Source organism: Pseudomonas sp. AK106, from assembly GCF_053903055.1.
Genome location: NZ_CP096426.1, coordinates 680,727 through 738,397, shown reverse-complemented (window position 1 = coordinate 738,397; position 57,671 = coordinate 680,727). Strand labels below are relative to the sequence as shown.

The following is a 57,671-nucleotide window of genomic DNA, read 5'->3' as shown; positions in this document are numbered from 1 at the left end:
CCGGTCGCCAGCACCCACAATGTTGCGGTGGCCTGGTTGGGCACGACACGGTCGTAGACATTCATGACAAAAAGAGGGGTAGCCAGCGCGATCAGGTTGATCACGAAGCTGGCAGCGATCGCGTCGACGTAAAGCCAGCGAGACAGCTTGAGGGTGTCCTTGAACCAGGAACGAGCGCGCGGGATGAGCGAGCCCTGGGTGACGTCAAATTTATGTTGCGGCTGTGCGAAAAACACCCGACCGCTGTAATCCTGAGCCAGCGCTTCGGTTTCGATCAGCACTTCGCCGCCGTTGCTTTCGCTGATCAGCAGGCGGGCAGACTCGCCCTCCCAACCGAGCAGAACGGCAGAGCGCCCTTCCTTCAGCAGCAGCAAGGCGGGCAATGCGATCTCGGGAATCTGGGTGAGTTTGCGTTGCAGCAAACGCCCCTGCAAACCTGCCCGGGCTGCGGCGCGAGGCAGCAAATCCGGGCTCAAGCGTTGGTCGGGCAATGGCAGACCGGTGGTCAGCATGGCCCGGCTCGCCGGTTTGTGATGCAGGGCACAGAGTGTCAGCAGCCCGTCGAGTAACGGATCGTCGTGCTGGCTGCGTGGATCATGACCTAATTGAGCCGAAGGTAATTCCAAGTCCACGCTGACACTCTCTTTCTTAACAGTTAAAAGAAGCTGACCCCGTCAAGAATCAGTTCATGCCCGGCAGCTGAACGGTCGGTTTCACATCGTTCTGCACAACCGATGCCATCGGCGCGACGACGCCCTGGCTTTTCAGCAGCGTGCCCATGTCCGCCTTGATGCGGTATTGGGTGTACATCTGCAGGTTTTTCAGCTGCATCAGACGCTGTTGCGCGGTGAACAACTCGTTCTCGCTGTCGAGAAGGTCGAGCAGGGTACGCTCTCCCAGACTGAATTGCTGCTGGTACGAGGTACGCACGCTGTTGGCACGCTCGACGTACTGCTGAGCGATCGGCAGCTGGGCGTTGGCGTTGTTGTAGGCGTTCCAGGCCAGGCCCAGTTCTTCGTTCAACTGACGCAGCGCGTTGTTGCGGATATCCAGGGCCTGGCTCGACAGGTACGACTTCGACTGCAGGTCAGCCTTGTTGCTGCCACCGGCGTACAGGTTGAAGCGCATGCGCACCATGGCTTCCCAGCCATTGTTGTGGCCTTCGTCGCCGCCAATGTTGTTATCGGCATTGCGGCCCAGTTCCGCATCGAAACGCGGGTAGTAATTGGACTGCGCCGAGGTGTACTGCTTTTCAGCGGCCACGATGTCGGATTCGGCCGAGCGCAGCACCGGGCTGTTCTCCAGCATCTGGCGACGGGCTTCGTTCAGATCGGCAGGCATCATCGCGAACGGCGACGGCGCTTCAAGTTGGTCAGCTTCCAGACCAACGGCACTCAAGTAATTGGTTTGGGCGTCGGCCAGATTGGTTTGTTCGGTGATCAGGTTGTTGCGGGCTTGTGCCAGACGGGCATCGGCCTGGTCCATATCGGCCATACGCCCCACGCCGCGGGAAGTGCGCAGTTTGATTTGGTCGTAAATACGTTCGTGACTCTTCAGGTTCTCTTCGGCCAGCCGAACCATTTCACGTTGAGTCAAAACATCCAGATAGACCTGCGCAACTGTCAACGCCGTACGTTCGGTTGTATTTAGCAGCGAGTATGCCCGGGAATTGGCGGTGGCTTGTTGACGCGCAACTTCGTTACTTGTTGCGTAGCCGTCAAACAGCATTTGCTGAAGACGGATTTGCGCTTCGCCGCGGTCCAGCGTCTGGTAGTCGTGACGACCGGTCGAGGCACGGGTGCTTGGCGTATCGGAACCGGCCCGGCCGTAGCCCGCCGTGACATCGACACGCGGCAGGTAGCCGCCTCGTGCAGCGCGCAGCGCATAGTCCTGGGCGATACGGGCATTAATGCCGGCCTGCACCTCGGGATGCTCGTCCATGGCTTTCTGCATGGCGGACTGTAGCGTCTGGGCCTGAACGAAACCGGCACAAAGGATAAGGGGTACAGCAGTGAAGAGGTGCTTACGCATTTTGGTGGTTTCCCGAGAACGTACTTGTTCAAAATGCAGCAATACACACTGCCGCATCGTAAAAATGGCCATTGAAGTGATCGTTTCGAGAGTGTTCTGAAGGGCGCTTGCGATCACACTGCAGAAATACGCGATCTCATCAAATATCAATGTGACATTACGGAAGCGATTGTTTAGGATGTCGCCGAATAGGTCAATACTTTGGCAGAAAGTTAATTCCTGTGCCGACCTGCTGTTAATAAATTGGCGCCAGATTACGTGCAACTTAATTAGTTCCCTAAGTTGTTATCTGGCGCCGGAACAAATGCGAATCTTTACGTATTCCAGTAATGAAGCGGCGTTAGTTAAGGCCGGTCGGCATGATGGATACCAACTGAACGGTAATTTCGGAGAGTCACCCCCATGAGCAGTGTTGTTGCCATCGTCAAAAGCATTGTTGGCCAGGTCGTCGCAGTTTCCCCGGAAGGGATTCGTCGTGTGCTCATTGAGGGTGACCGGTTGTTCACCGGCGAGCAGGTTCTGACAGGCCCGGGAGGCGCAGTCACGCTGCAGCTTGCCGATGGCCGTCAGCTGGACATCGGCCGTGACAGCCAGTGGAGCGCAGACGCACCGGCTTCTACGACCAACCTTGCCGAAGCCACCGCGCAAGCCGCACCGTCCGTTGCGGAATTGCAGCAGGCGATCGCGGCCGGCGCGGACCCGACCAAAGACCTCGAAGCCACTGCGGCAGGTCCGCAAGCGGCGCCAGGTGATGGCGGCAACGCAGGCGGCGGCCACAGCGTGGTGATGCTCACCGAGACCGCGGGCGAAGTGAATCCGACCATCGGCTTCCCGACCAACGGCCTGGCGGCAACCGCTGTGCCCCCTCCTACCCTGAGTAACGGTCTGGCGATCGACAACGGCAATGGCAACGGCACCCCCGCCGCGCCGCAGCCTGCCGGCACCCTGACACTGACCGCTACTCAGACGCTGACCGAAGCCGGCGGCGCGCTGGTGTACACAGCAAACGTCACTCAGGCGCCGACTTCGGACCTGACAGTCACCCTGTCCAATGGGGCGACCATTGTGATTCGTGGCGGCGACACGTCGGGCTCGACCACTGTTCAAGTGGCTGACACCAATACGCCGTACATCGACCCTTCAGTTATCAGCACGACCATCACTGGCACAACGGGCGGTGGCGGCCTGATCGTGACGACCGATCCGACGCCGGCGGTGACCACCATCACCGACACCATCGACACCACTTTTGCCAGCATCACCGGCACTCAGTCGGTGATTGAAGGCCAGGCCGCCACGTACACCATTACGCTGAGCAACCCGGCGCAGACCGAAGTCACGATCAACCTGACCTACAGCGGCACCGCTACCGACGGCAGCGACTACACGCAAGTGGTCAGCGTGAAGATCCCTGCCAACAGCAGCAGCGTCACCTTCGACCTGAACACCCTGAATGACACGATCCCGGAAGGCGTTGAAAACGTCACCGTGGCGATCGGCGCCATCAGCGGCGGCAACTTCGAGAACGTCGCTGTCAGCCCGACCAATGGCAGCGTCACCACCACCATCATCGACAACGACGCTCTGCCGGTTGTCGATCCCAATGGCGGCGCCAACGGCACCAACAGCGAAACCACCTTCACCGAAGGCCAGGCTGGCGTTTCGATCGCCGACCAGTTGACCGTCACCGACGCCGACAGCCCGACGCTGCAAGGCGCGAAAGTCACCCTGACCAACCCTCAGGACGCCGACACTCTAGTAGTCGGCAGCCCGAACGCGAACATCGCGGTCAGCACCGCCACCGTCAACGGCCAGATCGTATTGACCCTGACCGGCGCCGCCACCGCAGCCGAATACGAAGCCGTGATCAAGTCGATCACCTTCCAGAACAGCAGCGAAGACCCGAGCGTTGCCGATCGCACCATCACTGTGACCGTCAATGACGGCCAGAACGACTCCGCACCGGCCACCAGCATCGTGCACGTCGTCGCCGTCAACGACGCCCCGACCGTGTCCTTCACCAGCACCGATTACGTCGAAAACGGCGCGCCTCAGGCACTGGTCAACAACCTGCAGATCGGCGACGTCGACGGCGGTCAGTTGAGCGGCGCGAAGATCACCGTGACCGGCGTTCAGGCCGAAGACCTGATCGCATCGCCGTCCTTCCAGGGTGGCAACAGTGGCACGACGGCTTCGGGCATCAGCTACACGCTGGGCAACGACGCCAACGGTAACGTCGTCATTCAGTTGAACGGCAACGCCTCGATCGCTGACTACACCACGCTGATCAACTCGATCACCTACGCCAACAGCAGTGACGCGCCGATCACCACCCCACGGGGCGTGACCATCGAAGTGACTGACGTGGACACCCACGGCACCAACAACCTGACGGGCAGCGCCACCGGCGAAGTCGCCGTCACGCCGGTCAACGACGCACCGACCGTCATCGACGCATCGGGCCAAGGCGACGAAGACACCGCCATTGCCGTCAGGCTGACCGGCACTGACGTCGACGGCACCATCGACCACTTCAACCTGGTCAGCCTGGCGGCCAACGGCACGTTCTACGCCGATGCTGCCGGTACCCAGGCGCTGACCAGCCTCAGCAACATCGCCGCCACCGCCAACGGCGCAACGATCTACTTCAAGCCGAACGCCAACTGGGCGGGCGACACCAGCTTCACCTACACCGCAGTCGACAACCAGGGCCTGCAAACTGGCGCGCCAGCCAACGGCATCATCAACGTCACGCCAGTGGCCGATGCGCCGATCGTCACCGTTGCCAACGCACAAGGTAATGAAGATTCGGCGATCAAGCTGACCCTGAGCACCGCGCTGGTCGACACCGACGGCTCCGAATCCCTGGGCCCGCTGGTTGTGTCCGGCATTCCCGTCGGCGCCGTGCTGACGGATGGCACCCACAGCTACACCTCGATTCCGACAGGCGACGGTGCTGTTTATATCGACGGTTGGGACCTGAACAACCTGACGATCACCCCGCCGAAAGACTTCAACGGCCCGATCACCCTGCAAGTGAGCTCGACGTCGACCGAAGGCGCCAACCAGGATTCGGCCACCACGACACAGGCGCTGATCGTCAATGTGACGCCTGTGAACGACGGCCCGGCGGTCAACTTCGACAGCGTGACCTACACCGAAAACGGTGCGCCGATCGCGCTGGTGAACAATTTCAGCATCACCGACATCGACAGCACGCAACTGAGCAGCGCGAAAATCACGCTGACCGGTGTTCAGGCTGAAGACCTGGTGGTGTCTCAGTACTACAAAGGCGGCACCACCGGCCTTACCGACCTGGGCATCACCTACACCCTGAGCAACGACGCCAGCGGCAACATCGTGATCGACCTGACGGGCAACGCCTCGGTCGCCAACTATGAAACCCTGATCAAGTCGCTCACGTACGCTGACAACAGCGAAAACCCGAGCACCGTACCGCGTGGCGTGAGCATCTCGGTTACCGACCTCGACGCCAACGGCACCACTGACCTGACCGCCGTGCACGACGGCCAGATCAACGTGATTGCCGTCAACGACGCTCCGACCGTGAACGCGGCTCTGGGCCAAGGCGACGAAGACACTGCGATCGCGGTCAACCTGACCGGCGCTGATGTCGACGGCACCATCGACCACTTCAATCTGGTCACCATGGCCGAGCACGGCACGTTCTACGCCGACGCCGCCGGTACGCAGGCGCTGACCAACCTCAGCAATATCGCCGCCAGCAACAACAGCGCGACAATCTACTTCAAGCCGGATGCCAACTGGGCCGGTGACACCAGCTTCACCTACACCGCGGTCGACAATCAGGGCCTGCAAACTGGCGCGCCAGCCAACGGCGTCATCAACGTCACGCCGGTGGCAGACGCCCCGATCGTCACTGTTGCCGACGCCCAAGGTAATGAAGACTCCGCGATCAAGCTGAACGTCAGCACCGCGCTGGTCGACACTGACGGCTCGGAATCTCTCGGCCCGTTCGTGGTGTCCGGTATTCCAGTCGGCGCCGTGCTGACGGATGGCACCCACAGCTACACCTCGATTCCGACCGGCGACGGCGCTGTCTACATTAATGGCTGGGACCTGACCAACCTGACGATCACGCCGCCGAAAGATTTCAACGGCTCGATCAACCTGCAGGTGAGTTCGACGTCGACCGAAAGCGCCAACAAGGACTCGGCCACCACGGTTCAGTCGCTGACCGTGAACGTCGGGCCGATCAACGACGCGCCAACTGTCACCTTCACCAATCCTGACTACGTCGAAAACGGCGCGCCTCAGGCATTGGTCAGCAACCTGCAGATCGGCGACGTCGACAGCAGCCAGTTGAGCAGCGCGAAAATCACGCTGACCGGCATTCAGGCCGAAGACCTGATCGTTTCCCAGTACTACACCGGTGCAAACAGTGGCACCACCACTCTGGGCATCAGCTACAACCTCAGCAACGATGCCGATGGCAACATCATCATCGACCTGACCGGCAAGGCGTCGATCGCTGACTACACCACGCTGATCAACTCGATCACCTACGCCAACAGCAGTGACGCCCCGATCACCACCCCACGCGGCGTGACCATCGAAGTGACCGACGCTGATGCCAATGGCACCAACAACCTGTCGGGCAGCGCCACCGGCCAGATCGGCATCACGCCGGTCAACGACGCGCCGGTCGTGAACAACACCGCAGGCAAGGGCGACGAAGACACGCCGATTGCCGTCAAGCTGTCGGGCGCTGACGTCGATGGCACCATCGACCACTTCAACCTGGTGTCGATGGCCAGCAACGGCAAGTTCTATGCTGACGCTGCAGGGACTCAGGAGCTGACCAACCTCAGCAACATCGCCGCCACCAACAACAGCGCGACGATTTACTTCAAGCCAACCGAAAACTGGGCGGGCGTCACCAGCGATTTCACCTACACCGCTGTCGACAATCAGGGCCTGGCCAGCACACCGGCAACCGGAAACATCAGCGTCACACCGGTGGCCGATGCTCCAATCGTCACCGTTGCCAACGCACAAGGTAATGAAGATTCAGCGATCAAGCTGAACGTCAGCACCGCGCTGGTCGACACAGACGGCTCGGAATCCCTGGGCCCGTTCGTGGTGTCCGGCATTCCAGTAGGCGCCGTGCTGACTGACGGCACCCATAGCTACACCTCGATTCCGACCGGCGACGGCGCTGTCTATATCAATGGCTGGGACCTGACCAACCTGACGATCACGCCGCCGAAAGACTTTAACGGCTCGATCAACTTGCAAGTGAGCTCGACCTCCACCGAGCTGACCGGCCAATCGGCAACCACGACTCAGTCCCTGACCGTGAACGTCGCGTCGGTGAACGATGCGCCAGTGGTCAACTTCGACAGCACCACTTACACCGAAAACGGTGCGCCGATCGCGATCGTCAACAACTTCAGCATCACCGACGTCGACAGCACTGAGCTGACCAGCGCGAAGATCACGCTGACCGGTATTCAGGCTGAAGACCTGATCGTTTCCCAGTACTACAAAGGCGGCAGCGACGGCACCACCGGCACCACCGATCTGGGTATCAGCTACAAGCTGAGCAACGACGCCGACGGCAACATCGTTATCGATCTGACTGGCAAGGCTTCGGTGGCCAATTACGAAACCCTGATCAAGTCGATCACCTACGCCGACAACAGCGAAAACCCAAGCACTGCACCACGCGGCGTGACCATCGCTGTGACCGACGCAGATGCCAACGGCACCAACAACCTGACCGTCGTTCACGACAGCCAGATCAACGTGATTGCCGTCAACGACGCCCCGACCGTCAACGCGGCACTGGGCCAAGGCGACGAAGACACTGCCATCGCGGTCAACCTGACGGGCGCTGACGTTGACGGCACCATCGACCACTTCAACCTGGTGTCGATGGCCAGCAACGGCAAGTTCTACGCTGACGCTGCAGGGACTCAAGAGCTGACCAACCTCAGCAACATCGCCGCCACCAACAACAGCGCGACGATTTACTTCAAGCCAACCGAAAACTGGGCGGGCGTCACCAGCGACTTCACCTACACCGCTGTCGACAATCAGGGCCTGGCCAGCACCCCGGCAACCGGAAACATCAGCGTCACACCGGTAGCCGATGCCCCAATCGTCACCGTTGCCAACGCACAAGGTAATGAAGACTCGGCGATCAAGCTGGACGTGAGCACCGCGCTGGTCGACACCGACGGCTCGGAATCCCTGGGCCCGTTCGTAGTGTCCGGTATTCCAGTGGGCGCCGTGCTGACTGACGGCACCCACAGCTACACCTCGATTCCGACAGGCGACGGCGCTGTCTATATCAATGGCTGGGACCTGACCAACCTGACGATCACGCCGCCGAAAGACTTCAACGGCTCGATCAACCTGCAAGTGAGCTCGACCTCCACCGAGCTGACCGGCCAATCGGCAACCACGACTCAGTCCCTGACCGTGAACGTCGCGTCGGTGAACGATGCGCCAGTGGTCAACTTCGACAGCACCACTTACACCGAAAACGGTGCGCCGATCGCGATCGTCAACAACTTCAGCATCACCGACGTCGACAGCACTGAGCTGACCAGCGCGAAGATCACGCTGACCGGCATCCAGGCCGAAGACCTGATCGTTTCCCAGTACTACAAAGGCGGCAGCGACGGCACCGCGGGTACCACCGATCTGGGTATCAGCTACAAGCTGAGCAACGACGCCGACGGCAACATCGTTATCGATCTGACTGGCAAGGCTTCGGTTGCTGACTACGAAACCTTGATCAAGTCGATCACTTACGCCGACAACAGCGAGAACCCGAGCACTGCACCACGCGGCGTGACCATCGCTGTGACCGACGCAGATGCCAGTGGCAGCAACAACCTGACCGTCGTTCACGACAGCCAGATGAACATGATCGCCGTCAACGACGCTCCAGTGGTCAACGCTGCATCGGGCCAGGGCAACGAAGACACCACCATCGCGGTCAAGCTGTCTGGCTCGGACGTCGACGGCACCATTGACCACTTCAACCTGGTCAACACGCCAGCCAACGGCACCTTCTACTCCGATGCCGCCGGCACTCAGCCGCTGACCAACTTGAACAACATCGCTGCGACCAACAATGGCGCGACGATCTACTTCAAGCCGGACGCGAACTGGGCGGGCGATACCACCTTCACCTACACCGCTGTTGATAACGAGAACCTGCCAGCCGGCACCACCGCAACTGGCACCATCAACGTCACGCCGGTGGCTGATGCCCCGACCGTCACCGTCAGCAACGCCCAGGGCGATGAAGACACCGCGATCCAGATCAATGTCAGCACTGCACTGGTCGACACCGACGGTTCGGAAAGCCTGAGCGGCCTGACCGTGGGCGGCATTCCGGTTGGCGCTGTGCTGACCGATGGCAAAAACAGCTACACCTCGATCCCGACCGGCGACGGCAAAGTCGTCATCGATGGCTGGGACCTGACCACGCTGACCCTGACGCCACCGGCTGACTTCAACGGTTCGATCACCTTGCAGGTGAGCTCGACGTCGACTGAACTCACCGGGCAGAAAGCAACCGCCACCGGCTCGCTGACCGTCAACGTTGCCGCAGTGAACGACGCGCCAGTGGTCAACACCGCCACAGGCACTGGCAACGAAGACACCCTCGTTGCCGTGAAGCTGACCGGCTCTGACGTCGACGGAACCATTGACCACTTCACCCTGGTCAACACGCCTGCCAACGGCACGTTCTACTCCGACGCGGCCGGTACTCAGCCGCTGATCGGGACCACCAACATCCCCGCCACCGACAACGGCGCGACGGTCTACTTCAAGCCGGACGCGAACTGGAATGGAAGCACGCCATTCACCTACACCGCCGTCGATGACCAGGGCCTGGCGTCCACGACTCCGGCAACCGGCACCATCACAGTCACGGCCGTCAACGACGCGCCTGTGGTCAACTTCGGCAGCATCACTTACACCGAAAACGGTGCGCCGATTGCGATCGTCAACAACTTCAGCATCACCGACGTCGACAGCACTGAATTGACCAGCGCGAAGATCACGCTGACCGGTATTCAGGCTGAAGACCTGATCGTTTCCCAGTACTACAAAGGCGGCAGCGACGGCACCACCGGTACCACCGATTTGGGTATCAGCTACAAGCTGAGCAACGACGCCAACGGCAATATCGTTATCGATTTGACCGGCAAGGCTTCGGTAGCCAATTACGAAACCCTGATCAAGTCGATCACCTACGCCGACAACAGCGACAATCCGAGCACCGCGCCACGGGGCGTGACCATCGCTGTGACCGACGCAGATGCCAATGGCACCAACAACCTGACCGTCGTTCACGACAGCCAGATCAACGTGATTGCCGTCAACGATGCCCCAGTCATCGGCCACACCGGCAGCGGCAAACAGTTCGGCAACACCTGGAACGAAACCGCCGTGGGTGGCGATGTCACCGCGCCGGGCAAAGGCCCGGGTCAAATCGCTCGCGATTTCACCCTGAACGACGCTGACAGCACCTCGCTGAAAAGCGCGACCGTCACGCTGACCAACTTCAAGGACGGCGACGTCCTGAATGTCGGCAAACCGGGCGCCCTGACCTACACCGTCAGTGATGTAAAAGACGCTTCCGGCGCGGTGACCGGCAAGACCATCACCTTTGGTGCAGGCACTGCGGCCCAGTACCAGACGGCGATTCAGTCGATCACTTTCGACAGCACGTCCCATGATCCGTCGAAAGAAAACCGCCTCATCAACATCACTGTTGATGACGGCAGCGCGGTCAACAACATCGCGTCCACGACCTCGACGATCCACATCACTACGGTCAACGATGTACCGACCGTGAGCACTGCGTCGGTTGCCTTCACCGAAAACGACGCAGCGGTCTCGATCGTCAAGAACCTGAACCTGGCCGACGTCGACAACACCACCCTGAGCAAGGCAGTGGTTTCGGTCGATGTGAAGGCAGGCGACGTGCTGACGTTCACCGGCACTGCGCCGAAAGGCGTCAGCGTGGTAGAAACTCACAACGCCGACGGTCTGGTGAACGGCTTCCAGATCAAGGGCATCGCGTCCATTGACCAGTACAAGGCGCTGATCCAGTCGATCACCTTCAACAGCCCGGGCGACAACCCTCAGGCGGGTGACCGTGCCGTAACCGTCCAAGTGACCGACTCCGGCGCGAAAGGCGACGGTACGGGCACGCAGGATTCGCTGGTTGCCGGCAGCACAATCACCGTCACCGCGGTGAACGACGCTCCGGTCATCGGCCACACTGGCGATGGCAAGGAATTCGGCAACACCTGGAACGAAACCCTGGTCGGCGGCGATGTCACTGCGCCGGGCAAAGGCCCAGGCTTGATCGCTCGCGACTTCACCGTCAGCGATGCCGACAGCCCGACGCTGCAAAGCGCTACGGTCACACTGACCAACTACAAGGCGGGTGATCTGCTGGCGATCGGCAACACCGCTGGCCTGAGCGTCACCACCACCGATATCGTCACCAACAACGTTGTGACCGGCAAGGTCATCACGTTCGGTGCGGGCACGGCGGCTCAGTACCAGACGGCGATCTCGTCGATCACCTTCGACAGCACGTCCCACGACCCTGTCAAAGACGACCGCATCATCAACATCAGCGTCAACGACGGCAGCGCCACCAACAATATCGTCAACACCACGTCGACGATTCACATCACGACGGTCAACGATGTGCCAGTGGCCGACGCCACAACCGGCAGTGGTAACGAAGACAGCCCGGCCATCGCCGTGACGCTGAGCGCGACCGACGTGGACAGCACAATCGACCACTTCAACCTGGTCGACATGGCGGCACACGGCACCTTCTACGCCGATGCAGCCGGCAAGGTCGCGCTGAGCAGCCTGAGCAACATCGTCGCAGTCGGCAACGCTGCAACGGTGTACTTCAAGCCAGCCGCCGATTGGGCGGGCAGCACCTCGTTCACCTACAAGGCCGTGGACGATCAGGGTCTGGCGAGTTCGGTCAACGCCACCGGCACCATCAGCGTGGCACCTGTTGCCGACCAACCGCTGGTGACGCTGGGTTCCGGCGTGGTTCAGTCGACCGGTCTGGTGAAAGACGTTTATGTCGGCACGCTGAAGAACATGGGCACCGACGGCAACGGCGCCAATGAAGCGACCATCAAGGCCGGCTTCAACACCACCGTGGATCCGACCACGCATAGCGTCGCAAGCGGTGCACAGGACTCGTCCGTCGCGGTCGGCACCGGCACCAAGCTGTCCGGCCTGATTTACATGGAAGCCGGCCACACTTACACCTTCTCCGGCACCGCGGACGACAGTCTGCTGATCACCGTAGGCGGTCAGACCGCAGCCAACGCCACATGGGGCGCGGGCGGCAAGATTCAGAGTGCGGGCTTCACGCCGACGGAGTCCGGCTACTACACCCTGGACGTCTACCACTACAACCAGGCAGGTCCGGGCAGCTACAACATCAGCCTGACCGACAAGAACATCAGCACCGGCGCCTCCCAGACCGTGGCCCTGAACGGCAGCAACGTGCTGCTGTTCGCAACGGTCGATGACCTCAAGGCTTCCGGCCTGAACGTCTCGCCGTTGCACGAAGGCACGGTTGGCAGCGGTGAGGGTTATTACACCGGTTACGAGCTGAACCACGGCACCGAAGGTACCGCGATCAAGCTGAGCCCGGTCAAAGCGGTGTTCGGTGACAGCCTCGACGGTTCGGAGACTCACGTCACCACCCTGAGCGGCGGCGCACCGGCCGGCTCGATCCTGACCGACGCAGCGGGCCACACGGCCACCGTGACGACTCACGTCGAAGACGGCAAAACCGTGATGGACACGATCGACGTCAGCAACTTCGACCTGTCGACGCTGAGCATCACCACGCCTGACTACTTCAGCGGCAAGTTCACGCTCAACGTCACGGCGACGGCGACCGAAGCGACGGTTCCAGGCGTCCCAAGCGCGGTGGCCAGCGCCAGCGACAGCAAGGCGATCACCGTCACCGTCGAGTCTCAGACCTACAACTCGAGTGAAGGCCTGGCCGGCACCGACCCGACGCCGATCACTGGCACCACCGGTGGCGACATCATCGTTGGCGACGTCAGCGGCACGACCATCGTGCAGGGCAAGAGCTACAACATCGCCTTCATCGTCGACAGCTCGGGCAGCATGGGCAAATCCCTCGACACGGCGAAAACCCAGCTGCAGTCGGTCTTCGAGAAACTGGCGAACGGTGCTCAGACGGCCAATGCAGGCAAGATCAACGTGCTGCTGGTGGATTTCGATACCAACGTGCGCTCGACCGTTTCTGTGGACATGTCTGACAAGGCTGCCGCCCTGAAAACCCTGGCCGCTGCTCTGGCGACCATGACATCGGGCGGTACCACCAACTACGAAGATGCCTTCAAGACCACGGCGAACTGGTTCGCCGGTTTGAACAGCACCAACCCGACGGGCGAGAACCGCACCTACTTCATTACCGACGGCGAGCCTAACGTTTACCAGAACACCAGCACGGTGCTCGGTACGGTGAACGGCACGGCCATCACATTGGCGACGGGCCTGGAAAGCTGGCATCTGGGCAGCACGTATTCGGTGAACGGCAAAGTCGCCATCGACACCGTGGGCCACGTTTACAGCTACGCCAGCAGCACGACCGGCAAGCTGATGGGCACCCTCGCCAGTCATGCCGACGGCAAGGGCGGTACGGAATACAGCCTGAATTCGCCTGAAACCAACGGCAGCAGCGTCGTGCTGGCTGAAGCGGACACCGGTTACGCACTGTTGCTGAAGCAGTCGCCGACCATCGAAGCGATCGGCCTGAACTCGGCGGTCAAGACGAGCACGCTCAATCACTACGACAGCGACGGTCACGCGCAGACCAACGTCAACGCTGACGATCTGGCCAAAGCGGTACTGGGCGACCAGAAAGATATCGCGCCGGGCAGTGACACCCTCAACGGTGGCGACGGCAATGACATCCTGTTCGGTGACCTGATCACCTTCAACACCCAGGGCGGCATTACGGCGCTGAAGGCGTTTGCGGCGGACACGCTGCACGTCAACGTGTCGACCATCGATGACAAGACGCTGCATTCGTTCGTGACCAACAACCTTGACGCAGTGGCTCACCTGGCCAATTCGTCGTCGACGTCGCAGGACGGCAACGACACCCTGCTGGGCGGCAATGGCAATGACATTCTGTTCGGCCAGGGTGGCAACGACATCCTCAATGGTGGCAACGGCAACGACATCCTGATGGGTGGTAAAGGCAACGACATCCTCACCGGTGGAGCAGGTGCCGATACGTTCGCCTGGAAAGCAGGCGACACCAACAGCGGTGGCTTTGACGTGATCAAGGACTTCAACAAGGGCGAAGGCGACCGCATTGACCTGCGTGACCTGCTGCAGGGTGAAGACACCGACACCCTCAGCAAGTACCTGCAAGTCACCAACGATGGCCGTGACACCATTCTGCAAGTCAGCACCACCGGACAGTTCGCGTCGAACGTGACCGCAGCCGCCGCTGCCAACACGGCCGACGTGCACATCAAGGTGGAGGGCGTGACCTGGAGCAATGCCATGGTCAACTCGCTGGTGAGCGGTGCGGATCCGACCATCAAAGTCGATCACCACTGATAGCTGAGTCGCGAGAGCTGTTGTACTGTGCTGGCAGCCGTCCCTGACGGTTGCCAGCCCGGTCAGTCCCTGAGGAATGAGCCATGTTTTACGTTCAGCGCGATGCCGATGGCACGCTAATTCGCGTGGAAGCGACGGCCTTTGCCGAAGCGAGCGAGCAACTGCCCCCCGATGACCATCAGGTGCAAGCCTGGTTTGCCAACGAAGTGGTCGAGAAGAGCCTGATCCAGCTCAAGTCCAGCGACATGGACATGATCCGGGTGCTGGACGACCTGATTCAGGTCCTGACCAGCAAAGGCATCCTCAACATCACCGACCTCCCCGCCGCCGCACAGGCGAAATTGATGGATCGAACCCAGGCCCGGGAAACACTGGGCGGCCTGAGCGACTTGATCAATGATGATGAACAACGGCTGATCTGAAGTCGTTTATTCGGCAATCCCCTTACTGCAAACGACGTGCATACCCGATCTCGGGTACGCCCGTGTTCGCGTGCGTGATGCAGACGTTAAGGCAGACCGATCAGTACTGCTTGCGCCGGACCTTGATGTCGCCCTGCTGGTATTGCTGATACCCGGTGTAGGGCAGCAGCACGGTATCGGCGACCGCAGAAAGGGCCATGTCCAGTGCAATAGTGGGCGCAGACCAGTGTGGGCCGGAAACTGGCGGGGCGTTCAAGGTGCAGAACTGGTAAACCGCACCGCTGTAGGCACGGGGTATGGATTGGCAATTGGAGCTGTGGCGCGCCAGTGTATCCGCAGCGCCTTTTTCGTCATTGAGGGTCTTGATGGTGCCGCAACCTGAAAGGGTTGCCACGATTAATGCTGCAGTCCATAGCTTCATACGAGCGCTTCCATTGATTGATTGATTGATTCGAAAAGATCAGGCGTGCGTCGGCCAGCTTTATTGCGTCTCACCGGCAGACACAGTCTTCAGCCCATCACTTCCATGGCGCAGGATCCCCAAACAGCCGGCCCTGCACCCCTTCGATGCCCATTTCCAGAATCACCCGGTGTTCGCCTTCGGTCTCAACCCGCTCGGCAATCAGCGGCAGATCGATGCTGTGGGCCGCGCGCTGGACCGCTTCGATGAACAACCGTTTGTGGCTTTCCTGGTCGATGGTGCGGATGTAGCTGCCGTCGATCTTCAGATACGCCAGCCCCAGATGCGCCAGGTTGCCGATCATGCTGAAACGTCCACCGAACCTCTGCAGCGCCAGGGAATAACCGGCTTCTTGCAGGCGTCGGGTCAGCTTCTCCAGCACCGCTTGCTCCGGCACTTGTTCCTCGCCGATCTCGAAGGTCAGGCGCGCGCCGAGTTTGGGGTGATGGCGCAGGGCGTTGAACACTTCATTCAGCGCCGCAGCGTCGTTGAGCGTGGCCGCCGACAGGTTCAGCGCCAAGCGCTCAGTGTGTGTGCCCAGATGCGCCAGCACCTGCTGCAACATCAGCAAATCCAGTCGGCTCGACCAGCCAAAGCGCTCCAGCCACGGCAGAAAGCGCCCCGCCGGAATCGTCTCGCCGTCGGCATCAACCAAGCGCGACAGCACCTTGTAATGCATCACGGTCGAGCCATCGCCCGACGCCACCACCGGCTGAAAGAACAGCTGAAAACGCCCGTGCTCCAGCGCATGATCCAGGGTCCTGTGCCACGCGTGCTGATCTTCACCCAGATCGCCAATCGCGCCACGCTCGATGCAATACCACGATTGCTCGCCGCCGCTTTCAGCCTGAGACAACGCCTGATCGGCCAGCGCCAGCAAGGTCAACGAGGCATCGCCCGGGCTGTACGGCGCCAGCCCCATGTGCGCGACGGGCGAGACATCGGAGGCGCCCGTCGCTTCAAGGCTCTGCAGCGCCGCGTCGAGATTCTGCACCAGCTGCACGGCTTCATCGTGAACCATGCCCGGCGCCAGCACGGCGAACTCGCCGCCACGGCTGCGACTGATGAGGTTGCGGGTTTCCGGGTACTTCTCGCAGTGACGCACCAACTGCTCAGCCACCGCCACCAGCAAGGCATCGGTGCGCTTGCCACCCAGACGCTGGTTCAAGCCAGCCAGGTCGTTGACGCGCAACATCATCAGATACCCCGCGCGGCCATCTTCCAGATGGCTGACGTGGGCGTTGAGCTGCATGTCGAAATAACGGCGGTTGGACAGCCCGGTCAGGCTGTCCTGATACGACTCGATGCGCAGCTTCTCACTGCGCTCGGTGCTTTCCTGAAACAGCGCCTTGAGCTTCTCGACCATCTGGTTCATCGCCTGCACCACCCGGCGCAGCTCCGGCGTGCGCGGCAGTTCGGGCAGAACGAGAAACTCGCGACGGCCAATCGCCTGGGACTGCGCCACCATATAATCCAGCGGCTTGAGCTGCCGGCGCAACAGCATCGCGCCGAGAATCGCACTGACCACGCCGCACACCAGCAACCAACCCAGGCTGCCCAAGGCGCTCTGCCACAACTTGGCCAGCGCGAACATCGGGTGGCTGACCACCTCGACCCGCGCCGTCTGCTGCCAGCCGCGGCTGACAATCGCCTCGCCGCCCGCAGGCTCAAGCCCGATAGCGTTGATGAACCACTGCGGCACGCCCTGATTGTCCGGCGTCGCGCTGCGCTCGACGATGGCGTCGCCACTGGCCAGGTCCACCACGCGGATGCTCGCGTAATAACCGCTGTCGAAGATCGACGCCACCATCAGCTCGACCATCGCCGGGTCGTCGATGTTGGACGTGAGCGACAGCGCCAGGGACGTCGCGGCGTCCTGGGCGTGGGAGCGCAACTGATTGACGTACTGCGCCCGCGAGCTTTCCAGGCTGACGACAAAACTCCCCGCAAAGGCAACCACCAGAAACAGACAGATCGCGATCAACAGCTGTTTGAACAGAGACATCAGTACTCCTAATTCTCGGGCTCGGTGGGGAAGCCTTCTGCAGTCATTTTTTTCAGCACGTCCTGCCACCGGGACAGACGTTTGGTGTCGCTCACTTTCTTGTTGCCCTGCGCGCCCGGCAGCCACAGCCCTTCAGCGTTGAAGGCATACACCGGCAACAGGTCCGTGCGTTGGCTGGCGGGTTTGATGTCGTCGATCAGGCTGTCGAGCACCAACGGCATGGCGTTGGGGCTCGAGTAATAGGTCAGTACCATGTGCGCGCGGTTCAGGCGCAGCGCCTTGACGTAGGTGATCAGCAGCTTCTCGCTGGGCACGCCCAGGCGGCGCAGGCTGAAATACTTGGCGATCGCGTAATCCTCACAATCCCCCGCGCCCTTGATCAGGGACTCGACCGGCGTCGCCCAGTAATCCACCTCATGCCACAAGTCGATGTCTTCGGCATAGCGCATCTGCTTGTTGAAGAACAGGTTCACCACTTTCAGCTTGTCCAGCTCGCTGACCTGCTTCTCGGTTGCCAGCAGATTTTGCCAGGCATCAATGCGCTGCTTCCCGGCGCCCAACGGTCCGTACAGCGCCTCGGCGCGGCGGCTGATCAGGGAGAAATCCCAATCCGCGCTCAGATAGCCGACACACGCCGTGCACGTCAGTGCAAGCGCCAGAAGCATCCATAATCCAGGGCGCTTTTGAGCGGGGCGTGTCGCCAATTTGTCTCGTCCATCAGGCAATGGATAACGGAAGGCGATGGTGAGGGGTTGGGGGAGGAAACGCAATGGCGCGGTGAGATCATGCGCGGAAGGAAATGCCCGAAAACGCGACTCATGATAGGCTCGCGCCCCTTGATTTCATGACTCACCGGGTTGGTTTGGAAACGCGTATGGATATTGGTTTGAGCTGCAGTGTTTGGGCTGAGGGTGAGCGCACGGGACATCTGGACGGAATAGGCGTTTATACCCGCTCACTCTGGCAGGCCATGGACGATCTCAAACTGAGCGAAGCCGCAGATATCAACCTCAAGCCCTATGCATTCGGCCGGCAGCTCCCGCCCCTGGAGTGCGGAACCCTGAACGTGCTGTCTGAACGATTCAAACTTCACGCCCTTCTCAGCGGGCTGTTCAATATGTCCTTACCGAACTCAGCCGCCATCCGAAACGATGTGTCTCTGCTGCATGCCACCGATCACCAGATTCCGAATATCTCAGGCCTTCCGGTGGTGGCGACGGTCATGGACGCCATACCGCTTATCCACCCCGAGTGGATGAGGAAAAGCTTCAGAGGCCTGAAGAGCACTCTCTTTGCGAGAAGCGTCAGCAAAGCCGACCACGTGATCACCATTTCAGAACACAGCAGACAGGATCTGATCCGCCTGCTGGGTATACCGCCCGCCAAGATAAGCGTCACTCCACTCGGGGTAGAACCTGTTTATTTCGAGCGTATCTCCGCGCCCCGTAAAGAATGGGTTATGAGCAAACACGGCCTCAAGCCGGACTTCTTCCTTTTTGTCGGAACGCTGCAACCGCGCAAAAATCTTCACCGCGTGCTGGAAGCGTTTCAAGCTTTGCCCGCTTCTGTGCGTAAAGATCACCCACTTGTCGTTGTCGGCCGCGAAGGTTGGGCCAGCGAGGACCTCATTCCCCAACTGAAAAAGCTGGAGGAGCACGGCGAGGGCAAATGGCTGAGCTATCTGCCCCAGGACGAAGTCATGGCGCTGCTGCAAAGCGCAAGCGCCATGGTGTTTGCGTCTTTGTATGAAGGGTTTGGCTTGCCGGTCATCGAAGCATTCGCGGCCCAGTGTCCGGTCATTGCGTCGAACACCACGTCCCTGCCGGAAGTGACCGGCAATGCCGCCTGGGCGGTCGACCCGCTGGATGCGTCGAGCATCTCGGCAGCGATGCTCGACGTGTTGAGTAACGACGCACTCAGGAACGAACGGGTTGAAATAGGGCTGGAACGCGCTCGTCAGTTCACCTGGCAGGAATGCGCGCGGCAGACCCTGGCGGTGTACCGCAAAGTGTTGGCGGCAGACCCCAGGGCGTAAGTGGCTGCAGGCTACTTAGGGGTGACTTTGGTGTTACTGGGGGCTGAATTGTTCAAGTCCTTCAGCGCTTCCGAATCATCGCCTCCAAGCCACACGTTCACGCTGGCAACGCTCTCTTGCGACAGCTTGCCGGCCCAGCGATTCAGGATGAACAGGTTAGTGATGAAGTCGTACTGCGATTTCAGCAAATCGCTGCGCGCCTTGAATTCATTCTGCACAGAGGTCAGGACGTCGACGGCGTTGACGATCCCATAGCTAAAGGCTTTCTGCGCTGCGATGCTCGACTGTTTGGCCGAGGACAGCGCGTTCTGCCCCGCGCGAATCTTGTCCACGGCAGATTGAGCAGTGAGATAGGCGTTGGTGGTTTCTTTCACCACTTGCCGGCGGACACCTTCGAGGTCTTGCTCGGCCGCATATTGCTCGTCATACAGCCCGCTGACACGCGCGGAGGTAGAGCCGCCACTATAAATCGGCACCTTAAGCCCGATGGTTGCGACGTAGCTGTCACTGCGCGGGGTCAGCGTATTGTCGTAACCGACGTCACTCTGCTGTGCGCCCAGGTTAAAGCTTAGTGAAGGGTAATGACCGCCCTTGCCTTCACGCACCGCCGCATCAGCTGCCGCGAGATTGCTTTCATAAGCCTTGAGTCGGGGGTTGCTGTCGAGCGCTTGGGCAATCCAGGCGTCGAGCGGCAGCGTTGGTGCTTCCAGCGCGATGTCGTTACGGATCCGGCTCAAGCGATCGTTGATCGGGCGACCGACGATCTCCGACAACCCTTCCCGCGACAGACGCACCTGGTTGCGCGCTTCAATTTCCTGGGCCAACAACGAGTCGACTCGCGCTTTGAGATCGAGCATGTCGGTAATCTTGGCCATCTGCTTGGCGTACATGGCATTGACGCGATCAAGGCTGCCTTGGGTGGCGCGCCGCTCGGCCGAGACCAGTTCCAGTGCATCGTCGGCAGCGAGCGCCGCAAAGTAACGCTTGGCCAGATCCACTGTCGCTTCGGCCTGCGAGTCCTCGGACTGCGATGCTTTCTGCAGCGTGACGCTCTTGGCCTTTTGATACCGCTCCCACGCTTCCTTGTTGTAGATGAATTGACTGAGGTTCAGCCCGTAACTTTTGTTGTCGTAGATTTCCCGCGACTGTTCGTCTTTGCGCAAAATCCTGTTGAAGTTGCTGTCCGCCGACACCTGGGGCAACAACCCGCCAAACGCTTCGCGCTCCTGCTGTTTGGCAGACCGGGCGTGGGCGTAGGCCGACAGAATGCGCGGATCTTCGAGCCGCGATTCCTTGTAAAGCGTCATCAGGTCCAGCGAATAGGTTGAAGCGCTGACCTGTTGCGGAGCGGCGGGCTGAGCCGCATTGGCGTTAAGTGCGAACAAACCGAAGAATAAACCAGGAAGAAAACGTACCACTGTCATTCCTCGATCATCGACTTGGCGAACATGTTGCGCGCAGGCTTGAGCAGGTATTGCAGCATGGTCCGTTCACCCGCGTTGATCAGCACCTCGGCTGGCATCCCCGGCTGCAGCTTGCGGTCGCCCAAACGCTGCATGCCTTCATCGGTGACTTTCACCCGCACCAGGTAATAGCCCTCACCTGTTTTCTCGTCGGTAAGACGGTCAGCAGAGATTCGCGTGACCTGTCCCTGAATGACCGGCGTGGTGGCGCTATTGAATGCGCTGAAGCGGACGTCCGTGAGTTTGCCAAGAGTGATGCGGTCGATGTCATTCGTCGAAACGTGCGCTTCCACCACCAACTCCGAAGACTCCGGCACGATGTCCAGCAAAGGTGTTCCCGCGCTCACAACACCGCCGATGGTGTGCACTTTCATGTCAAGCACCATGCCGTCTTCCGGGGCGCGAATGACGATGCGTGACAACCTGTCCTTGAGCGCACTCGCCTTCTCCTGCAAGTCGAAAACCTGCGCCTGCACATCGCTCAGATCCTTGGCCACATCAGAGCTGAATTTCTGGTTGGTCTGGACGATCTGCATCTCGGTTTCATTGATCTGCAGACGTGTCTTGGTGATCGTCGACTGGTGGTCGGCGACCTCCGACTTGAGCATGTCCAGCTTGCGCTCCTGCTCAAGCAAACGCTGGTTATCGACGAAGCCCTGGCGCAGCAAATCCTTAAGCTCGGTGATCTCGCGGGTATAGGATTTCTCGAGATTGACCTTGGTGCCGATCATGTCGTTGAGGCCAATGATTTGCTGTTTCAACTGACCGATGCGCTCTTGCTGCACCGAGATTTCACCCAGGCGCGCGTCGTGCCGCGACCTGAACACTTGGGCCTCGCCATCGATGGCCTCGCGGGCACGATCGCTTTCGACACCGTCGATTTTCAATGCCGGGATAGCGGGCAGGTTGTCACGTTCGGCACGAAGACGCGCCTCTTTGGCGCGCGCGGTGATGAGCTGGTTTCGGGTGGATTCGTATTCTGAACTGAGCTGGCCATCGTCAAGAATGATCAACGGATCGCCCTTGTGCACGGTGTCCCCATCGCGGGCGAGCAGTTCTTTTACGATCCCGCCCTCCAGATGCTGAACGGTTTTACGATAGCTCTGCACGGTGACAACGCCGGTCCCATAGACTGCGTTGCCAAGCGGGGCGAAGGCTGCCCAGGTGCCGAACAAACCAAAGGTCACCAGGACAATCGTCATGCCGACCCGGCGTATGCCACGGTCAGAAATCGGCATGTCGTCAGACGGCTCGTCGAGCACGGTAATCGCGTTACTGGTCATTCAAGAATTCCTTTCAGGCGCTGGGCTGAATTGCGCCGGTTGCTGCAGGAGCAACCCGAGGCGGGGTTTGACCCTGCGCCTGGGCTTGAGCTTTGGCCTGTTGCTGAGCCAGTTCAGCGATCACTTGATCACGCGGTCCATACATCGTCATAGCGCCGCTGTTCAACACCATGATCCGGTCCAGTCGCGAGAGGACATTGGGACGATGCGAAATAATGAACACCGTCGCCCCGGTTTCTTTCATCTTCTGCAGTGCCACGCCCAATGCACGCTCACCGACCTCATCGAGGTTGGAATTGGGCTCATCAAGCACGATCAACCGAGGGTTGCCATACACCGCACGCGCCAGACCAATGCGCTGGCGCTGCCCACCGGACAGGTTGACGCCTTCACTGCCGATCACCGTGTCGTAGCCGTCCGGCAGTTGCAGGATCATTTCATGAACACCGGCAATGCGCGCCGCCAGTACCGTTTTCTCGGGATCGACCTTGGTGAAGCGAGCGATGTTATCGCTGATGCTGCCTTCGAAAAGCTCGATGTCCTGAGGCAGGTAACCCAGATGCGGGCCGAGCTTCTGCTTGTCCCAGGTACTGATGTCGGCACCGTCTAGCCTCACAACACCGTGCTGAGGCGGCCAGATGCCGAGCAACGCACGCGCCAAGGTCGACTTGCCTGCCGCGCTTGGCCCGACGATACCGACGATGCTTCCGGCGGGCGTCACGAAGCTGATGTTTCTGATAACAGCTGCTTTCGCACCGGGTGGCGCCACAACGAGGTTTTCGACCTGCAGATGGCCTTCCGGATCAGGCAGAGACATGCGCTCCGGCTCGGCGTTGAGTTTGTCCAGCGTGTCGTTCAAGCGCTGGTACTGCACACGAGCCGCGACGAACCCTTTCCAGCTGCCAATCATCTGATCGATAGGCGATAGCGCCCGACCCAGCAGCAAAGAGCCGGCCATCATCAAGCCGGGGTTGATCTCGTGAGTGATTACCAAGTATGCGCCCGCAGCCAGCATCATCGACTGAGCCCAGTTCCGGAACGTCTTGGAAATGGAGGTGATGATTCCGCTCTTGTCGCTGGCGTCTGACTGCAGCACCAACACGCGTCGCTGCCGAACCGCCCACTTGCCCATCAGCGTGTCGAGCATGCCCATGGATTCGATGACTTCAGCGTTGCGCAGACTTTTGGTGGTGTGCAGGTTGGAGGTGAGGCTTTGCTTGTTTGCTTCCGTCAGCGCCGACCCGGTGTAACGATGGTTAACATAAGCCAGCACCACCAGCACAATCGCCGAGACGACGGTCATCCAGCCGAACCAGGGGTGAAACAGAAACATCACGGCGGTGTACACCGGGAGCCACGGTGCATCGAAGAACGCAAACAGCCCGTTACCGGTGAGAAATTGCCGTAGCGACGTCAGGTCATTGAGCGATTGCGCCGAAGCGTCCATACCCCCGCTGTTCAGCGCCTTTCTGAAACTGGCTCGGTATACGTCCCGACTGAGCAGAACATCCAGCCGGTTACTGATGCGCACCATGATGCGCGACCTGACCCACTCAAGGGACCCGAGTGTGAGCATCAGGACAGTCAGAATAAGGGTAAGCATGATCAGGGTGGAGGCGCTGCTACTGGGCACAACACGGCCTGAGACCTGAATCATGTAGAAGGTGGGGACCAGCATTAACGCGTTGACGAAAAGACTGAAGAACCCAACGGAGAGGAAGCTTCCGCGACAAGCCTTGAGCGCTGCTTGCAGGTTGTTTTCGTGTGAACGACTCATAGAATCCATTACTGATGAGAAAAGGGCTGCAAAGCCCGAGAGTGTACCAGCGGCAGATCAGACAGACAGCATTAAAAGGCCATCAAGCGCTGCAACGATGGGCAATTCAGATTAAGTTTTCTTAATGTTTCGATACTGGACAATACAGCCGCTCCGGTGTGGCACATACAATTCAAAAAGTTGATACATTTGATATCCAGCCGGATGACCGACCGCAACTGTGAGTGAGCAATGTTGCAGGCATTGCTCACATCCTGCCACTACCGTTGCTCGATTTACCCCAGGCCGGCAACCCTCAATTTGCAGGTCGCCTCGAGGGTGGCGGAGTGGCCACAAACGAATCGAGTGAGCAGTTCAACCAGCTTTGCAGGTCCACCCCCAGGTATTCATCAAGCGGATGGGCCAGCCATCTCCCCACATAGAGCGTGCAGCACAAACCCGAAAAACTCATCAGCCTGACCATCGCGCCCCTCAAACGCCCGTGCTAGAGCTGTGAAATCCTCATGCCTCTCAAACGTGCGCTCTGAAACTTTCCGCGAAGCTGCAGCAGTTCGATCCGCCGACTCCTTGCGCAATCTCTCTCGCGGAGCACTGCCAGCGTCGGGCCATGTCAGCCGTCGCTCTCAAGAAAAAGATCACGCTGCCGACACAGACACGACCCAGCTGCATCGGACCAACGGTTCCCACAAACGGGTGAATCCATATCACTATGCTCCACACTCGTTTCGCACTGGTTACACGGAAGATTCCTACATTCTGAATTGACATTTCTGAGAGATCGATTAACCTCGCCCTCGGCAGATGCCACCAGTGCGCCACTAAGTTACGCAGTACGATTGCAGCGTTGATGGACCAATATTGTTGCTATCAACGGCTGTGAACTCGGGATAAGAAGGAAACTTATTGAGTGCAGTCGCAAACACTAGATGGCCTGAAGATAAGTTCTCGCGTCACATTGCTTGAACCGGGAATGTATATCTTCCGCTACGCCTCACAGTCCTCAGCAGACAAGCCCGTCTGTATTGCGTTGCAGCAAGCTCCGCTTGGCAAAGGCGCCATCGATTTCTTCCCGGCCGAAGGCATCAGCAAGAATATGCTGGCCAAGCTGGGCGACACCATTGTGGCCCGCGTCAAGGGCGGCATCGCAACGGTTCTGATTACCGAATATCACATGTTCGATGAAAGCATTGATCCCATTGATCTGCGCATCGACCGTATTGACACGTCCCCCGCCATCATGCGCGACTTCAGCGTAATCAGTGCCGCCGAACCCAATCCCGTCATTGCTCCGAATACGGCGCCTGCGTCGTTAACATTGATCGCCCATTTGCAAGGGATCGGCGATGTGCAGTCGCATGAAGGCTGGGCCGGAATGCACGACAGCACCAAGCGCCTTGAGGGCTTTGAAGTCATCTGGAACAACAAGCCGGCCGGTGTCGACCTCGTTTACACCTCCACCGTTGCTGGTTCGGGTCCGAGTTCGAATGTGCCTTCCGGTACGTTTACCGGCACCCGAGGCAAACGTCTCTCCTTAGTGTCGACAGGCTTCAGCCTCGTAGGCCCGAACCGAAACCTATACGAATTATCTGGCCACATTGTGTTCAGCGGCGCCGCGCCGCGACCCATTGTGCCCAATCAGATGATGCACGGCCCCACCGGCACCGAGCCACTGGTGGCGTTGCACATCTGCATTACACCCGTAACGAAGACGAACGCTGCCCGCTATAAGTCTCCGTGGGAAAACTCTGCATTGACGCAGAAACTCAGTAATACAAGCCAGATGGCTTGAAGTAACAGGACTTCCCATGCAATACGACAGCCCGGTTTCAGCTACAGAGTTCCAATCGTTCCTGACCTCCTCCACCCTGTCTGCCAACACTGCCGCTGCCATCAGCACACTGTTGAGCCTGGATAGCGCTACTGCCGTCAATCTGGCTAGCTGGGACGGCGTAACTGCTCCTCAGATCCCGACTGGCCAAACTGGCGCTACAGACGTAGTCGTTGCGAACGTCGCAGGCCTTAAAGGTGACCTGGTCGCCGTTGACATCCCTGCTTCGTTGACCACCGCCAAAGCATTCGTGTTCCAGAGCGATGCCAGCCTGGCAATCACTATCGACGCTCCAGTTGCCGCTGAGGCCGCTTCGCAGGCTCGTGTCGTTGCTGCCGCAGACGGTTCGACCACCATCGCTCTGGCAGTCACTACCGGTAACGGCGATGACGTCATCACAATCAAAGGCGACCAGAACACCTACGTGGACGGTGGTGCCGGTAACGACACCATCACTGTCGGCAACGGCAACAACACCATCGTTGCAGGCGCTGGCAACAACAACATCACTACTGGTACCGGCAACGACACCATCGTGTTGAGCGGCATTCAGCACACTGACATCGTCAACGCTGGCGGCGGCTACGACATCGTGCAACTGGACGGTTCGTCTGCTGACTTCAACGTTACTGCTGGCAACAGCAATAATGTGACGCTGACCTCCGCAGCAACTGGCGTCGGCCAAACTGCAGCGATCACAGACGCTGAGTTCCTGACTTTCACCAATGGCAGCTCGATTGCACTGGCACACAGCGATGCTGAAGCATCTGCTCTGCGTCTGTACGAAGGCCTGCTGGGTCGCGACGCTGATGCAACTGGCGCTCAACACTTCACCACCCAAGTGGATGCGGGTACTTCCCTTACCGATATCGCCAATCAGTTCTTGAACTCTCAAGAATTCGGCGGCGCGGTGACTGAAGGTCAAATCAACACCCTCTACACCTCGATCCTGGGTCGCGCTGCCGATGCAGGCGGTTCCGATACGTGGGAAGCCATCATCGCAGGCGGCGGTAGCCTCGCACAGGTTGCAGCGGGTATCGCAGGCTCGGTTGAAGCTCAACAGCTCGACCAATCGAACGGCACCTTCGTTCGTGACCTGTACACCAGCGTGCTGGGCCGTCCTGCTGATGACGCCGGTCTGGACTCGTGGGTATCGCAACTGTTCAACGGCACCAGCCGTGGCGAAGTGGCTGCAGGTATCGTTGGTTCGGCCGAAGCTTCCGCTAAAGCTGACAGCACCTTCATCGACAACCTGTACCTGACCGCTACCGGTCGTGCTTCGGACGAAGGTGGCAAAGCTACCTGGACTGACATCCTGGCTAACGGCGGCACTCACGCTGACGTCGCCATCGGTATCGTTGGTTCTCCAGAAGCAGTCGCGCACAACGACAACGTTGTTGTATTGCACGGCGCAGTCTAACTAGCCCTGCAGTAGCGATGGATACTCCCGGCCGCGAGGCCGGGTAGTGTGCAAAAAAAAAGGGGCGACTTTCGGGTCGCCCCTCTTTTATTTTTTAAGTGATCACGCCAGCTTATGTCCAGACAACCTGACCGTGGGCAAGAAACGCTCATGGACATTGTTCACCGTCATCGCCAGGCCGATGAAGGTGCACTTGCCGCTGCAGCACTTGAGCGCGCATTGCAGACGCCCGAATACTACCCAGAGGCTTGCATCTGGAAAGGTATCGATGCGCTGACCCAGGACCCCAAGCTTGCATTTGTTTTTTTGAACAACGCCGCTCACGCCTTCCCATTACGCGCAGATGTTCAGGCGCTGGTCGGTCGCAGCATTCTCGCGCAAGGGCAACCTGCGCTGGCCACCCGATTTCTGAGTGGTGCCTGGCAAAAACTCCCTGAGGAACCTGCGCTGCGAATGATGCTCTGGCAGTCACGCAGTCAAAGTGAGCCCACTGACAAGCTCAGGCGCCTGATACTCGCGCAATTGCCAGACATCACCGCGCCAACTGAACTGTCCTTTGTACTCAAGCTGCTGGCTGCTCAGAAAGAGCTGCCAGGCTACGTCGGCGTGGTGAATTACCGGCCGGACCAGCAGGAAATCCAGGGTTGGGCGGTCAACCTTCATGACCTGCAAAATCCTGTTCGGCTCATGCTGGAGGCGAACGGGCATCAGATTGAGATGGTCGCCAACTCACCCAGCACCGTTCTCGCTGCCGCCGGTCTGCCAATAGCCCATGGCGGCGTGCGCATAAAAGTGCCGAACGCCACACCCGCCGTGAATGTCCGCTTCGAGACCGGCGACGCGCTGCAGGGCAGCCCTGTGTATGCGATGCCCGTTTTCAGCCCACCACCGGTCTCAGACGCTGTGGGCGAGAAGCAGCCAGTGGATGTGCTGATTCCTGTGTTTGATGGACTGGAAGAAACGCTGGCCTGCATTCAAAGCGCAATCGACGCCCGCAAATCAAACCGCACGCCTCATCGTCTTGTGGTGATCGAGGACATGACACCGGTGGCGCCGCTACGCAAGGCGCTCAAGGTCCTGGCAGGCAAAGGCAAAATAACCCTCGTTCAGAACCCGGTGAATCTGGGCTTCATTCGCAGCATGAACCGTGCGATGGTCCTCAGCCCCAGGCAAGACGTCGTCTGGCTGAACGCCGACACGCGGGTTCACGGCAACTGGCTTGACCGCTTGCGTGACGTCGCCTACAGCGACACATCGATTGCCTCGGTGACGCCGTTTACCAATAACGGCGAGCTGATGAGCTTTCCTGAAAGCCGATTCAGTCACCCTATGCCCAGTGCGCTCGAGCAGGGCCGGCTGGATGACCTTGCTCGGTTCGCTAACAGCCCGGCGATGGAAATCGAGACAGGTTGCGGCTTCTGCCTGTACATCAAACGTGCAGCCATTAACGACGTCGGTTATCTCGATGAAGTGGGACTGTCACGGGGTTACGGGGAAGAGACCGACTGGTGCATGCGAGCGCGTGCGCTGGGCTGGCGCCATATGGGCGCACCTGCCGTATTCGTAGCGCATCAAGGTGGAATTTCTTTCGGTGAAGAAAAGACCCTGCGCGTGGCGCAGAACAACGCAATCCTCAGAAGGCGTTACCCGGATGCCTCCGCGCGGTTTGACGATTTTTGCCTGCGTGATCCCATCAAGCCCGCACGCCAGGCGCTGCAGCGCGCGCGTCTTGGCGACGTGGCGGCGCAGATAGCGCAAAGCCCTCTGCGCAGTTGGCCCGAGTCTGGGCCCAAGCAACTGCAGATTGGAAAAGCGGGCGCCATCGATGCACCGCTCAGCATGACTTGGCGGTACCACAATTCCCGCACGCTGGTGACGCTGCAAGCCGCCGTGCAGCCGCTTGCATTCAGCCTCGATTACGAACTGCCGGCGCAAATCGATCAGCTGTTCAGTGATCTGAGCACGCTTGCGGTGGATGAATTGATTTATCAAAACCTTGCCGCCGCGCCTGACTGGTTATGCACCCTGCCGACCCGGCTCGACAAACCGTATCGGATTGTCTGCCGCGATGACACGCTGTTGCGTCAGACAAGCGTCGAGAGTTGGGCCACATTTGCGGTTCAGGCAAACAGCATTCATCTGCCGTGGCAGGCACTGCAGCCGCATTACGCCAATGCGTTCCCCGGCGGCAGGCTTACGGTTGAACCAGAGCAACCCATTCAACGTGCACATGCTTCCAGCCCTTCATGCTTGCTGATTGGCGATGCGCTGCATGATCAAGACATCGGCAATAAGTGGCTGGCACTCGCCAAACGCATCCGGCGCGACCAGCTTCCGATCAAATTACTGATCCATGTCGACAGCCCCTGGCGCAAAGCGCTGCTGGCCTCTGGCGTGGTTCATGCACTGCCCCTGCTGTTCGGCCTGACACTCGAAGACTGCGCGCAGCTTGCAGGTTGCGAAGGCGTGCTCAGCCTGGACACAAACCCAGGCGCTGACTGGACCGCCCCTGACCTCGCTGACTCGCTTGGCGTTGGACTTTACGCGGCCCCGAGCGCGCTCGCGGTGGAAGCAGGCGCATTGCCCTTAGTCCATTTACCCCTTACCCGAGCCGAGTCTGATGTCGATTGAAGTTATAACCACTCTCGCGCTCAGCGATGCAACACAGCCTGACGCCCCGATCCAAGGCGCGATCGTCGGACTGTATGGTGACGTGCTTCAAGGCTGGGCGCTGGACAGCACGCGGCCGGAACAGACGCTGGTTGTCGAGATTTTTGTCGACGGTGCATGCGTCGCACTCGCCCGCGCCGATCAGTTTTACCCCGACGCCAATGCCGGGGATGATTTTCACGGGTTCACCGTGCAGCTCAGGCAGAGATGGATGGACGAAGCACGGCACATCAGCGCCCGGATCGCGAATACCGATTACAGCCTGCCGGGCGACATAAATATCCCTGCTGCACCCAATAAAGCGCCGCTGCCTGTTGCCACGCAAGTCTGGCACAGCGGCGGTCTACGGCTGGGTGGCTGGGCCTGGGATCCTGACGCACCGCAACGTCACGTTCAGGTGATTGCTCGCGAGAATGATCGCGTACTGGCGCAGGTTTCTTGCGACGAACACCATCAGGCACTGGTTTACCGGGCCACCAGCAACCACGGTTTTACCCTCGACCTCCCATGGGAACTTGCCGACGGCAAGACCCACGTACTTCACATCGAAAACGACCTCGGCCACCCGCTGTCCGGAAGCCCGATACATCTGTGCTGCTGGCCGGAAGGTCTTGAAGGCCTGCTGAGAAATCACGAGCAACAAAGTCCCGATAAAAAGACCCTGGCGTTGCTCAGTGAGGTCGCCAAGGATCATGGAATGCGCCTGCCGAAAAGTGCCGGCTTCCACCACTACCCTCAGTGGTTCGAGGCATTCCAGCGTGATGTTCCCGCCGCAGATGGGTCGACCGGCGTCAAGATCGGCCTGCTGCTGATCGCAGACGGCGAGGCCGATCTCGGCGGATCAATCGCGACGAGCCGAAGCGTCCGGGGCTTGCAGCCTTTCCGTATCCTTGAGACGCAAAGTGCTGACGTCCTGTCTGCGTTGAAAGAACTGCTTGAGACCGGTTGCGAAGCCATTGTCCCAATCAAAGCCGGCGACCACCTGGCCAGTTTCGCGCTGGATCACTTGACCTCGTTGCTAAGTGACGGAGCTGCCTGGGGTTATGGTGACTGCGACCGTGATGGGCCACAGGGTGGACGCTCCGTTCCATGGCTTAAACCCGTGTGGGACATCGATCTGTTCATCGGCGCAGACATTTTCACGCCTGGAGCAATCTTCAGCGCCACAATCGTCAACGAAGCGCTGACTCTCCTGGCAGCTTCCAACCTATTGCAGTCGCTGAGTTGGGATCATCTGATCGCAGGCGTGGCGCTCGCCACAGAAAAGCTCAACGCCCGCGTGGTCCATTTGCCCCACGTGGTTTATCACCGCCACCTCCAGGCGCCAGCGAGCCCCGAACAGGGTTTGCCGTCAGTAGCCCGCCAGCACGCCATCACCTGGCTTTGCGACGCGTTGACCCCAGGGTCAACGGTGAGCGCGGTTCCTCGGTTTCCGGCATTGCTGCGGGCACATTGGCCGCTTCCTGCCACCCTCCCCCGCGTCAGCCTGATCGTCCCGACTCGGGATCAGGTTGGCCTCCTGAGGACGTGCATCGAAGGCCTGCTGAATAACACGGATTACCCCGACCTCGAAATCATCGTGGTCGACAATCAGTCGAGTGATCCGCAGGCGCTCGCTTATCTGGATGAACTGCCAAAGCGCGGCGTGCGAGTGCTGCCGCATCCGTTTCCGTTCAATTACTCGACGATCAACAACCGGGCAGTCGAACACGCGACGGGAGAAATTATTGGCCTGGTGAACAACGACATCGAAATCATTGAAGCCGGCTGGTTGAAGGAAATGCTCAGCCAGCTGTTGCGTGAAAAGGTCGGCGCCGTGGGTGCCAAACTTCTATGGCCCAACCGCATGGTGCAGCATGGCGGCGTTGTGGTGGGCATTAACGGTTTGGCAGCACACACAGGCAACAACCTGGAAGAACAGGATGCGGGCTATCTCGCGACGAACCAAATCACCCGTCGACAGAGCGCGGTGACGGCTGCTTGCCTGTTGGTGCGTAAATCAGTGTTCGACGAGCTGGGCGGGCTGGACGAAAAAGCGTTCCCCGTGGCCTTCAACGATGTCGACTTTTGCCTTCGCATCCAGGCAACCGGGCTGAACGTGGTCTGGACTGCGTTTGCCAAGCTAATTCATGCTGAATCGGCGAGCCGCGGTAAGGACGTTAGCGCTGAGAAGCGAGCGCGGGCACAGCGGGAGCAACAGGGGTTTATTGAGCGGTGGTCACTTACTGGGCAGGTTGATCCGCACTATCACCCGGTCTTGAGTCATGATTATCTAAGTGGAACATATGGAGGGCTGAGCGTTCCTCCGAAAAGCAGAGCAGTACGCATATATCCTTCAGCTATGCGTTATAGCAAGTAGTCGGCGTGGTGTGCCACAAGAGAGCCATCCCGGAAGCCAGCCCAAGCCTGAGGCGTTCAGAGCGATAAGCATCTGAGAAGCATGAAATAGATTGTAGATCCCTTAAGCGTCCGGCTAGTTAGTCAGCCGGACGCCTAATACAGGCTAGCTAATCTGATATCCAATCAAGAAACAATAACCCCATTTCTCACTTGTGATGGTGCAGATAGTCTTGGGACCTCATCTTGATTATCCCCATAAGAAATATATGACGAATAAGTCCCTTCAAAAACCAGAGAATCCTCTGGGGCTGCATACGAAATACCAGCTCTCTTGATACCTTCCTCTAGAAGGATATGAACCGTTTCTTCGACAGAGACATTCTCATCTATAACACGACCGAATTTCATATTTCGGATTCGCTCAGCAGGTGCACCTAAGTGCGAAGAAACAGGCCATAGGCCAAGTCTGAACGCGTGGCTTAACGTATAGGAAAACGTCTCGGGGGACTTATTTGGAAAAAAAGCAACGTGCGGCTGGTAATGTTTGATTAAAGAATCAAGCTGTGACTCCTTATAACGCCCCAAGATACGAACATTGGTAAGAGCGGTCAGGGAGGAATCATCCATAGTGTGACCAAATACGATAAACTCAACTGGCAGCTTTTTGGCCAAAGCTTCAACTGCACATGCCTTAAGAGTGTAAAAGCCTTTGATGTCGCTGATGCCGCCAATCAAGGCTACTTTTACGAAACCTGAGGACGCCGGTGCAATGCTCGCTCTCGCCCGAGGCAAGCGCGATGTAGAGGGAGGGGCAGCATGCGGCACAACTTTGTAAGTCCCTTCCATTCCAAAGCGCTCCATGCGCTTCTGTACATCATGCGCCCCTACGATCACGCGTTCGGCATTGGCAAGTACGGGTCGATAGATATCGCGAAACTTTGCTACATCGCCTTTGACGTCTTCCAAAACCTTAAGCAGACCACCATGTGGCTTATGAAATTTAACGCATCCATTGCACGTCGCAACTGAAGGTTCACCGCAGTACTTGGCTGCGGGACTCAAGGTCACCTGAGGACAGATCCACGAGTAATCATGGACCGTTACGACGTATGGATAACTATGGGTAAGCCACTTCACGAACCCGATAGGGACGCCAAAAGGCGCATGTATATGAACCTGATCAATATTTAGGCTTTTAATATCCTCCATCAGCGCAACATTATCTGCGGCGCCGTAGACCTCACGATGATAGGTGCTAAAGAAGTCAGTCTCTGGATAGTGGGAAAGATCAAAATCAAGCGATGAAGAACCTGATGAATCAAAGTGCAGCAAGATAGGCGTGTCGCCATCTCGCGCATGAATCGCACACAGGTCTCGTAAATACTTACCAGTACCCCCACCAAAAGAATGGGTGATATGCAGGATTCTTTTACCTTCTACAAAGTCGGAAATGAGTGCAAGATTAACCCCTCGACGGATTGCGCGACCTGGATCTGAGGATAAGAAGCGCTGGATGAGGCTATCGTAAAATGGATATTGCTCGGAGATTTTCCGCGCACTCTCTTTAACGCGCTCAAGCTTCTCACTTCCGAATGAAACGTTTCCTCGATGGATTACAAAAGTATCGCCTAGCATTACATGGCGCCAGCCGCGAGATGAAGCTTGAAGGCAGAAATCCACCTCTTCACCGTACCCTCGCCCCCACTTTGCAGCGTCAAAATAGCCTATATCACTCAGGCACTCGCGGCGAATGAACATGCAAAAACCAACCGCCACCGGGATATCGACAATTCTTCCAGCGTTGACCCGCGCGGCAGTTGCATCGATCACTTGGGCGAACATTGGATTAGAAACTTCTAAAGACTTACAAATGTAAGGAACCGAGCAAATTTCCGCATTATTCGATATTGGCGTTACAGTCCCTATTCGCGTATCTTGATCTGCTGCTGCACAAATCCGATCGACCCAGCCATTCTGAACAACAGTATCCGCATTCAAAAGAATTACGTCTTTATTCCCGGCTATCACAAATCCTGTGTTCACCGCCGCTGAAAAGCCTCCGTTCAACCGACGATGGACTACCATCACGTTAGGCAATCCTCGGGCTTCCAACGCGTCAAGGTATGATTTGATAAGGGGATCTGTAGTGCAATCATTTATAACAACTACGCGAATAGCTTTTTGATTGACCGCAGCCAAGACACTTTCGACACACTCCACAGTTTCTGCTGCGCCACCGTAAACCGGAATAACCACGTCCAGGCTACTGGCGTCTTTTATACCTGAGATCTTCGGGAGTTTTTTCCAAAAGTGAACACTCGTCCCGGCTTGTCTAGAGATTAGCTCAGACAACACGTGCTTTAGCGCTTTAGATCCGGCCCTAGACACATCGACGATCTCCGTTGCAACGGACTGTAAAGCCTCGTAAGGAGAAGCAATAGAAATCTCACCGATAATGATATCCGTATCAAGATCTTTGACGAGATACTCCGCTGTCGATGCGTTTTCAGTGCCAAGATCGAAGAAAAAACCGCAATTGTGAGGCGAATCTTTAAAGCTACTGGTTACGTCAGGACGATATACATCACATCTGGCTTGGTGAACCAGCGCTCCAGACTTGTAAAGACCAAGATTCAGTGAAGCTGAGCTCGATGTATTAAACGCCCAACCAGCAAGGTGATGGGGGCTGGCAGAGTCGATACTTGATATGTATTCGGGATATGAAAGCGGCAGCGAGTCACTCCGAATGACGGTATTGCTATCACGAATAACTATGCAATAGATTCTAGGATGACCGTCTGCGAGTTCACCTCTTATCGGCCAAGCCGCAGTCGCGACATCGGACTTGCGTCCATTTGGCAGCGCATTTCGAAAAATAATATTTTCTTCAAATACCCCATCCATGTAGAGTTCCGCCTTCAGGTCGCCCCCTGGCCAACCCAGAAGATCTGCGACGAGATATCCTTTATCAATTCTCGGGTCGCTGATTGACATACGTGATGCCAAATCAAAACTCAAAGGCGAGCCGGGTAACGGATAGCCAGCAACGCGAGTTTCGACGGTAAACCGCAGCCGTTTAATCGCGGACGCGGGGACCTTGACTTTGAATCCCGAAAGAATATATGAAGGCTTCAGAACGCCCAGATCTGGACGCGGTAGATTTCCGGCAACTGTCGCAACTACTTGCCCATCAATGACCAATTCCACATGCGCTTTATCAGATTTACGCGCATCAATCGCCCACCCAATAACGCTGAGACTTTGATCAATCAAATCTAGATTTCCGTAGACGTGACTTGGCAAAGCCCACTTGATGCAATCGTCCAACGTAGGTCGATAGAGAGTCGACAGCCGAACGGTGTTGTCTTTCGCGAGCAACACCAGCTCTAGGTCACCACCTCCTTCTGATTTAGCAACTACTTCATTAAGCTTGGACTTATCCCACAGCAGTCGAAAACCGCAGTAGGCATCTGCTGACAAAACGGCGCTGATGTCCGTTCGGTGGTACATTGCCTTCGCCGTACCAACGTGAATTCCGTTAATGTATGCATTAATCATATGCCGCGCCGAGGTCTGAGCAGCGTCTATAAACCACCCACTTACACCCCAAACCTCAACTTCTTCAACGGACCCAAACAATCCTGAACTTGAGTCTCGCTGCACTTCACCACTTACAGTAATCATTCTAAATCATCCTAATTTTTTGAGACTACTCAACCGAACGGCGATCTAAAAAACTGAGATCTGTGTCTATATTTAGATCTTGAGGCGGACCGCTCAGAAACCGCTCAGCAAATATTCCAAGCACGAAATGCGGCTTAAATTTTGTAACCAGATCGGGATCTGCAGAATTCCCCCACGTAAACACTACCTCATCAAACTGGGCACACAACAGGCTCAGCATCTGGTTTGCGCTCGATGTGCCATACAAATATAGCCGCCCATACCCTTTGGGCTGCTCACGTAGCCTATGGAGCACATTGCCAGAAATTGTCGCGCCTGATATGAGCGCTGGGGTTATCGTGTCGAACACCACTCGAACTTCCGATCGTGACAAGACCTTCAGCGCTTGCTCACCTAGAGGCGGGTCTAGCTTATCGCCTAGGTCGCCCACAAACTCTTCAAGCTCAAGCTCTACATCATAGCTTGGCGCAATATTAAAAAAGCCAAGAACGAAATCCATTAAAAAGACCTGCCCCTTAGGAGACAGATGAGTATCCGTTTTATAAAAAAAACTAGCGGGATCGGATTCGCGCATCAAATCATCAGCAATATAGAAAGTGTAATTAGTAAGCCCCCCACCCAACTCTTCGCACAGCTGGATACTTGGCCTAGCCTCAGATATCGCCAACGGCACGGTCTTATAGGAGTTACAGATTACATTTTTGTCCGGCACTATGACTTGAAGGAATTTGCACCCTGACTGAATCGCGAATGCTCTTCGATAACTGAAGGTTCTGCGCAAATACTTCAGCATTTCCTTGTCAAGCGGCAGGTGCCCTTGGAGCACATCGTTGAATTTGTTTGAGTCGTTTTTTAGAAACAGCCAACCGTCTCGACCCTGTTCTACGAGGTCCTCGGCCCCCAGCCTTCTGCACTTCACTACGAAGCGAGACTGAGGAAATTCGAAAGCCAGCCCTTCAGCCTTGACGTCAACTATGTTTTTCCCAAAACTTAGATGCGGGGCAAGGGCAACCTCAAAGCCGTGATTGCCACTGCCAACGGCATCAAATATATCTTTTCTATACATATCGCAGATAGAGCTAAAAGCGAAATCCCCATTTACGAATATGTTGATACGCACAGAATTCGCTAAGTGGGCGGTATCTGCGATCCACCCGGCCAGCACCTCCTCATTTGCGATATCGACGTTACCTCTAATCATTTACCTCATCCTCGCGACGCTGCTCGAATCCAGACGGCCACACACTGCGGTGAACCGCTGACTCAACGGCGCTCTTTAACAACGTGTGTACCATATCAGGTGTTAAACAAGATCGAGCCTATCTTGATCAACGGCGATAACTGCCGCTAACCCAGTAAAGGCCACGGTCGCCAAACGAAGCCCTTTCAGGCTTCCGCACCACCCTCAGGGGGCCAGAAAACTGGCCACATTCTCGGATACTAAAAATATCGACCCGCAGCTTCAGCAGCTTAAGTGCCACGGCCCAACGTCGCGTGCGCTGTCCGTACCTGCTGCGATGCGCAGGCCCCATACAGCTTCGCGCCTCATCTCTGGTATTCTGATGCGAAGAACGGCTAGGCCCCAATTTAATCAGAGTGGCCGTACCTTCCGCTACAGACGAGCTGGTTCAGAGCCGCTGCTCCGTCGAGTGCCGATCACAATTAACACGTGCTCCGAACTGATCGGAACACCATCCATCATCAGTTTGCGCGTATTTGCTCAGGATAACCCCATATGGATCTAATCCCCGTAATCTTGTCAGGCGGCGTCGGCAGCCGGCTGTGGCCCGTGTCCCGCGAGGCCCATCCGAAGCCGTTCATGACGCTCCCCGACGGCCAGAATTTGATCCAGAAGACGTTCCTTCGGGCCGCAGCACTGGAAGGCGTTTCGCAAATCCTCACCGTCACCAACCGTGATCTGCTCTTCAAAACCGAAGACGAATATCGGACCGTGAACAAGGGGGAGCTGGCTCAAGCCTTCATCCTCGAGCCTTTCGGCCGCAACACTGCGGCTGCCGTTGCGATGGCGGCGCTGCAGATCAAAGAACTCAATGGCGCTGACGCGCACATGCTGGTCCTGGCCGCAGATCACCTGATCCAGGATGAGCGCGCCTTCGCTGCAGCCGTTGAAAACGCAGTACGCTTGTCCGAAAAGGGCTGGTTGGTCACCTTCGGCATTCAGCCGCAATACCCTGAGACGGGCTTCGGCTATATCGAGGCCGGTGGCTCCGCAGGCGAGGCAGGCGGCTTGAAGGTTTCGCGCTTCGTTGAAAAGCCGGACCTGAAGACCGCCGAGACGTACGTTGCCGCTGGCAACTACTTTTGGAACTCAGGCATGTTCTGCTTCAAAGTCGGGACAGTGCTCGAAGAGTTCGCCAAACATGCACCAGACGTCCTGGACGCGGCGGTCGAGTCAATCGCAAGTTCTCGATTGACCCAGTCGGCGGGCTACCACTGCCTGGCGCTGGACGCGGACTCGTTCGCCAAAGTGCCGGATATTTCCATCGACTATGCCTTGATGGAGCGCTCTGATCGCGTCGCCACTGTCCCTTGCGACATTGGCTGGAGCGACATCGGCTCGTGGAACGCGGTGAGCGAGTTGACCCCTCAGGACGACCACGGCAATCGCTGCGAAGGTGAAGTGCTTGCTCACGGCGCTCGCAACAATTACGTCAACAGCGAGGAGCGGCTGACCGCATTGGTTGGCGTTGAAGACCTGCTTGTGATTGATACGGCAGACGCGTTGCTGATCGCGCATAAGGATCACGCTCAGGACGTGAAACACATCGTCACTCAGCTGAAAAAATCCGGGCACACGCTTCACCAGTTGCACCAGACGGTGCATCGCCCGTGGGGCACGTACACCACGCTCGAAAACGGTGAGCGTTTCAAGATCAAACGCATCGTCGTCAAGCCTAAAGCGTCGCTGTCCCTGCAGATGCATCATCATCGCAGCGAGCACTGGATTGTGGTCAGCGGCATGGCAATTGTCGTGAATGACGATCAGGAGCTGATGCTCAACACCAATGAATCGACATTTATTCGTGCAGGGCATCAGCATCGCCTCACCAACCCGGGCGTGATCGACCTTGTGCTGATCGAAGTCCAGAGCGGTGATTATCTGGGTGAGGACGATATCGTGCGTTTTGAAGACGTCTATGGTCGGGCCGGTAGCTGAGGCGTAGCCTCTCGCCCGCTTATCCGGGCCTGGTTGCAGGGTCGCGTCAGGCGTCTCTGCAGCCAGTGACAGCGCATGAATCATTCGGGCGCCTCTACCCTCGATTCCGCACCCTCATGATCAACCCCAGCTTGCTCAAAGCAAGCTGCCTCCGTGCGGGCGGCGATTCGTCGCTTCTGGTATGGTGCCGGCACCCATGCCGTCATCAGGCGCTGGTGGAGGGGAGCCGATCATCTGCGGCAAGGTTTTATGCACGGCATAAGATCGCAAGCGGTGCATGAGCCAGGACGCCCCACCGATTTCGCACAACTCAGGCGTTACAGAACAGGTCATTGAGGTTTTAGAATGTACGGTATGTTGCAAGGGCTTTGGGAATACCGAAGCTTCATCATCACATCCATCCGCAATGAGTTCATCGCACGCTTTGCAAGGAGCAAACTAGGCGGGCTTTGGATGATCATCCACCCCCTCTCCCAAGTCGCGATCTACGCCCTCATTCTGTCCAACGTCCTCGCCGCCAGACTGCCAGGCATTGATAACAAATATGCGTACGCCCTCTATTTGATGGCGGGCATCCTGGCGTGGAACCTGTTCGCCGAGATTGTCGGGAGATGCCTGACTGTATTCATCGAGCAAGGCAATTTGATGAAGAAGATGCGCTTCCCGAGGATCGCGCTCCCTGTGATCGTTGTGGGCTCGTGCCTTCTCAACAACCTATTGTTGTTCGTCGCAGTTTTCATCGTATTCGCACTGCTGGGTCATATGCCCAGCCTTCAGATGCTCTGGTTGATCCCATTGACATTGACCGTCACCGCTTTGGCTGTCGGACTTGGCCTGGTGCTGGGCGTGCTCAACGTCTTTGTCCGGGACATCGGGCAGGTTGTGCCGATCGTGCTGCAGGTCTGGTTCTGGTTCACGCCTATCGTTTATTCGCTGAACATCATTCCTGAAAACATGCGGGGAGCGCTGGAATTCAACCCCATGTTCCCAGTGGTCACGGCTTACCACGATGTACTGGTTTATCAGGTTGCGCCTAACCTCGCTCACCTCGGCATAGCGATTGGCCTCTCCGCAGCTTTGCTGGTCCTGGGACTGTTTCTGTTCCGACGCGCCGCTCCTGAAATGGTGGACTCACTATGACCTTGTTATCCATCAGCCATGTGGGCAAGGCCTACCGCACCTATACATCCGAGTGGCAGCGATTCGCAAAATGGTTCTATCTGCCTGTCAAACCCAGCTATGAACACTGGGTGCTGCGTCATATCAACTTTTCGATCGAGGCAGGGGAAGCAATCGGTATCGTGGGTCAAAACGGGGCGGGCAAGTCGACGCTTCTGAAAATGATCACCGGCACCCTTCGCCCGACAGAAGGCAAGATCCAGGTCAACGGTAGGATTGCCGCCATTCTTGAACTTGGGATGGGTTTTAGCCCGGAGCTGACAGGGCGCCAGAACGTCTACCATGCTGCCGGTCTCATGGGCTTCAACACTGCACAGATCGATGAGGTCATCGAAGACATCGAAGCGTTTGCCGAGATCGGTGAGTACTTCAACGAGCCTGTCAGGACGTACTCCAGCGGGATGCAGATGCGCGTCGCGTTCGCGGTCGCCACTGCGTTCCGCCCGGATATTCTGATCGTCGATGAGGCCTTGTCGGTTGGTGACAGCTATTTCCAGCACAAGAGCTTCAGTCGCATCAAAGAATTCCAGCAAGCCGGAACTACGTTATTGATCGTGTCGCATGATCGAGGCTCGATCCAGGCGCTGTGTAATCGCGCCATCCTGATCGACAATGGCACAGTCATCAAAGACGGTCCTCCCGAACAGGTGATGGACTACTACAACGCAATCATTGCCCAGAAAGAAAACAGCACCGTAGAAGTGGTTTCCCTCGAAGGGAAAGGGGTACAGACGCGATCGGGGACAGGCGAAGCATCAATAGAAAGCGTGACGCTGTACGAGCGTGGCGCCCCGGTTGAATACGTCGGGGTCGGCGCTGAAGTGTGCCTGACGATCAACGTACAGGCCAACGTCGACCTCCCTGAGTTGGTCGTGGGGTACGTGATCAAGGACCGGCTGGGCCAGGATGTGTTCGGGACCAACACCCATCATCTTGAGTGCAAGTTGCACTCTGTTGAAGCAGGCACCCGGCTCTCTTACAAGTTTAGCTTTACGGCAAATCTTGGTATTGGTTCGTACTCGGTTGCTGTCGCCCTCCACTCCTCCGATACCCACATTGCTGAAAACTTTGAATGGCGGGACCTGGCGCTGGTGTTCAACGTTGTGAACATTTCAGAACATAAATTTATCGGTATGGCATGGATACCTCCTACCGTGGAGTGTGATTGATGGTTGCTCGTTTTTACAGGGCCTTTGAGGATCGTCACCGTGGCTCAAGGGAACTGATCCTCGAACGCCTCCAGGCCTACATGCCGTTCCTTCAACCGTTTCTCCAACTGGAAAATGGGCCAGTCGCTGTTGACCTCGGTTGCGGCCGAGGTGAATGGCTGGAAATGGTCATCGGCGCCGGGTTCGCTGCGCGCGGCGTAGACCTGGATGAGGGCATGCTTGAAGGTTGCCGAACGCGAGGCCTGCCGGCCGACCTGGGTGATGCCGTGGGCTCCCTTAGAGCGCGTGCTGCTGAGAGTGTGTCGGTCATCAGCGCATTTCACCTAGTAGAACACATACCTTTTACGGCGTTACAGGACCTCGTCAACGAGGCACTTCGGGTGCTGAAGCCCGGGGGGCTATTGATTCTCGAGACGCCTAACGCAGAAAACCTTTTCGTCGGATCCAACGGGTTCTATATGGATCCGACCCACGAGCGACCGATCCCGCACTTGCTACTGTCCTTCCTGACCGAGTTCTCCGGTTTTGAACGAAGCAAGCTGCTGCGCCTCCAGGAAGAAGCCCGCCTGCATGATCCCGCCACGTCGATTGACCTAATCACAGCGCTCGGCAGTTCCAGCCCTGATTACGCAATTGTCGCGCAGAAAAAAGCGGCTGACTCCGTAATGTCGCTTTTTGACGAACCCTTTGCCCAGACCTTCGGGATTACCCCCGGCGAGTTGGCTGCCCGTTACGATCAAAGTATTGAACAGCGATTTCAGGCTGTAGGGACGCAGATGGCGGAACTGTCGTCGACTACCGAGAAATTCCTGGCAGATACGAATATTGAACAAAGATTCCAGGAAGTAGGGACACAAATGGCGGAACTATCATCAACCACTGAAAAATTTCTGGAAACCATCTCGGAAATAACAACGGAATTAGGTGATGCGAAGTACAAGAATGGATATCTGGAATATCACAATGGCCTGCTGACTTCACGAAATGAAGCATTGGAGCAGCAAAACTTTGCGCTGGTTGATGAACACCTCACCGTCAGCGACGAGAATAAAAAGCTTAAAGCCAAGCACGCCGATCTTGAGGCCGTAATCCAGGATCTTCGTTCTGTCGTGCAGACCCTCGAAGATGGCACACATAATCTGCATGCCGACATGCAGCAGCTCCAGGTGCAACTGGACGGTATCGCCTCGGACAGGCACAACATGGCCACCCACTTGAACGCGGTAGTGCAGAGCACTTCGTGGAAAATCACGCAACCGCTCAGAAGACTCTCCAGTTTTGTTTCACGCAGCGAACCTGTTACTCGCAAAGCGAGCAAGAAGAGAGCGCTTGCCCTGAGGGCGATCAACTTCGTTTCTGCGCGCCCGTTTCTAAAGCCTTATGCCCGGACCGGCATCAAATTTTTACCGGCGTCTTTGCGGGCAAAGCTCTGGGCGCTATCTGTCCACTCGGTAGCACCGGTTGCCACAAGCCAGACGACACCTGCCAACGCCTCGTCTCTAAGCTTGCGGGAGGCCGAAATTTATATGGAGCTCAAACAGGCTTTTGAGCGCAAGGAAAGTAAGTGATGCGAATAGTAATAGACCTGCAAGGCGCGCAATCAGAGAGCCGGTTTCGTGGAATAGGCAGATATTCGCTTTCTCTGAGCCTGGCGATTGCAAAACTCGCACAGAACCATGAGATCTGGATCGCTCTGAATGGCAAGCTGACCGAGAGTATCGCCAGCATCAAAGCGGCCTTTGCGCCGCTGATTCCCGCAGACCGCATTCGCATATTCGACGTGCCCGATGATCGCGCGCCGGGGCCGTGGACTGCTCAGGCATCGGAAGTTCTCCGCGAACGGTTTCTTGATGCACTGGAGCCAGACGTCGTTCTGGTCAGCAGCGTCTTTGAAGGGCCTTGGGCTGGCGCTGTGACGTCTATCGGCGCCTGTGAGACCCGGCACAAGACTGCGGTCATTTTCTATGACCTGATCCCATTGCTGGATCCGGACGTCTATCTGCCGAATCCGGCATTGCGTGACTACTACTTCAGAAAAATCCAGTGGCTCAAAAATGCTGACATGCTGTTGGCGATCTCTAATTCGTCCAGCAATGAAGGCGCCGAGCACCTCTCGATACCTGTAAGCAAGATTGCGAATATTTCCGCGGCCATTGGAGACCAGTTCAAGCCGACGCAGCTTGATGCTGCTGGTTCTGCACTGCTGTTTGGTCGGCTAGGAATCACCGGCAAATACATTCTGTTTGCGCCAGGCGGTTTTGACCCCAGGAAGAATTTTGCCAGGCTGATAGAAGCGTACAGCACGCTCTCGCCTGAATTGAAGTTCTCTCACCAACTCGTGATTGCCAGCAAACTTCATCCGCCTCAGCGCAGCGAACTCTTGCAATACGCTGAAGCGTTCGGCTTGCAGGAGAACCAGTTGGTACTGACTGGGTATGTCGAAGATGACGAGCTCGTTGCGCTTTATTCGATGGCAACGCTTTTTGTCTTCCCGTCGACCCATGAGGGCTTCGGACTGCCCGTGCTGGAAGCCATGGCATGCGGTGCCCCCGTCATTGGTTCCAACTGCAGCAGCGTCCCTGAAGTCATAGGGATGGAAGAGGCCCTGTTCGATCCATTTTCGATCAGCTCCATTGCCGAAAAAATCGAACAGGGCCTCCAGGACTACTCATTCCGCGAGCGCCTCCTTGAGAACGCTCTCGAGCAGTCCAAACGTTTTTCGTGGGACGCGTCGGCAACCAAAGCGATCGCGGCTATCGAGTCCCTTGGCCCAAGGTCTCCGGTGGCTTCCTCCGGTATCGACAAGCACTCGGTGATTGCTGAGCTAGTCGCTATCGACGCTGCTCCGGAGTCTGACGAGGCGATCCAAAGGGTCGCGAAAAGCATTGCCTATAATTTCAAAGGCAATCAGGGTAGCCAGCTGCTGCTGGATGTCTCGAGCATTGTGCATTCGGATGCCAAGTCCGGCATTCAGCGAGTCGTGCGAAGCTTGCTGCACGAGTTCTTGAACTCCGCACCTGCCGGCTACGACGTGCGTCCGATTTACTATCAGGAAGGCTCTTACTACTACGCGGAGAAATTCACGTCAGCGGTGACATCTGACCAAACCGCCTCCATAGACTCGCCCATCGATGTCACTCAAGGGGATGTCTACTTATCCCTTGATCTGAATATGCACCTCGCCAGTCAGCTACAGCCATTGCACACCCACATGCAGAACGCGGGTGTGCAGATCAACTACCTGGTTTATGACTTGCTATTGATTCACCGCCCAGACTGGTGGCATGCGCCGAACCCTGATTTTTTCAGAAACTGGCTTGAAAAAATCTGCCTTGTCGGGGACAGACTGATCTGTATCTCTGAGGCGGTAGCGGTAGAACTGCGCAGCTGGCTCGCGGAGAACCCTCCGGGCCGAATCGACAGCGGCCCCGTTATTGAAAGCTTCCACCTTGGTGCCGACATCGATAACAGTTTGCCAAGCGGAGGGATGCCTGATGAGGCGGCCCAGACGCTGGATCTGATCTCGCAGCACCCTTCCTTCCTCATGGTCAGCACCATCGAGCCTCGCAAAGGGCATGCACAGACGCTCTCGGCATTTGAGCTGCTGTGGGAGCAAGGTCACGAGATCAATCTGGTTATTGTGGGCAAACGCGGTTGGCTGGTGGACGAGCTTGTTGCTCGACTGGAAACCCACCCGCAGATGCACAAAAAGCTGTTCTGGCTGGAAGGCATCAGTGACGAATATCTGGAGCAGGTGTATTCAACGTGCTCGTGCCTGATCGCGGCGTCCGAGGGTGAAGGGTTTGGCTTGCCGCTCATTGAAGCAGCGCAGCACAAAGTCCCGATGATCATTCGTGAAATCCCGGTTTTCCGGGAAGTAGCCGGCGTGCATGCGTCCTACTTCAGCGGCCTGGAGCCTCAGGCGCTTGCAGACTCGATCACCACCTGGCTGACGCAAAGGGAAACCGGGCATCACCCGTCATCGGACTCAATGCCTTGGCTGACGTGGAAGCAAAGTGCTGAGCAGCTGAAGGCAGTGCTGATTCCCTGAGACGATGCTGCCGGCAAAGGTGGCAAGGACGCCACAGGCCTGCCCTGCAGCCTGAGGTGCGGCTCAAGCGTCGCACCAATGGTCTCGAAGTGTTGGCGCTGAAGCCTCCTGCCAGGGAGGTCAGCGCCGATCTGGTGTCACGGAATTATCCGCATCGACACGAAGCCTATCCCAAGCACCCGATCGTCCGCGCTTCCAGAGAGCTGCTTGGGCGAAACCGGATTCGGCGGCACGAACGTTATGCTGTCGGCGCTTACGCCTGCGAGATCAACATCAAGACTGACTTGCGAGACACCTGCGGTCAGCCGGATGTCGTATTCACGATTGCCAATTTTGACGAGTGTCGGCTCTTGCCCCTTGGCACCGTAGAGCTGGGCCGTCAGCACGAGAGTGAATTTCTGCGGCAGGGGATCGGTAAATTTGAAGGACGCCTGCTGGGAGGACCATCGCCCCCATGGCTCCAAGGCATACAGACCTTGTGCGTCGCTGATGAACTCGGGGAAACCGCCTCGGGTAAAGTCTATGCCGCTTGGCAGGTCCGCACTGTAGCGCGGCCCAAGAGCGTCAACGTAGTAGCCGGCGACCTTCCCGATCTGATTTGCAGAAAGGCCTGCCAGATCGGGATGCGCGCTGTTATCGAGCTTAAAGAAAACCAGCTCTCTGTCGCCGCTCTGAAGTAACGGGACCTGTTTTAGCAACTGCGATACTTCCTGGATGAGCGCCTCAGCGTTATCAGCGTATCCACGGCGGTCTATATAAATACCATCAAACCCGAGCCTGCGGATCACCTCAATCTGGCGCTCCATAGGCTCTTGAGCCAGAGCACGATAGAACAGGTCACCCGGCCGGCCCTTCATGCCGCCAAAGCTCCAATGCAGCGCCGACGAGTGCAGCACGCCGGTCATCATCTGGTAATTGGACAGACGATTCATTATTGGGACTTCTGGAAAGCCTATATACGGCAGCTGATAGACCGCCCCCCCTGCAGGAAGCGCTTTTTCGACTGAGTGGATAAAGTCTCGGTCGCTATCGAACGCTGCATCATTAGTGGCATTGCAGTCTTTGCAAGGTGGAGCCGTCTGGTCGTACAGCCCTGCCAACAGCAAAACGAGCGCAATAGGCACCGAGTACTTGGAAAACAGAGGGGCTCTTTTCTGTAGCAAAAGCTGGAGCGAAATGAAGAAGAACAACAACGCGCCGCACGCTATGAAAATACTGTCTCTGTTCCATCCACGTATGGAGGGCGAGACCACCATGGCGAACAAGGAGCCCAAGCCTCCCACCGTCGCAAACAGGAACAATACAAATGTCGTGACCGCCAATAGGCGCAGCCTGCGGCTGGGTTCCGTACGGGCCGGGGCGAAGATCAGGTACAGCAACGCCATCATGAAGCCGACAGCACCGATCACACCGAGCGATGAAGTGGAATTCTCGTTGATCAGCGGGGTTATCTGGTTATAGAGCTGAGCCCCCTCACCTAATTTCGCAACTCGGTGGTCTGTCCGGGGCATCAACAACTGCATCATCTTCAGCCCATAGAGCTCGGACTCGCCTGGCGAACGCTGGGCGACCTCTGGATTAGGACCGTCTTTGAACGTCCCAATCACATTGGGCGCGATATTAACGGCTACACCAAAGACGGTCGCAGCAATGAGCAGTGCAGCTTTTGTCGCGCCGTGGGAATTGCGCGATGTCAGGGCACTCATCACACCGGCCGATGCAAGAATGATTATCCCAAACAGGGCGTAATACACGCCGAACGAGGCAAGAACGAGCATGCCTGCCGCCGCCACCACGATTCTACGCAGCGTAGGTCTGAGCCCCGACGGATGCGGACGATTCTGGGTATGGTAGATGTCCAATGCCAGATAGAAAAACACCGGAGCCACTAAATACCAGGTGTAAAAAAGATGCTGCAACCGCAGAAAGTGAAAGGGTGCAAACGTATACAGCACGCTGGCTGTCACCGCAAAACTGCGACTCAGGCCGAAAGCCCGAGCGGTTACGTAAGTTGCGACGAAACAAGAAGGGAATCCAAGCAGATAGAACAGTTTTACTCCACCCGGCCACCCCCCACTCATCAGGGAGAATACCTTGATCAGCAAATGGTCGGCACCGTCCGAACCCGGAAAATCAAGGAAGTTGGAGCCGAACGGATAACCACTTCTGAGGTTATCGAATAACCAGCCTTCCGCGACGCGTTGCGCCATCCAGGCGTGGAACAAACCGTCGCCCTTATACCCGAAAGGTCGCGTTAAGTCGGGCGTCAAACCGTCATGTAGCCCGCTCATGAGAATGCTGGCAAGGAAGAACGTCACGACCGCGCCGATGAGTATCAGCTTCCACTCAGAGGCAACGGTCGTACGCCACGATCTAAAAACATTCACATCGGCAGGGCGGTATGGGGCAGGTTTGATCAATGGCTTCAAAGTATAAGGCTCGGACAGTTAATCAAAATTTACGCGTTCGAGTTCGACGACCAGCGGCATGTTGCGGATCTTGGTGTGAACCGAACCCAGATACTCTCCGAGCATCCCCAGAAACAGAATCTGGACCGAGCTGAAAAAGAACAGCGAAATGAGCAGCGGAGCGATACCCATCTGAAAAGAGTTCCAGAACACCAGCTTGGCAATCAGGAAACCAAACGCTGCCAACAGGCTTAACCCTGCAAGCAACGCGCCCCCCATCACCATCAGACGCAAAGGCACTTTGGAATGGTTGGTGATACCCAGCATGGCAATGTCATACAAAGTGTAGAAGTTGTTGCTGGTGATGCCGCGCTGGCGCCGTGGTTGCTTGAACGGCACGGTTGCGATCGGAAAGCCGATTTCACACAGCAGCCCACGGAAGTACGGATACGGATCGTCAATCTTCTTGAGAATGTCCAGGACCGCACGATCAAACAGGCCTGCGCCTGTTGCGTTCTGCACCAGCGGGACTTCCGAGATGCGGGTCACGAAGCGGTAATAGGCGCGGCGTGCGATGAACATCAGACGCGACTCTTCGCTTTCTGGCTTCACCGCCATCACGGTCTTGAAGCCCTCCTCCCACTTTTTGACGAACTCTTCGATCATCTCTGGCGGGTCTTGCAGGTCGGAGGCGATCAGCACGGCCGCGTCGCCCCGAGCCTGTAGCAGGGCGTGGTAGGGCGAACGGATATGACCGAAGTTTCGGGCGTTAAGGATCAACTTGACCCGGTTGTCCTGCGCAGCCAGTGCGCGCAACTTCACGATGCTGTTATCGGTCGAGCAGTTATCAATGAAGATATGTTCGTAATCGTAGTCAAGGCGTGACATCACCTCGACGATGCGCTGGTGCAGCTCATCAATATTGGCTTCTTCGTTGTAGCAAGGGGTCACTATGCTGATGAGCTTACGCATAATTGAAAACATACCTGTTATTAATGACGAATGAGAGTAAAGCCATGGGCACGATCAGAGCGATGCCGGCTAGGTAAGGGTTTACGCCCAGCAACTTCAGCGCAGCGATCCCGGCCACGTTGGCTGCGTAGACAACGGCATAGCCGGCCACGAAACGAAAGATGAGTTTGTTGTTCTTCGAACCAAACACCAGGGCGCCAGTGCTTTTGAAGTTGAACAATACGCCCAGGATCGTGGCGAGCAGCAATGCCATGCTGTAGTGCAGACCGAGGTAAAGGAAGCCGGCAAAGCAGCCGTAGCCGAACGCCGCGTTCAACATCCCTACCAACGCAAACCGGACCAGTTTTATCTTGAGAAGCGCGTGAAGCCGTGGCCACGCTTTTTCAGTTTCTTGCATGCAGCGCCTGCCTGATTTCGCGCAACACGCCGCTCAGCGATGAGTCACCGGGCACATAGCCGAACAACTGCTCAGCCCTGCGATTGTGCGAATAGTAATGAGCCTTGGGCCCGGTCGCGTTCACCCGCGCCTGCTCACCAGCAACCGTAAACTTCAGACTGAACTCATCGCTCACCGCTGCCAGCAATTCGAACTTGCCCACCGGCGCAAGGCTGTAGCAGTCCACTGCATCGTTACCGGGAGGTGCCTGCAAAACACGGTCGATCAACTGCATGAAGTCGGCAGGTGTGAGGTAATCGCGAAGCATGTCATCGGGAGCAACTTCCAGCACGGTGCCCGTGTGCAGGGACCTCAGGATGTCACTCAGGAAGAACCGCGCCTCGCACGACTGGCGATGGCTGAAGTAGCTGAAGACTCGCACATCTGTAATGGCGGCCTCTGGCAGCGCTCGGTGGCGACATTCAGCCTGAAACTTGGCCGCGCCGTACCAGTGCTGTGGCTGCAGATCGTTGATGGGGAAAACGGCGACCGAGTCCCCAGTGATCGGTGCCGAGAAGTTGGTGCCGTACGCGGCGCCGCTGCTCAGGTAGATGTACTTGCAGGCAGGGTGGCTACGCAAATAGGCCAAAGCCAGATTGTCGTACTGCTCCGTGACGCTGAAAATCGCCTGGCCCATCTGTACGGCCCGCGCCGGATCGCCTACACCAACGAAGTTGATGATCGCATCGAACTCGCCGCTGTCATCGAAAGCGGCGTAGTCGAGAACCGGAAAGCCCTCGCACTCCGCGATCGTTTGAACGCCTGCGTCCAGGGTGGCGGGCGTTCGCACAAACAGCGTGCATGTGTACGCCGTGGATTGAGCGAGACTGGCTATCAGGTCCTTGGCGATGTGGCTGCTGGCTCCAAGGATGGCAACCTTCATTGACCCAGGTCCAGCAACGGCGACTGCTCGTGGATCGGACGGCCGAACTCAAGGCGCGGTCGGCATTCGCGGGCGTCTGGCATTAATACTTCGATAAGCATCGGCTTGCCGTTTGCCAGGAACTCCACGACCGCGGATTTGAACGTGTCCAGGTCGATCACGCTTCGCGAATCAATGCCGTACGCTTCACCCAGGGCTTTGAATTGCGAGGTATAGCCATCCCAGTACGTCGAGGAGTTACGCCCCTCGAAATACATCTCCTGAAAGCCGCGCACCATGCCCAATGAGTGGTTGTTCAGTACTACCGTCAGAATAGGCAGACGCTCACGGGCGATGATGTCCAGCTCCTGAATATTCAGCTGGGCCCCGCCGTCACCGGTAATCACCACAACTGGCTTGTGCCCAGCGATGCAGGCACCCACGGCCGCCGGAATGGCAAAGCCCATCGTGCCCAGACCGCCGGAGTGGTGCATGGCTTGACCGGCGTTCAGGCGCAACGTGTGCGCGGCCCACATCTGGTTATTGCCTACATCGGCCACGTAATCGAGCGCCCGGCCTTCGGTCAATTCGTTGAGGGCACCGAACAGAGCGAAAGGGCTGAAACCCAAGTCGGTGTACTCGTCCTTGAACGATTGCTCGAACACCTGCGCCAAACTTGCATGCCAGGACGGCGGCGCAGACGGCAGCATCGGAGCGCGAGCAATGAAGGAGGCGAAAACCCCTTCAAGGTCGGCGTGGATCGACTGCTGCGCCTTCACCCTGTTATCCAGCTGAGCGGCGTCCAGATCGAACTGCACGATGTGCGCGTTTTGGGCGAAGGTTTCGGGCTTGGCGCCGGTTTGGCGTACGTCCATGCGGCTGCCGAGAACAATCAACAGGTCGCAATGCTGCACGGCGTAGTTGGCCGCCCTCGTCCCGTAAGCACCGAGCATCCCGATGTAGTGCTCGCTGGCGGGCACCTTCTCGGCGCCCTTCAGGCTCGCAACGTGAGGGATGCCCAGCCTGCGGACCTCGCTCAACCATTGGCTGAACCCGGGTGTGTTCACCGCGCCGCCACCGATCAGGAACAGCGGCTTCTGAGCTTTCTCCAACAATGCCCAGACGTCTTCATGAGAGGCGTTCTGCGCAGGCACCCGGTCCGACTCGCGGGCCCATGCGCTCAGCAATTCATCAAGCACGGCGTCGTCGACTTCGGCCCGCTGAACGTCCATGGGAATGTCCAGAAGCACGGGCCCTGGCCTGCCTTCGCGGGCGATGGTGATCGCCTTGAGCAGGCAAGGAATCAGTTCGTCAACATGGGTGACCTGGTGAGCGTACTTGGTGATGCTGCTCACCAAGGCAACGCTGTCGAGCTCCTGAAAACCCTGTTGGCGAATAGCCCGATCGCCCTTCTGCTCATGGGTGTTGACCTGGCCGGTCAGGAACAGGCACGGATGGCTGTCCAACCAGCAGTCGGCAATTCCGGTAATCAGGTTAGTGGCGCCCGGGCCGCTTGTGCCCAGTGCCACGCCCATCACTTTGTGACTCGTCGCGCGCGCGACGGCGGATGCAGCGAAGGCGGCGCCTTGCTCATGGTGCATGGAAACCAACTTGGTCTTACCGAGCAAGTTGATACTGTCCACCAGGTGGGCAATCATTCCACCGATGAGCTCGAAACCGTAGAGGACTTGAGTGTCCGCCAGAACCTTGGCTACTGCATCCGATGCTTTCATAAGTTAGAAACCGATCCCGAAGAACTCTTCCAGTTTTTCACCAACGTAGTCGAACTGCTCCTGACCCAGCGACGGTTGCACGCCCAGCCAGAAGGTCTGGTTCATGGTGCGGTCGGTGTTGGTCAGTTCGCCCACGACGCGGTGCTCAACGCCATGGAAGTACGGCTGACGGGTCAAGTTGCCTGCGAACAGCAAACGAGTGCCGATCTTGTTCTGATCGAGGAACTTCAACAGGTCCACACGCTTGACGCCGGCAGTCTCTTTCAGCGTTACCGGGAAGCCGAACCAGGAAGGATCGCTGTTAGGCGTAGGCTCGGCGATTTCCAGGAAGTCGCTCAGGCTGGACAAACGCTCTTTCAACAGCTGGAAGTTGCGCTTGCGGGTTGCGATGAACTCCGGGGCGCGGTCGAGCTGGGCCAGGCCGCAGGCAGCTTGCATGTCGGTGATCTTCAGGTTGTAGCCCAGGTGGGCGTACACGTACTTGTGATCGTAACCTTGAGGCAGGCTGCCGAATTGCTGCCCGAAACGGTTGCCGCACGTGTCGTCGCAGCCTGGCGCGCAGTAGCAATCGCGGCCCCAGTCACGGAACGATTCAGCGATCATTCGCAGTTGGGCGTCGTTGGTGAATACCGCGCCGCCTTCACCCATGGTGATGTGGTGAGCCGGGTAGAAGCTGAGCGTGCCGATGTCGCCAAAGGTACCGACCATCTTGCCGTCGTAAGTCGCACCCAGCGCGTCACAGCAATCTTCGACCAGCCACAGGTTGTACTTTTCGCACAGCGCCTTCACCTTGCCCAGATTGAACGGGTTGCCCAAGGTGTGAGCGAGCATGATGGCCTTGGTCTTCGGCGTGATGGCCGCTTCGATCAAGTCTGCATTGATGTTGTGGGTGTTCATTTCCACGTCGACGAAGACAGGGATCGCGCCGAACTGAACGATCGGGTTGACGGTGGTCGGGAAACCCGCCGCAACGCCAATGACTTCGTCGCCCTTCTTGATTGCACGATCACCCAGTTTCGGTGAAGTGAGGGTGCTGAACGCAACCAGGTTGGCCGAAGAACCAGAGTTCACGGTCAGCAGGTGGTTCACGCCCAGGAACGCAGCGAGTTTCTTCTCGAACTCAGCGTTGAAGCGACCAGTGGTCAGCCAGCCGTCCAGCGAAGCCTCAACCATCAGCTGCAGTTCACGCGCGCCGATTACCTTGCCCGACGGAGGGATGACGGTTTCGCCCCCGACAAAAGGTTTGGCCGCCAAGGCAGTCTGGGCGTAGCGCTCAACGAGCTGGCTGATTTCCTGACGGAGCATATCGGGGGTCATAGTATTTCCTGCTCAAGCTAATTATCGGTTAGGCGCCAGTGGCATGGCTGCCATGTAGCTATTGATTTCTTCTACGCAACGGACATGCATGTCGGCACTCTCCATCCAGGCTCTGTGCCAGTTGACGATGCGAGTCAGCGTTGTCTCCAGGCCCCAGGTTGGTTCCCACTTCAGGTGAGCGCGGGCCTTGGATATGTCCAGCTTCAAATAGCGTGCTTCATGCGGCTGCGGGTCACTGTCAAGCTGCCAGCTAGCGCCAGCTCCCCACGCCTGCACCATGTGATCGAGTATCCATTCGACAGGTTGGGCGTCCTCGTCGCGAGGGCCGAAGTTCCAGCCCTGAGCGAATGACTGGCCATGCTCCCATAGGTGCTGGGCCAGAACAAGGTAACCGCTGAGCGGTTCAAGTACGTGCTGCCAAGGGCGGGTGGCCTTGGGATTGCGGACTACCACGGGCTTGCCCTGTTCGACAGCGCGCAAAATGTCCGGAATCAACCGGTCGTCAGCCCAATCGCCACCGCCGATGACATTGCCGGCGCGCGCCGAGGCCAGTGCAGCGGAGTGTTCACTGTTAAAGAACGAGTTGCGGTAAGCGCTGGTTACCAGTTCCACACAGCCTTTACTGTTGCTGTACGGATCGTGGCCACCCATGGGCTCGTTCTCGCGATAGCCCCATTCCCATTCCTGGTTCTCGTAACATTTGTCGGTGGTGACATTGACGATGGCACGCAGGCCGGGGCACTTGCGCGCGGCCTCCAACACATGAACGGTGCCCATCACGTTGGTGGCGTAGGTTTCGACCGGTTCCCGGTACGACAGCCTGACCAGCGGTTGCGCCGCCATATGGATCAGGATGTCCGGATTGAAGGCAACCATGCTCTCAGTCACAGTCTGCAGGTCGCGGATGTCGCCGATCTGCGACTCCATGCCCCGCTCAACCTGCGCTTGGTCGAACAGTGAAGGCGTAGTGGGTGGCGCCAAGGCAAAGCCTTTCACTTGCGCGCCCATGCCCTGCAACCAAAGGGCAAGCCAGCTTCCCTTGAAGCCGGTGTGGCCCGTGAGGAAGACCTTTTTGCCTTTCCAGAAGTCAGCGGAGACAGAAGCTTTCATAGTCGTTCTCAGTCCCAGAATTTCCAAGGCGCGTCGCCGCTCTGCCACAACTTCTCAAGCAGATTTTTATCGTGCAGGGTATCCATCGGCTGCCAGAAGCCCGGATGTTCGAAGGCCATCAGTTGGCCCTGTTCGGCGAGGCTCATCAACGGCCCCTGTTCCCAAACCGTGCTGTCGCCTTCCAGGTAATCCAGCACTTGCGGAGAAAGCACGAAGAAGCCGCCATTGATCATGGCGCCGTCACCTTTAGGCTTTTCCTTGAAGTTCAAGACCCGACCTTCGGCGATGTCCAGTGCGCCAAAGCGCCCTGGCGGGAAGGTAGCGGTGAGCGTGGCCGCTTTGCCGTGGCTCTTGTGGAAAGCGACAGCAGCGCTGATGTCCATGCTTCCAACGCCATCGCCGTAGGTGAAGCAAAAAGCCTCATCGTTGCGCACATAGTCCGCAACCCGACGCAGACGGCCACCGGTCATGGACGTCTCGCCTGTATCGACCAACGTCACATTCCAGTCTTCAGCGCGCTGGTCGTGAACTTTCATGGTGTTTTCGCGCATGTTGAACGTGATGTCCGACGTGTGCAGGAAGTAGTTGGCGAAGTATTCCTTGATCATGTAGCCCTTGTAGCCACAGCAAATGATGAAATCATTGATGCCGTGGGAGGAGTACATTTTCATGATGTGCCACAGAATCGGCTTGCCACCGATTTCAACCATTGGCTTGGGGCGAGTACCTGTCTCTTCGCTCAAGCGCGTACCCAGTCCGCCTGCCAGAATGACTGCTTTCATAACCGCTCCCTTGTTAATTCGAACTCACGAATGCATCGGAGTAAAAGTGTTTTACAGGCAGCCCGGCGCTCGTCAGGGCCTCCCGGGCAGAATGAATCATGGTTTCCGAACCACAGGCATAAACCACCGCATGAGTGAGGTCGAGGCCGTCATCAAGCAGGGCCGCCTGTACGTAGCCGGTTCGCCCCTGCCAAGTGGCATCAGGTCGAGACAACACAGGAATAAATGCTGCGTTCAGTTCATCAAGCCGGGGTGCCCAGTAAAAATCGGTAACTGCCCGCCCGCCCCAATAAATGAAAATCTTTTTGCCCGCAACTAAATCGGGATTGCCCTGCAATTGCTCCAGGATGGCCTTGACCGGCGCAATACCGGTTCCGGTGGCTAGAAACACCAGCGTGCTGGCTTTTTTGTCACGCAAGCAAAAAGTACCCAGCGGACCCTCCAGACGTAAAAGATCATTAGGTTTGGCGCTACCAAACCAGTAGCGCGACATCGCGCCTTGCTCGACCTCACGAATCTGAAGCTCCAGCTTGCCATCGTCACGCGGGGCGTTGGCCACTGAGTAACTGCGGCGCAGGCCCCCCTCGCCAATGACATCGAGGTACTGACCTGGAAGATACTGAAGCTTGCTTGCAGGCGGCACGCGCAGAATCACTTGCACGACGTTCCCCGCCAGACGAGTAATCGTATCGATCCGGCATGGGAGAGTTTTGACCTCTATCCCGCCCAGAGCACCTATGTCTTCGGCATCAATCTCTACGTCGGTCACAGCGCGGCGGCAGCAGGTGAGAATCATGCCGGCCGCAAGCTCCTCTTCAGTCAAAGACGTTTCGCCTTTGATGACCTCTGTTTCACCGCTGAGCACGGTGGTTTTGCAAACGCCACAACGACCCGTACGACAGCTGTATTCAAGGGTGATGCCGGCTGCTTTGGCGCTATCAAGCAGTGAGGCGCCGGGCTCGGAAATGAATGCCTGCCCGTTGTGAAGCTTTACTGAAACCATGGTTTTACCGGATCTGAATACTGAAAGGCTGCAGTCATTGCTGCTTGCTGACGCCTGTGACAAGGACTTTGAGACGATGAACATAACAAAAGCTGCATGCGGAAGATGCTTCATGACCGGGGCGCGAATCTACCTGGTACGACGCACACATAGGGTGCTTCTGAAGATGCTTCGGGGGACGGAGTTTACACTCTGATGCCCTGCTAAGTGCAGGATTTTGAGACGCAGCAGGGGGAAGGATTTTCCCCTAAGACGTGCCGCGTAGGGTATTCAGCATGCTGCCCTAGTCCAGGCGACCCTCTAACGCCTCGGACTAGCGAAGGGCCGATAAGGGGAATAGTCCAATGCTCTGCTCAACTATGGGACGCATATTTCACCCTCCCTACTCGAGCCCATCGTTGGTTCCGTGTATATTTCCCGGCAAATATTTCGCGCACGCCAGCGACCACTGCGACGCTGTCGGTTTCTGCCACCTATACGTCTATATGAACGGAGTTTGATCCCCGCATGAAAGCAATTGTTACCGGCATCACTGGTCAAGACGGCGCCTATCTGGCTGAACTGCTGCTTGGCAAGGGCTACACCGTCTACGGCACCTATCGTCGTACCAGTTCTGTCAATTTCTGGCGGATCGAAGAACTGGGCATCCAGAACAATCCAAACCTGCACCTGGTCGAGTACGACCTGACCGACCTGTCGGCCAGCATCCGCCTGCTGCAGACCACCGAAGCCACCGAGGTGTACAACCTCGCCGCGCAGAGCTTCGTGGGCGTTTCCTTCGAACAGCCAATCACCACCGCCGAAATCACCGGCCTGGGCGCTGTGAATCTGCTGGAAGCCATCCGTATCGTTAACCCGAAAGTCCGCTTCTACCAAGCGTCGACTTCCGAGATGTTCGGTAAGGTTCAGGCCATTCCTCAGGTCGAAGACACCCCGTTCTACCCGCGCAGCCCTTACGGCGTCGCCAAGCTGTACGCTCACTGGATGACCATCAACTATCGCGAGTCGTACGGCATTTTTGCGACCAGCGGTATTCTGTTCAACCACGAGTCGCCACTGCGCGGCCGTGAGTTCGTAACACGCAAAATCACTGACACCGTTGCCAAGATCAAGCTGGGTCTGCAGGACTCGCTGGTACTGGGCAACATGGACGCCAAGCGCGACTGGGGCTTTGCCAAAGAGTACGTCGAAGGCATGTGGCGCATGCTGCAGGCTGATGAGCCGGACACCTTCGTTCTGGCCACCAACCGCACTGAAACCGTCCGTGACTTCGTCGCGATGGCATTCAAGGCTGTCGACATCACCATCAACTGGAGTGGCGAAGCCGAAGAAGAAATCGGTACTTGCGCCGCCACTGGCAAGGTTCTGGTTTCGGTCAATCCGAAGT

General features: G+C 57.6%; 32 protein-coding genes (2 of these 32 cut by a window edge). 13 read left to right on the top strand and 19 right to left on the bottom strand.

The genetic code is table 11. The features are described from left to right. Nucleotides 1-632: the 5' portion of a type I secretion system permease/ATPase gene (locus tag M1E04_RS03335; RefSeq protein WP_192133623.1), read on the bottom strand. It extends 1,522 nt beyond the left edge of the window; only the first 632 of its 2,154 coding nucleotides appear in the window; the start codon lies at nt 630-632; its stop codon lies beyond the left edge, outside the window. 49 nt (nt 633-681) lie between these two features. Then, a complete protein-coding gene (locus M1E04_RS03330) occupies nt 682-2,031 on the bottom strand; it encodes a TolC family outer membrane protein (protein WP_192133622.1) in 1,350 nt (449 codons plus the stop codon). A gap of 402 nt (nt 2,032-2,433) precedes the next feature. Between M1E04_RS03330 and M1E04_RS03325 the strand changes: the two genes are divergently transcribed. Continuing rightward, complete coding sequence (locus M1E04_RS03325; RefSeq protein WP_456292398.1) at nt 2,434-14,697, top strand: retention module-containing protein; 12,264 nt, start codon at nt 2,434-2,436, stop codon at nt 14,695-14,697. A gap of 83 nt (nt 14,698-14,780) precedes the next feature. Further along, complete coding sequence (locus tag M1E04_RS03320) at nt 14,781-15,119, top strand: tryptophan synthase subunit beta (RefSeq protein WP_065988311.1); 339 nt, start codon at nt 14,781-14,783, stop codon at nt 15,117-15,119. 100 nt (nt 15,120-15,219) lie between these two features. Here M1E04_RS03320 and M1E04_RS03315 read toward each other — a convergent pair whose 3' ends face one another. The 3 genes from M1E04_RS03315 to lapG form a co-directional block, all read right to left on the bottom strand. Further along, the gene (locus M1E04_RS03315) at nt 15,220-15,540 is read right to left on the bottom strand and encodes a YceK/YidQ family lipoprotein (protein WP_192133618.1); all 321 of its coding nucleotides are present in this window, start codon (nt 15,538-15,540) and stop codon (nt 15,220-15,222) included. Nucleotides 15,541-15,637: 97 nt separating this feature from the next. Next, nucleotides 15,638-17,584 (bottom strand): cyclic di-GMP receptor LapD, encoded by a 1,947-nt coding sequence (gene lapD, locus M1E04_RS03310; RefSeq protein ID WP_456292397.1) that lies wholly within the window; start codon nt 17,582-17,584, stop codon nt 15,638-15,640. A gap of 8 nt (nt 17,585-17,592) precedes the next feature. Beyond that, on the bottom strand, nt 17,593-18,288 hold the full coding sequence (lapG, locus tag M1E04_RS03305; protein ID WP_446731135.1) for a cysteine protease LapG: 696 nt from the start codon (nt 18,286-18,288) through the stop codon (nt 17,593-17,595). Nucleotides 18,289-18,458: 170 nt separating this feature from the next. Between lapG and M1E04_RS03300 the strand changes: the two genes are divergently transcribed. Beyond that, nucleotides 18,459-19,619 carry a glycosyltransferase family 4 protein gene (locus M1E04_RS03300; RefSeq protein ID WP_456292396.1) on the top strand — a complete coding sequence of 387 codons (1,161 nt, stop codon included), beginning with the start codon at nt 18,459-18,461 and terminating at the stop codon, nt 19,617-19,619. An 11-nt stretch (nt 19,620-19,630) separates the two neighbouring features. On the opposite strand, the gene M1E04_RS03295 is transcribed toward M1E04_RS03300, so the two are convergent. The 3 genes from M1E04_RS03295 to M1E04_RS03285 are packed head-to-tail and all read right to left on the bottom strand — an operon-like array spanning nt 19,631 to nt 24,142. Beyond that, on the bottom strand, nt 19,631-21,043 hold the full coding sequence (locus M1E04_RS03295; protein WP_456292395.1) for a TolC family outer membrane protein: 1,413 nt from the start codon (nt 21,041-21,043) through the stop codon (nt 19,631-19,633). Continuing rightward, nucleotides 21,040-22,365 carry an HlyD family type I secretion periplasmic adaptor subunit gene (locus tag M1E04_RS03290; RefSeq protein WP_456292394.1) on the bottom strand — a complete coding sequence of 442 codons (1,326 nt, stop codon included), beginning with the start codon at nt 22,363-22,365 and terminating at the stop codon, nt 21,040-21,042. Before M1E04_RS03290 ends, M1E04_RS03295 begins: the two co-directional genes overlap by 4 nt. A 13-nt stretch (nt 22,366-22,378) precedes the next feature. Further along, the gene (locus tag M1E04_RS03285) at nt 22,379-24,142 is read right to left on the bottom strand and encodes a type I secretion system permease/ATPase (protein ID WP_456292393.1); all 1,764 of its coding nucleotides are present in this window, start codon (nt 24,140-24,142) and stop codon (nt 22,379-22,381) included. Nucleotides 24,143-25,112: 970 nt separating this feature from the next. Between M1E04_RS03285 and M1E04_RS03280 the strand changes: the two genes are divergently transcribed. From M1E04_RS03280 to M1E04_RS03265, 4 genes are all read left to right on the top strand, one after another. Further along, nucleotides 25,113-25,931, top strand: coding sequence for a hypothetical protein (locus M1E04_RS03280; protein WP_456293143.1), 819 nt, complete (start codon nt 25,113-25,115; stop codon nt 25,929-25,931). Between the two features lie 16 nt (nt 25,932-25,947). Further along, a complete protein-coding gene (locus M1E04_RS03275) occupies nt 25,948-27,390 on the top strand; it encodes a DUF4214 domain-containing protein (protein WP_456292392.1) in 1,443 nt (480 codons plus the stop codon). A 150-nt stretch (nt 27,391-27,540) separates the two neighbouring features. After that, complete coding sequence (locus M1E04_RS03270) at nt 27,541-30,021, top strand: glycosyltransferase family 2 protein (RefSeq protein WP_456292391.1); 2,481 nt, start codon at nt 27,541-27,543, stop codon at nt 30,019-30,021. Further along, on the top strand, nt 30,011-32,419 hold the full coding sequence (locus M1E04_RS03265) for a glycosyltransferase family 2 protein (RefSeq protein ID WP_456292390.1): 2,409 nt from the start codon (nt 30,011-30,013) through the stop codon (nt 32,417-32,419). Before M1E04_RS03270 ends, M1E04_RS03265 begins: the two co-directional genes overlap by 11 nt. A 164-nt stretch (nt 32,420-32,583) precedes the next feature. Here M1E04_RS03265 and M1E04_RS03260 read toward each other — a convergent pair whose 3' ends face one another. Together M1E04_RS03260 and M1E04_RS03255 are read right to left on the bottom strand one after the other, a co-directional pair. Then, on the bottom strand, nt 32,584-36,084 hold the full coding sequence (locus M1E04_RS03260; RefSeq protein WP_456292389.1) for a glycosyltransferase: 3,501 nt from the start codon (nt 36,082-36,084) through the stop codon (nt 32,584-32,586). 25 nt (nt 36,085-36,109) lie between these two features. Continuing rightward, complete coding sequence (locus tag M1E04_RS03255) at nt 36,110-37,285, bottom strand: hypothetical protein (RefSeq protein WP_456292388.1); 1,176 nt, start codon at nt 37,283-37,285, stop codon at nt 36,110-36,112. A gap of 534 nt (nt 37,286-37,819) precedes the next feature. On the opposite strand from M1E04_RS03255, the gene M1E04_RS03250 reads away from it, so the two are divergent. The 5 genes from M1E04_RS03250 to M1E04_RS03230 all read left to right on the top strand — a co-directional run bounded on the left by M1E04_RS03250 (nt 37,820) and on the right by M1E04_RS03230 (nt 45,661). Further along, the gene (locus M1E04_RS03250) at nt 37,820-39,262 is read left to right on the top strand and encodes a mannose-1-phosphate guanylyltransferase/mannose-6-phosphate isomerase (RefSeq protein ID WP_456292387.1); all 1,443 of its coding nucleotides are present in this window, start codon (nt 37,820-37,822) and stop codon (nt 39,260-39,262) included. Between the two features lie 345 nt (nt 39,263-39,607). Then, nucleotides 39,608-40,402 carry an ABC transporter permease gene (locus M1E04_RS03245; RefSeq protein WP_456292386.1) on the top strand — a complete coding sequence of 265 codons (795 nt, stop codon included), beginning with the start codon at nt 39,608-39,610 and terminating at the stop codon, nt 40,400-40,402. Then, nucleotides 40,399-41,610, top strand: coding sequence for an ABC transporter ATP-binding protein (locus tag M1E04_RS03240; RefSeq protein ID WP_456292385.1), 1,212 nt, complete (start codon nt 40,399-40,401; stop codon nt 41,608-41,610). The genes M1E04_RS03245 and M1E04_RS03240 overlap by 4 nt, the downstream gene beginning before the upstream one ends. Then, nucleotides 41,610-43,178, top strand: a complete 1,569-nt coding sequence (locus tag M1E04_RS03235; RefSeq protein WP_456292384.1) for a class I SAM-dependent methyltransferase — start codon at nt 41,610-41,612, stop codon at nt 43,176-43,178. Before M1E04_RS03240 ends, M1E04_RS03235 begins: the two co-directional genes overlap by 1 nt. Then, entirely contained in the window at nt 43,178-45,661 is a 2,484-nt protein-coding gene (locus tag M1E04_RS03230) for a glycosyltransferase family 4 protein (RefSeq protein WP_456293142.1), read from the top strand. Before M1E04_RS03235 ends, M1E04_RS03230 begins: the two co-directional genes overlap by 1 nt. A gap of 137 nt (nt 45,662-45,798) precedes the next feature. On the opposite strand, the gene M1E04_RS03225 is transcribed toward M1E04_RS03230, so the two are convergent. The 9 genes from M1E04_RS03225 to M1E04_RS03185 are packed head-to-tail and all read right to left on the bottom strand — an operon-like array spanning nt 45,799 to nt 56,368. Further along, nucleotides 45,799-48,090, bottom strand: coding sequence for a DUF7024 domain-containing protein (locus tag M1E04_RS03225; protein ID WP_456292383.1), 2,292 nt, complete (start codon nt 48,088-48,090; stop codon nt 45,799-45,801). Between the two features lie 18 nt (nt 48,091-48,108). Beyond that, nucleotides 48,109-49,041 (bottom strand): glycosyltransferase family 2 protein, encoded by a 933-nt coding sequence (locus tag M1E04_RS03220; RefSeq protein ID WP_456292382.1) that lies wholly within the window; start codon nt 49,039-49,041, stop codon nt 48,109-48,111. Next, nucleotides 49,034-49,438 (bottom strand): GtrA family protein, encoded by a 405-nt coding sequence (locus M1E04_RS03215; RefSeq protein ID WP_265388217.1) that lies wholly within the window; start codon nt 49,436-49,438, stop codon nt 49,034-49,036. Before M1E04_RS03215 ends, M1E04_RS03220 begins: the two co-directional genes overlap by 8 nt. Further along, entirely contained in the window at nt 49,425-50,360 is a 936-nt protein-coding gene (locus M1E04_RS03210; protein ID WP_456292381.1) for an NAD-dependent epimerase/dehydratase family protein, read from the bottom strand. The genes M1E04_RS03215 and M1E04_RS03210 overlap by 14 nt, the downstream gene beginning before the upstream one ends. Next, nucleotides 50,357-52,072, bottom strand: a complete 1,716-nt coding sequence (locus M1E04_RS03205) for a thiamine pyrophosphate-binding protein (RefSeq protein ID WP_456292380.1) — start codon at nt 52,070-52,072, stop codon at nt 50,357-50,359. Before M1E04_RS03205 ends, M1E04_RS03210 begins: the two co-directional genes overlap by 4 nt. A gap of 3 nt (nt 52,073-52,075) precedes the next feature. Next, nucleotides 52,076-53,389, bottom strand: a complete 1,314-nt coding sequence (gene rfbH, locus M1E04_RS03200; RefSeq protein WP_369319807.1) for a lipopolysaccharide biosynthesis protein RfbH — start codon at nt 53,387-53,389, stop codon at nt 52,076-52,078. A 21-nt stretch (nt 53,390-53,410) separates the two neighbouring features. Then, entirely contained in the window at nt 53,411-54,499 is a 1,089-nt protein-coding gene (gene rfbG, locus M1E04_RS03195; RefSeq protein WP_456293141.1) for a CDP-glucose 4,6-dehydratase, read from the bottom strand. Between the two features lie 8 nt (nt 54,500-54,507). Beyond that, nucleotides 54,508-55,281, bottom strand: coding sequence for a glucose-1-phosphate cytidylyltransferase (gene rfbF / locus M1E04_RS03190; RefSeq protein WP_369319809.1), 774 nt, complete (start codon nt 55,279-55,281; stop codon nt 54,508-54,510). Between the two features lie 13 nt (nt 55,282-55,294). After that, nucleotides 55,295-56,368, bottom strand: coding sequence for an FAD-binding oxidoreductase (locus M1E04_RS03185; protein ID WP_456292379.1), 1,074 nt, complete (start codon nt 56,366-56,368; stop codon nt 55,295-55,297). 423 nt (nt 56,369-56,791) lie between these two features. Between M1E04_RS03185 and gmd the strand changes: the two genes are divergently transcribed. Then, nucleotides 56,792-57,671, top strand: partial view of a GDP-mannose 4,6-dehydratase gene (gene gmd, locus M1E04_RS03180; RefSeq protein ID WP_065988336.1) — the 5' portion only. Its footprint extends 152 nt past the window's final position; only the first 880 of its 1,032 coding nucleotides appear in the window; its start codon is at nt 56,792-56,794; its stop codon lies beyond the right edge, outside the window.

What these genes read in the sequence shown, in the direction of transcription:
- M1E04_RS03330 (WP_192133622.1), bottom strand. Translation starts at nt 2,031, where the DNA reads ATGCGTAAGCACCTCTTCACTGCTGTACCCCTTATCCTTTGTGCCGGT.
- M1E04_RS03325 (WP_456292398.1), top strand. Translation starts at nt 2,434, where the DNA reads ATGAGCAGTGTTGTTGCCATCGTCAAAAGCATTGTTGGCCAGGTCGTC.
- M1E04_RS03320 (WP_065988311.1), top strand. Translation starts at nt 14,781, where the DNA reads ATGTTTTACGTTCAGCGCGATGCCGATGGCACGCTAATTCGCGTGGAA.
- M1E04_RS03315 (WP_192133618.1), bottom strand. Translation starts at nt 15,540, where the DNA reads ATGAAGCTATGGACTGCAGCATTAATCGTGGCAACCCTTTCAGGTTGC.
- lapD (WP_456292397.1), bottom strand. Translation starts at nt 17,584, where the DNA reads ATGTCTCTGTTCAAACAGCTGTTGATCGCGATCTGTCTGTTTCTGGTG.
- M1E04_RS03300 (WP_456292396.1), top strand. Translation starts at nt 18,459, where the DNA reads ATGGATATTGGTTTGAGCTGCAGTGTTTGGGCTGAGGGTGAGCGCACG.
- M1E04_RS03295 (WP_456292395.1), bottom strand. Translation starts at nt 21,043, where the DNA reads ATGACAGTGGTACGTTTTCTTCCTGGTTTATTCTTCGGTTTGTTCGCA.
- M1E04_RS03290 (WP_456292394.1), bottom strand. Translation starts at nt 22,365, where the DNA reads ATGACCAGTAACGCGATTACCGTGCTCGACGAGCCGTCTGACGACATG.
- M1E04_RS03285 (WP_456292393.1), bottom strand. Translation starts at nt 24,142, where the DNA reads ATGAGTCGTTCACACGAAAACAACCTGCAAGCAGCGCTCAAGGCTTGT.
- M1E04_RS03280 (WP_456293143.1), top strand. Translation starts at nt 25,113, where the DNA reads ATGTATATCTTCCGCTACGCCTCACAGTCCTCAGCAGACAAGCCCGTC.
- M1E04_RS03275 (WP_456292392.1), top strand. Translation starts at nt 25,948, where the DNA reads ATGCAATACGACAGCCCGGTTTCAGCTACAGAGTTCCAATCGTTCCTG.
- M1E04_RS03270 (WP_456292391.1), top strand. Translation starts at nt 27,541, where the DNA reads ATGGACATTGTTCACCGTCATCGCCAGGCCGATGAAGGTGCACTTGCC.
- M1E04_RS03265 (WP_456292390.1), top strand. Translation starts at nt 30,011, where the DNA reads ATGTCGATTGAAGTTATAACCACTCTCGCGCTCAGCGATGCAACACAG.
- M1E04_RS03260 (WP_456292389.1), bottom strand. Translation starts at nt 36,084, where the DNA reads ATGATTACTGTAAGTGGTGAAGTGCAGCGAGACTCAAGTTCAGGATTG.
- M1E04_RS03255 (WP_456292388.1), bottom strand. Translation starts at nt 37,285, where the DNA reads ATGATTAGAGGTAACGTCGATATCGCAAATGAGGAGGTGCTGGCCGGG.
- M1E04_RS03250 (WP_456292387.1), top strand. Translation starts at nt 37,820, where the DNA reads ATGGATCTAATCCCCGTAATCTTGTCAGGCGGCGTCGGCAGCCGGCTG.
- M1E04_RS03245 (WP_456292386.1), top strand. Translation starts at nt 39,608, where the DNA reads ATGTACGGTATGTTGCAAGGGCTTTGGGAATACCGAAGCTTCATCATC.
- M1E04_RS03240 (WP_456292385.1), top strand. Translation starts at nt 40,399, where the DNA reads ATGACCTTGTTATCCATCAGCCATGTGGGCAAGGCCTACCGCACCTAT.
- M1E04_RS03235 (WP_456292384.1), top strand. Translation starts at nt 41,610, where the DNA reads ATGGTTGCTCGTTTTTACAGGGCCTTTGAGGATCGTCACCGTGGCTCA.
- M1E04_RS03230 (WP_456293142.1), top strand. Translation starts at nt 43,178, where the DNA reads ATGCGAATAGTAATAGACCTGCAAGGCGCGCAATCAGAGAGCCGGTTT.
- M1E04_RS03220 (WP_456292382.1), bottom strand. Translation starts at nt 49,041, where the DNA reads ATGCGTAAGCTCATCAGCATAGTGACCCCTTGCTACAACGAAGAAGCC.
- M1E04_RS03215 (WP_265388217.1), bottom strand. Translation starts at nt 49,438, where the DNA reads ATGCAAGAAACTGAAAAAGCGTGGCCACGGCTTCACGCGCTTCTCAAG.
- M1E04_RS03210 (WP_456292381.1), bottom strand. Translation starts at nt 50,360, where the DNA reads ATGAAGGTTGCCATCCTTGGAGCCAGCAGCCACATCGCCAAGGACCTG.
- M1E04_RS03205 (WP_456292380.1), bottom strand. Translation starts at nt 52,072, where the DNA reads ATGAAAGCATCGGATGCAGTAGCCAAGGTTCTGGCGGACACTCAAGTC.
- rfbH (WP_369319807.1), bottom strand. Translation starts at nt 53,389, where the DNA reads ATGACCCCCGATATGCTCCGTCAGGAAATCAGCCAGCTCGTTGAGCGC.
- rfbG (WP_456293141.1), bottom strand. Translation starts at nt 54,499, where the DNA reads ATGAAAGCTTCTGTCTCCGCTGACTTCTGGAAAGGCAAAAAGGTCTTC.
- rfbF (WP_369319809.1), bottom strand. Translation starts at nt 55,281, where the DNA reads ATGAAAGCAGTCATTCTGGCAGGCGGACTGGGTACGCGCTTGAGCGAA.
- M1E04_RS03185 (WP_456292379.1), bottom strand. Translation starts at nt 56,368, where the DNA reads ATGTTCATCGTCTCAAAGTCCTTGTCACAGGCGTCAGCAAGCAGCAAT.